The 48751-nt window shown below is 73.6% G+C and carries 38 protein-coding genes; 22 read left to right on the top strand and 16 right to left on the bottom strand.

What is annotated here, in order from left to right; translation table 11 throughout:
- Nucleotides 1-103 precede the first annotated feature (103 nt).
- The 3 genes from mmuM to ACIRFL_RS26240 are packed head-to-tail and all read right to left on the bottom strand — an operon-like array spanning nucleotide 104 to nucleotide 2390.
- Entirely contained in the window at nucleotides 104-1030 is a 927-nt protein-coding gene (gene mmuM, locus ACIRFL_RS26250) for a homocysteine S-methyltransferase (RefSeq protein WP_404032979.1), read from the bottom strand.
- Between the two features lie 54 nt (nucleotides 1031-1084).
- The gene (locus ACIRFL_RS26245) at nucleotides 1085-1513 is read right to left on the bottom strand and encodes a pyridoxamine 5'-phosphate oxidase family protein (RefSeq protein ID WP_404032977.1); all 429 of its coding nucleotides are present in this window, start codon (nucleotides 1511-1513) and stop codon (nucleotides 1085-1087) included.
- 40 nt (nucleotides 1514-1553) lie between these two features.
- On the bottom strand, nucleotides 1554-2390 hold the full coding sequence (locus ACIRFL_RS26240) for an NAD(P)H-binding protein (protein WP_404032974.1): 837 nt from the start codon (nucleotides 2388-2390) through the stop codon (nucleotides 1554-1556).
- A gap of 82 nt (nucleotides 2391-2472) precedes the next feature.
- Between ACIRFL_RS26240 and ACIRFL_RS26235 the strand changes: the two genes are divergently transcribed.
- Nucleotides 2473-3447, top strand: coding sequence for an AraC family transcriptional regulator (locus ACIRFL_RS26235; protein WP_404032971.1), 975 nt, complete (start codon nucleotides 2473-2475; stop codon nucleotides 3445-3447).
- Nucleotides 3448-3474: 27 nt separating this feature from the next.
- Here ACIRFL_RS26235 and ACIRFL_RS26230 read toward each other — a convergent pair whose 3' ends face one another.
- Nucleotides 3475-3873 (bottom strand): VOC family protein, encoded by a 399-nt coding sequence (locus tag ACIRFL_RS26230; protein ID WP_404032968.1) that lies wholly within the window; start codon nucleotides 3871-3873, stop codon nucleotides 3475-3477.
- Nucleotides 3874-3965: 92 nt separating this feature from the next.
- Between ACIRFL_RS26230 and ACIRFL_RS26225 the strand changes: the two genes are divergently transcribed.
- Nucleotides 3966-4973 carry a helix-turn-helix transcriptional regulator gene (locus ACIRFL_RS26225; protein ID WP_404032965.1) on the top strand — a complete coding sequence of 336 codons (1008 nt, stop codon included), beginning with the start codon at nucleotides 3966-3968 and terminating at the stop codon, nucleotides 4971-4973.
- A gap of 160 nt (nucleotides 4974-5133) precedes the next feature.
- Nucleotides 5134-5958: an isocitrate lyase/phosphoenolpyruvate mutase family protein gene (locus ACIRFL_RS26220; protein ID WP_404032962.1), complete on the top strand. Its 825-nt coding sequence runs from the start codon at nucleotides 5134-5136 to the stop codon at nucleotides 5956-5958.
- Nucleotides 5959-5996: 38 nt separating this feature from the next.
- Here the strand turns inward: ACIRFL_RS26220 and ACIRFL_RS26215 are convergent, their stop codons facing one another.
- From ACIRFL_RS26215 to ACIRFL_RS26205, 3 genes are all read right to left on the bottom strand, one after another.
- Entirely contained in the window at nucleotides 5997-8852 is a 2856-nt protein-coding gene (locus ACIRFL_RS26215; RefSeq protein WP_404032959.1) for a glycoside hydrolase family 2 TIM barrel-domain containing protein, read from the bottom strand.
- Between the two features lie 66 nt (nucleotides 8853-8918).
- Nucleotides 8919-10157, bottom strand: coding sequence for an ROK family protein (locus ACIRFL_RS26210; RefSeq protein WP_404032957.1), 1239 nt, complete (start codon nucleotides 10155-10157; stop codon nucleotides 8919-8921).
- 180 nt (nucleotides 10158-10337) lie between these two features.
- On the bottom strand, nucleotides 10338-11582 hold the full coding sequence (locus tag ACIRFL_RS26205; RefSeq protein ID WP_404032954.1) for an FAD-binding protein: 1245 nt from the start codon (nucleotides 11580-11582) through the stop codon (nucleotides 10338-10340).
- 466 nt (nucleotides 11583-12048) lie between these two features.
- Here ACIRFL_RS26205 and ACIRFL_RS26200 point away from each other — a divergent pair, with 466 nt between their 5' ends.
- From ACIRFL_RS26200 to ACIRFL_RS26175, 6 genes are all read left to right on the top strand, one after another.
- Entirely contained in the window at nucleotides 12049-13368 is a 1320-nt protein-coding gene (locus ACIRFL_RS26200) for a radical SAM protein (RefSeq protein WP_404032952.1), read from the top strand.
- Nucleotides 13369-13667: 299 nt separating this feature from the next.
- Complete coding sequence (locus ACIRFL_RS26195) at nucleotides 13668-15158, top strand: cellulose binding domain-containing protein (protein WP_404032949.1); 1491 nt, start codon at nucleotides 13668-13670, stop codon at nucleotides 15156-15158.
- 598 nt (nucleotides 15159-15756) lie between these two features.
- Nucleotides 15757-16869, top strand: a complete 1113-nt coding sequence (gene rsgA, locus ACIRFL_RS26190; protein WP_404032946.1) for a ribosome small subunit-dependent GTPase A — start codon at nucleotides 15757-15759, stop codon at nucleotides 16867-16869.
- Between the two features lie 178 nt (nucleotides 16870-17047).
- Nucleotides 17048-18502, top strand: coding sequence for a bifunctional transcriptional activator/DNA repair enzyme AdaA (locus tag ACIRFL_RS26185; protein WP_404033109.1), 1455 nt, complete (start codon nucleotides 17048-17050; stop codon nucleotides 18500-18502).
- Nucleotides 18499-18999 (top strand): methylated-DNA--[protein]-cysteine S-methyltransferase, encoded by a 501-nt coding sequence (locus ACIRFL_RS26180; protein WP_404032943.1) that lies wholly within the window; start codon nucleotides 18499-18501, stop codon nucleotides 18997-18999. Before ACIRFL_RS26185 ends, ACIRFL_RS26180 begins: the two co-directional genes overlap by 4 nt.
- A gap of 257 nt (nucleotides 19000-19256) precedes the next feature.
- The gene (locus tag ACIRFL_RS26175; protein ID WP_404032940.1) at nucleotides 19257-20531 is read left to right on the top strand and encodes an SGNH/GDSL hydrolase family protein; all 1275 of its coding nucleotides are present in this window, start codon (nucleotides 19257-19259) and stop codon (nucleotides 20529-20531) included.
- Nucleotides 20532-20586: 55 nt separating this feature from the next.
- Here ACIRFL_RS26175 and ACIRFL_RS26170 read toward each other — a convergent pair whose 3' ends face one another.
- Nucleotides 20587-21069: a DUF456 domain-containing protein gene (locus ACIRFL_RS26170; protein WP_404032937.1), complete on the bottom strand. Its 483-nt coding sequence runs from the start codon at nucleotides 21067-21069 to the stop codon at nucleotides 20587-20589.
- Nucleotides 21070-21116: 47 nt separating this feature from the next.
- Nucleotides 21117-22106: a helix-turn-helix domain-containing protein gene (locus ACIRFL_RS26165; protein ID WP_404032935.1), complete on the bottom strand. Its 990-nt coding sequence runs from the start codon at nucleotides 22104-22106 to the stop codon at nucleotides 21117-21119.
- A gap of 380 nt (nucleotides 22107-22486) precedes the next feature.
- On the opposite strand from ACIRFL_RS26165, the gene ACIRFL_RS26160 reads away from it, so the two are divergent.
- The 3 genes from ACIRFL_RS26160 (at nucleotide 22487) to ACIRFL_RS26150 (ending at nucleotide 26898) form a co-directional block, all read left to right on the top strand.
- On the top strand, nucleotides 22487-24298 hold the full coding sequence (locus ACIRFL_RS26160) for a protein phosphatase 2C domain-containing protein (protein WP_404032933.1): 1812 nt from the start codon (nucleotides 22487-22489) through the stop codon (nucleotides 24296-24298).
- A 75-nt stretch (nucleotides 24299-24373) separates the two neighbouring features.
- The gene (locus ACIRFL_RS26155) at nucleotides 24374-26116 is read left to right on the top strand and encodes a pyruvate dehydrogenase (RefSeq protein WP_404032930.1); all 1743 of its coding nucleotides are present in this window, start codon (nucleotides 24374-24376) and stop codon (nucleotides 26114-26116) included.
- A 299-nt stretch (nucleotides 26117-26415) separates the two neighbouring features.
- Nucleotides 26416-26898 carry an ATP-binding protein gene (locus tag ACIRFL_RS26150; protein WP_404032927.1) on the top strand — a complete coding sequence of 161 codons (483 nt, stop codon included), beginning with the start codon at nucleotides 26416-26418 and terminating at the stop codon, nucleotides 26896-26898.
- A 182-nt stretch (nucleotides 26899-27080) separates the two neighbouring features.
- Here the strand turns inward: ACIRFL_RS26150 and ACIRFL_RS26145 are convergent, their stop codons facing one another.
- Entirely contained in the window at nucleotides 27081-28115 is a 1035-nt protein-coding gene (locus tag ACIRFL_RS26145) for a DUF2637 domain-containing protein (protein ID WP_404032924.1), read from the bottom strand.
- Nucleotides 28116-28546: 431 nt separating this feature from the next.
- Here ACIRFL_RS26145 and ACIRFL_RS26140 point away from each other — a divergent pair, with 431 nt between their 5' ends.
- Complete coding sequence (locus ACIRFL_RS26140; protein WP_404032922.1) at nucleotides 28547-29344, top strand: GntR family transcriptional regulator; 798 nt, start codon at nucleotides 28547-28549, stop codon at nucleotides 29342-29344.
- A 156-nt stretch (nucleotides 29345-29500) separates the two neighbouring features.
- Here the strand turns inward: ACIRFL_RS26140 and ACIRFL_RS26135 are convergent, their stop codons facing one another.
- Nucleotides 29501-30268, bottom strand: coding sequence for a hypothetical protein (locus ACIRFL_RS26135; protein ID WP_404032919.1), 768 nt, complete (start codon nucleotides 30266-30268; stop codon nucleotides 29501-29503).
- 167 nt (nucleotides 30269-30435) lie between these two features.
- Nucleotides 30436-32163 carry a PucR family transcriptional regulator gene (locus tag ACIRFL_RS26130; RefSeq protein WP_404032916.1) on the bottom strand — a complete coding sequence of 576 codons (1728 nt, stop codon included), beginning with the start codon at nucleotides 32161-32163 and terminating at the stop codon, nucleotides 30436-30438.
- Between the two features lie 342 nt (nucleotides 32164-32505).
- Here ACIRFL_RS26130 and ACIRFL_RS26125 point away from each other — a divergent pair, with 342 nt between their 5' ends.
- The 4 genes from ACIRFL_RS26125 to ACIRFL_RS26110 all read left to right on the top strand — a co-directional run bounded on the left by ACIRFL_RS26125 (nucleotide 32506) and on the right by ACIRFL_RS26110 (nucleotide 37745).
- Nucleotides 32506-33396 carry an FAD binding domain-containing protein gene (locus ACIRFL_RS26125; RefSeq protein WP_404032914.1) on the top strand — a complete coding sequence of 297 codons (891 nt, stop codon included), beginning with the start codon at nucleotides 32506-32508 and terminating at the stop codon, nucleotides 33394-33396.
- Nucleotides 33396-33977 (top strand): (2Fe-2S)-binding protein, encoded by a 582-nt coding sequence (locus ACIRFL_RS26120; protein WP_404032911.1) that lies wholly within the window; start codon nucleotides 33396-33398, stop codon nucleotides 33975-33977. The genes ACIRFL_RS26125 and ACIRFL_RS26120 overlap by 1 nt, the downstream gene beginning before the upstream one ends.
- The gene (locus ACIRFL_RS26115; protein ID WP_404032908.1) at nucleotides 33974-36388 is read left to right on the top strand and encodes a xanthine dehydrogenase family protein molybdopterin-binding subunit; all 2415 of its coding nucleotides are present in this window, start codon (nucleotides 33974-33976) and stop codon (nucleotides 36386-36388) included. The genes ACIRFL_RS26120 and ACIRFL_RS26115 overlap by 4 nt, the downstream gene beginning before the upstream one ends.
- Nucleotides 36389-36560: 172 nt before the next feature.
- Nucleotides 36561-37745, top strand: coding sequence for an XdhC family protein (locus ACIRFL_RS26110; RefSeq protein ID WP_404032905.1), 1185 nt, complete (start codon nucleotides 36561-36563; stop codon nucleotides 37743-37745).
- On the opposite strand, the gene ACIRFL_RS26105 is transcribed toward ACIRFL_RS26110, so the two are convergent.
- Nucleotides 37732-38172: an SRPBCC family protein gene (locus ACIRFL_RS26105; protein ID WP_404032902.1), complete on the bottom strand. Its 441-nt coding sequence runs from the start codon at nucleotides 38170-38172 to the stop codon at nucleotides 37732-37734. The genes ACIRFL_RS26110 and ACIRFL_RS26105 overlap by 14 nt on opposite strands.
- A gap of 170 nt (nucleotides 38173-38342) precedes the next feature.
- Between ACIRFL_RS26105 and ACIRFL_RS26100 the strand changes: the two genes are divergently transcribed.
- The 4 genes from ACIRFL_RS26100 (at nucleotide 38343) to katG (ending at nucleotide 42786) form a co-directional block, all read left to right on the top strand.
- Nucleotides 38343-38984 carry a phosphoribosyltransferase gene (locus tag ACIRFL_RS26100; RefSeq protein WP_404032900.1) on the top strand — a complete coding sequence of 214 codons (642 nt, stop codon included), beginning with the start codon at nucleotides 38343-38345 and terminating at the stop codon, nucleotides 38982-38984.
- A gap of 32 nt (nucleotides 38985-39016) precedes the next feature.
- Complete coding sequence (locus ACIRFL_RS26095; protein ID WP_404032897.1) at nucleotides 39017-39523, top strand: TIGR03668 family PPOX class F420-dependent oxidoreductase; 507 nt, start codon at nucleotides 39017-39019, stop codon at nucleotides 39521-39523.
- A gap of 570 nt (nucleotides 39524-40093) precedes the next feature.
- Nucleotides 40094-40531 carry a Fur family transcriptional regulator gene (locus ACIRFL_RS26090; protein WP_404032895.1) on the top strand — a complete coding sequence of 146 codons (438 nt, stop codon included), beginning with the start codon at nucleotides 40094-40096 and terminating at the stop codon, nucleotides 40529-40531.
- Nucleotides 40532-40563: 32 nt separating this feature from the next.
- Nucleotides 40564-42786: a catalase/peroxidase HPI gene (gene katG / locus ACIRFL_RS26085; RefSeq protein ID WP_404032892.1), complete on the top strand. Its 2223-nt coding sequence runs from the start codon at nucleotides 40564-40566 to the stop codon at nucleotides 42784-42786.
- A 154-nt stretch (nucleotides 42787-42940) separates the two neighbouring features.
- On the opposite strand, the gene ACIRFL_RS26080 is transcribed toward katG, so the two are convergent.
- The 3 genes from ACIRFL_RS26080 to ACIRFL_RS26070 form a co-directional block, all read right to left on the bottom strand.
- Nucleotides 42941-44146 carry a hypothetical protein gene (locus ACIRFL_RS26080; RefSeq protein WP_404032890.1) on the bottom strand — a complete coding sequence of 402 codons (1206 nt, stop codon included), beginning with the start codon at nucleotides 44144-44146 and terminating at the stop codon, nucleotides 42941-42943.
- A gap of 135 nt (nucleotides 44147-44281) precedes the next feature.
- Nucleotides 44282-44698 carry a VOC family protein gene (locus ACIRFL_RS26075; protein WP_388706272.1) on the bottom strand — a complete coding sequence of 139 codons (417 nt, stop codon included), beginning with the start codon at nucleotides 44696-44698 and terminating at the stop codon, nucleotides 44282-44284.
- Nucleotides 44699-44708: 10 nt separating this feature from the next.
- The gene (locus ACIRFL_RS26070; protein ID WP_404033107.1) at nucleotides 44709-45161 is read right to left on the bottom strand and encodes a helix-turn-helix transcriptional regulator; all 453 of its coding nucleotides are present in this window, start codon (nucleotides 45159-45161) and stop codon (nucleotides 44709-44711) included.
- Between the two features lie 836 nt (nucleotides 45162-45997).
- Here ACIRFL_RS26070 and ACIRFL_RS26065 point away from each other — a divergent pair.
- Nucleotides 45998-48394 carry an ATP-binding cassette domain-containing protein gene (locus tag ACIRFL_RS26065; protein WP_404032887.1) on the top strand — a complete coding sequence of 799 codons (2397 nt, stop codon included), beginning with the start codon at nucleotides 45998-46000 and terminating at the stop codon, nucleotides 48392-48394.
- The last annotated feature ends 357 nt before the right edge of the window (nucleotides 48395-48751 follow it).

Genomic DNA, 48751 nt, shown 5'->3' with positions numbered 1-48751 from the left:
GGCCCACTCGGCGGCAGCCGCCGATCGGGCGGGCGCCTGCCGCCCGCCGTTCCTCGGCCTGGTCGGCGCGGTTGCGCCCGGCGCGGTGGTGGGTGCGGGGTGCTCAGGTGGTTGTGAGGGTGTGGGCGATTTTTGTGATGGTCTGCGGGCCCACTCGGCAGCAGCCGCCGATCAGGCGGGCGCCTGCCGTTCGCCACTCGTCGACCTGGTCGGTGCGGAAGCCGGCGCGGCCGTCCCAGGCGTGGGCCGCGGCGTTCCAGGACTCTCCGCTGTTGGGGTAGGCGACGACCGGCTTGCCGGTGACCCGCGCGGCGATCCGGACCGCCCGGCCGACGTCCTGCGGGGCACAGCAGTTCACGCCGACCGCGATCACCTCGTCGGCGTCCGCGGCCGGGGCGAACGCCTCCGCCAGCGGCTGCCCGGCCCGGGTGCGGTCCCCGTCGACGGTGTACGACAGCCAGGCGGGCACGCCGAGCCCGCGCACCGCCCGCAGCAGGGCGGTCGCCTCATCGGCGTCCGGAACGGTCTCCAGGGCCAGCACATCCGGGGCGGCACCGGCCAGCACCTCCAGGCGCGCCCGGTGGAAGCGCTCCAGCTCCGCCACGCTCAGCCCGTACCGGCCCCGGTACTCGGAGCCGTCCGCGAGCATCGCGCCGTACGGCCCCGCCGACGCCGCCACCCACAGCGGACGCGTGATCCCCTCGGCGCGGGCGCGCCGCGCTGCGTCCCGGGCCAGCTCCACGCTGAGCGCGAGCAGCCGGGCCGCCTCCTTCCGGCCGATCCCACGCCGCGCGAAGCCCTCGAAGGTGGCCTGGTAGGAGGCGGTGATCGCCACGTTCGCGCCCGCCCTGAAGTAGGCGACGTGCGCCTCGGTGACCGCCCCCGGCCGCTCGGCCAGCAGTCGCGCCGACCACAGGGCGTCCCCCAGGTCGTGCCCCGCGGACTCCAACTGGTTGGACAGGCCGCCGTCGAGCACGACCGCTCCGGCGCGCAGCGCGTCGGCGAGCGGGGGTGTGCGGTCGCTGCTCATGCCCCGACGCTAGCCGATGCCGCACACGGGCCGGCAGCGGCGAACGGCACCGGTTCAGTTCACGTAGCGGCTCACGGTGTCCGGGTGGATGGTGAGGCGTACCTGGTCCGCGGCCAGGATCGCGGCGAGTGCGGCGGCGCGGGCCGGGTCGGTGAGGTCCCAGTAGCGGGCGGCCAGGCGGGCGCCCAGATCGTGGGCTCCGTCGCTCTCCACCGTGGTGCGGCCCGCGACCGACAGCCAGCGCTCGCGTTCGCCCACGGGGGCGGCGACGACGAGCGAGGCGCGGGGGTCGCGACGCAGCCGCCGCACTTTGACCGAGTCCGGGGCCGTGAACAACTGGATCGTCCCGTCGGCCGTGGCCTCGAACCACACCGGGCGGGGCTGTGGCGGAAGCGGCCCCGCGGCCACGGACAGGAAGCCGTGCAGGGGGCGTCGCAGGAATTCGAGGTCTTCGGGGGTCAGCGACCCGGCGTCGGTGCTCATCACAGTCCTTCCGGTGGTGAGGTGAAGGGTTCCGGGGCGGTCATCGCCGCCAGGCTCCCGCCGCCGCGGCCCGCACGACGTAGTCCTCGAAGGTCCGGGGCGCCCGTCCCAGCACGGTGGCGAGGTCATCCGTCGTAGCGGCCAGCAACCCGCGTTCCATCAGCACGAACATCTCGGCGACGTGCTGGGCGTCCTCCTCGCCCACCCCCTCCTCGACCAGCGTCGCCGCGTACTCGGCGGGGGAGATCCGCCGGTAGGTGAGGGACCGCCCGGCCGCCCGGGAGATCAGTTCGACCGCCTCGGCGAAGGTGAGCGCGCGCGGCCCGGTCAGCTCGTAGACCCGTCCGGCGTGCCGACCGGCCCCGGTCAGCACCGCGGCCGCGGCATCGGCGACGTCCTCGACGTCGATGAACGGCTCGGGAACCGCGTCGGCCGGGAGCGCCAGTTCCCCCGCGACCAGCGGGGCGTGGAAGACGTCCTCGTCGAAGTTCTGGGCGAAGTTCGACGGCCGCAGGACGGTCCACTCAAGCGCCGAGCCGCGCACGGCGTCCTCGGCCGACCGCATGTCACGACCGAACGGGGAGTCGCCCCAGGTGTCGGCGCCGTGCCCGGAGAGCAGCACCAGCCGCCGCACTCCGGCGGCCTCGGCCCTGGCCACGAACTCGTGCACCGGGCCCGGCACGCTCGGGGCCACCACATAGACGGCGGCGACACCCCGCAGGGCCGCGTCCCAGCCGCCGGGTTCGGACCAGTCGAACCGGGTCGGGCTCGACCGTGAGGCGGCACGCACCGGCGTGCCGCGCAGCCGCAACCGGGCGGCGACCCGTCGGCCGGTCTTGCCCGTCGCGCCGAGGACGAGAGTGGTGTCGTTGCTCATGACGCCGATTCAACCCGGCCGGATCGGACGATCCCATAGGTGAGAAGCCGGATCACCTGTGTATGCGTCTAACCTTGCTGAGGTGGATGTGTTCAGTGACCTGATCCGTGGGGTGCGCGCCCACGGCTCGTTGTTCGGCAGCTCTACCCTGTCCCCGCCCTGGGCGCTGCACTTCGTGGACGGCGCGCCGCTGACCCTGTGCACCGTGCTCACCGGGGCGGGCTGGATCGTGCCGGAACACGGCCCGCCCGAGCCGCTGCGCGCCCGCGAGACGATCGTCGTGCGCGGCCCCACGACGTTCACCTTCGTCGACGAGGTCGGCACCCGGGCCGAACCGGTCGCGTGCGGCGAGCACTGCGCGACGCCCGAGCAGGGCGGGACCCGGCACCGGCTCGGCTGGCACGACCCCGGCGGGGACACCGGTGCAGGACCCGGTGCGACGACCCTGATCGTCGGCGCCTATCCGGTGCGCGGCGAGATCAGCCGCCGGCTGCTGGACGCGCTGCCCGTCGTGCTGCGCCTGGACGCCGGGGGCACGGCCGACCCGGTGCTGGACCATGTCGCCGCCGAGGTCGCCGTCGACACACCGGGCCAGCAGGTCGTACTCGACCGGCTGCTGGACTGGATGCTGGTCTGCACGCTGCGGGAGTGGTTCGACCGGCCCGGCGGCGAGCCCCCGGCCTGGTGGGCCGCCCAGCGGGACCCGGTGGTCGGCGACGCGCTGCGGCTGCTGCACGCCGAACCGGCGGCTCCCTGGACGGTCACCGCGCTGGCCGAGCGCACCGGGGTGTCGCGTTCGACGCTGGCCAAGCGGTTCGCCGAGCTGGTCGGCGAACCGCCGCTGACCTATCTCACCCGCTGGCGCATGACGCTGGCGGCCGACCTGCTGGTCGAGCGGGAGGCCGCGACCGTCGCGGACATCGCCCGCACCGTGGGCTACTCCGACCCGTTCGGGTTCAGCGCGGCGTTCAAACGGGTCCGGGGCGTCAACCCGAGCGAGTTCCGACGCACCGCGGCCACCGCCTCCCCGGTGGCCGAGCGCGCCGCGCGGAGCTGACCGGCGCCGCATCGGGAGCGGCCGCCGTCAGCGGGCGAACTTCTCGACGGCCGCCGGGGTGACGGGGGTGAAGAAGTTGACGAGGTTGCCGTCGGGGTCGCGGAACAGCAGCGAGCGGTTGCCCCAGGGCATCGTGGTGGGCTCGGTGACGAAGTCGGTGACGACGTCGCCCAGGTTCCGGTACACGCGGTCCACGTCGTCGACGAGGAACTCGGTGATCACGCTGTGGTTGTCCGCCGGACGGGCCGAGCCCGGGGCGAACAGCGGCACGGTGCGGGTGCTCGCGATCGCGAGGGTGGCCCTCGGGGTCCTCAGTTCGGCGAAGTCCTCCGTGGCCCATGCCGCCCGCACCCCCGTGGCGCGTTCGTAGAAGGTGACGAGGCGCGCCACGTCGCCGGTGATGATGCGGATCGAGACGAAGTCCATGGTGATCTCCTCGGCTGATGAAGTCGTCGGTCCTCGCAGGCTAGGAGAAATAGGGGACAGAACCGGTCCGGTATCCGCGTTAGGGTGCGTCCATGCCCCGACCCACCGGCCGCGTGCTGACGCTCCTGGAACTGCTGCAGTCCGGCGGCACCCGGACGGTGGCCGAACTCGCCGATCGGCTCGGCGTCGACGGGCGCACCGTGCGGCGGTACGTGAACCAGCTGACCGAACTCGACGTGCCCGTGGAGTCGGTACGCGGCCGCTACGGCGGATACCGGCTCGCCCCCGGATACCGGCTGCCCCCGCTCATGCTCGGCGACGACGAGGCGCTGGCGGTGCTGCTCGGCCTGGTCGCCGGCCGCCGTGCAGGGCTGACGACGACGCAGCGCACGGCGAGCGAGACGGCGTCGGCCAAGATCCGGCGGGTGCTGCCCAAGCACCTGGCGCGCCGGCTCGACACGCTCCTGGAATCCCTCGACTTCACGGACCGGCCCGGCCCGGACACCGGCCCGGACGCCGGGGTCCTGCTCACCCTCGCCGACGCGGTGCGCCACCGCAGGCCGGTCTCGCTCAGATACACCGACGGCCACGGCCGGCGCACCGAGCGCACGTTGCACGCGTACGGCATCGTCGCCCATGCGGGCCGGTGGTACGTCACGGGCACGGACGCCGGGATCGGCGAGGAACGGACCTTCCGGCTCGATCGCATCGCGGACGCGCGAACCCTGCCCGGCTCGTTCGAGGCGCCCACGGGCCCCGGTCCCGCGCAGCGCATGCTGTCGGGCTTCGCCACGGCCGAGTACCGGCACGAGGTGACCCTGCGGATCCACGGCACGGTCGAGCAGATCCGCGCCCGCCTCCCCGCCGGCCTCGCACGCCTGGCGGAGGACGCGCCCGCGGCGGGCGAGGACCCGGCGGCCGAGCGCTGGCGGCGCGTCGAGCTGCGGGCGGAACACCTCGACTGGCTGCCGCCGGTGCTCGCCGCGCTCGACCGGCCGTTCGTCATCGAGCGCCCCGTCGAACTGCGCGACCTCGTCAGCGCGTTCGCCGACCGCCTGGCCTGCTACGCCCGCGGCGACGGCGGTCGGCCGCCACCCTGACCGGACCGGACGGCCGCCGACCAGATCCGTGCGGCACGGCGCATGTCGCCGGACCGGCATGCGGGTGCCGGGGCAGGCATGCGCGTGCCGGGGCCGGCATGCGGGTGCTGGGCCGATATTTCGGCCGGTGCCGAAGCGACACGGGGCTAGCGTCGGGCTTATGAGCGACATCGCACGGAACGCGACACGCAAGGCCGCGCAGGAGGCGGCACCGGCAAGCGCAGCGGCCCCGTCCTTCGCTGAGCTGCACCGTCGTCCGGGTGCGCCCCTGCTGCTGCCCAACGTCTGGGACCACGCCTCCGCCGCCGCCCTCGCCGCACGCGGGTTCCCGGCGATCGGCACGACGAGCCTCGGTGTCGCCGCGGCGGCCGGGCTGCCCGACGGCGCTGCGGCGACCCGTGACCACACCCTCCGGCTCGCCCTGACGCTCGGCACCGAGCCGTTCCTGCTCTCCATCGACGCGGAGGGCGGCTTCAGTGACGACCCCGACGAAGTGGCCGAGCTGGCACGGCAGTTGTGGGCCGTCGGGGCCGTCGGCATCAACCTGGAGGACGGCCTCGGACCCGTGGACCGGCACGCCGCGAAGATCACCGCCGTGAAGTCCGCCGCGCCCGGCCTCTTCGTCAACGCACGGACCGACACCTACTGGCTGGGCGACGGGCAGGGCACCCGAGAGCGGCTGGACGCCTACCAACGGGCGGGCGCGGACGGCGTGTTCGTGCCCGGTCTGAGCGACCCCGACGAGATCGCCGCCCTGGTACGGCACCTCGACGTCCCCCTGAACATCCTCTACTCGCCCACCGGACCCACCGTCCCCCACCTCACCGACCTGGGCGTACGCCGGATCAGCCTCGGTTCGCTGCTGTACCGCAGGGCGCTGGGCGCCGCCCTGGACGCCATGGCCGACATCGCGGGCGGACGCGCCCCGCGCGGCACGACCCCCTCCTACGACGACGTACAGGCGCTGGAACGGCGCCCGGGATGAGCCGTGCCGGCCCGGAGCGCGGGCGGGGACCGGGACGTTCAGGGGAGCAGGGAGAAGACGAAGGAGAACTCGGCCGGTCCGGGGTGCAGGTGGTACTGGGGTAGCGGGCCCGGGCCACAGGACTGGGAGCCGATGCCGTGCTGGCCGTGGTCGAGGTTGACCCACACCGTGTCGCCCGGCGTGAGGTCGCCGAGGTGCCGGGCGGCGTCCAGTTGCTCGGAGGTCCAGCGCCGGGCGGTGAACCAGAACTCCGGGTCGCCCTCGACGCGCAGGCCGCCGATCTCCGCCCAGCGGACGTCGGCCCGGGCGCCGTTCTCCTGCGGGCGCACATACGGCGTCTGCAGTTCGTCGACCGTGGACTCCCACCGGCCCGGCAGCGCCGCCGACCTGGTGTCCGGGTACGCCTCGCCGGGGCCGCCGCCGAACCAGCGCACCCGGTCGGCCGCGGACAGCCCGAGGCGGATGCCGAGCCGGGGCAGCGGCAGCGTCCAGTCGCCCTCCGGGGTCACCGACACCGTCAGCCCCAGCCGGTCACCGTCCGACGTCCAGCGGTACACCGTCGCCAGGCCGAGATCGCGGCCGGCCGGCGCCACCCGGGTGCGCACCGTCAGCGCGTCGCCCCCGGCCTCCACCGCGTCGATACGGTGCCGCACGCGGTGCAGGCCGAGCCGCCGCCACAGCAGCCCGTACCGGGCGTCGCTCTGCCAGGCCGCGCCGTCGTCGTTGTCGGTCGTCGCCCGCCACACGTCCAGCCGCAGACCGGTGACCGGCACCGCGCCGATCGCCGTGAGCGCGCCCGTGCGGGCGTCGAAGGCGGCCGGGCCGAGCGTGATCCGCCGCTCGTCGGCGACCGGCCGGGCGGTCGCCGCGACGGACGGCACCCGCCGCGCGGTGACCGGGAACCGGCCCCAGGCGACCACATGCCCGCGCGACCCCCACGGGGTGTCGGCGGCCAGCACCGCCCGTACCGTCCCCTGCGTCTCGCCGGGGCCGGCCGGGGGCGGTTGCGGAAGCTTCACCTCGGCCGACGCGCCGGGTGCCAGGGCCGGCACCGGCAGGGCGCCCGACTCGACCGTCTCGCCGTCCACCTGGTAGGCCCAGGTGAACGCGAACGCGGACAGATCGGCGAAGTCCTGCTTGTTGACGATGCGCACGGTGCCGGCCGCGCCGTCCCCGTCGATCCCGACCGGCTCGATCACCTTCTTGTACTCGATCAGCCCGGGGGAGGGCCGCCGGTCAGGGAACAGCAGCCCGTCGCAGACGAAGTTCCCGTCGTGCAGTTCCTCACCGAAGTCGCCGCCGTACGCGTAGCCGTGCCGCTCGTCCTCGATGCCGTGGTCGATCCACTCCCAGACGAAACCGCCCTGGAGCCGTTCGTACGACTCGAAGAGCCGCTGGTAGTCGGCGAGGCCGCCGGGGCCGTTGCCCATGGCGTGCGCGTACTCGCACTGGATGAAGGGGAGCCGGCGGCGCCGCCCGGTGCCGCCGTCCAGGCCCCGGCCGATCCGCTCCACCTCGGCGTGCGCGGCGTACATCCGGGAGTACACGTCCGTGTCACGGCAGGTGATGTCGCCCTCGTAGTGCACCAGCCGCGAGGAGTCCCGGCCGCGGATCCACTCGGCCATCGCGGTCAGGCCGCGGCCGGTGCCGGCCTCGTTGCCGAGGGACCAGATCACCACCGACGGGTGGTTCTTGTCGCGTTCGACCATCCGGGCGGCGCGGTCCAGCAGCGCCGGGGTCCAGCGGTCGTTGTCGACGGGGTTGTCCCGCCAGCCCTGCTCGGTGAAGCCGTGGGTCTCCAGGTCGCACTCGTCGATCACCCACAGGCCCAACTCGTCGCAGAGCGACAGGAACGCGGGGTGCGGCGGATAGTGCGAGGTGCGTACGGCGTTGATGTTGTGCCGCTTCATCAGCAGCACGTCCTCGCGCATGGTCTCCGGGTCCAGGGCGCGGCCCCGGCGCGGATGCCACTCGTGCCGGTTGACGCCCCTGAACAGGATCGGCGTGCCGTTCACCTTGATCAGCCCGTCGGCCAGTCGCACCGTGCGGAAGCCGATGCGCAGCGGCACCCGCTCGCCCTCGGTGGCCAGCACGCCGTCGTACAGCGTGGGTGTCTCCGCCGTCCACGGCCGCACCGGTACCGTCACCGGCTCGCCGGTCGCGACGTCGATGCCCAGGTCCGGCACGGTGACCCGGCCGGCCACGTCCGAGTCGACGCGCAGCGTGCCCGCGCCGGTGGTGTGGTCGTAGGAGGCGTGCACGAAGAAGTCGAGGACGGCGCCCGCCGGCCGGTGCAGCAGGGTGACGTCACGGAAGATGCCCGGCAGCCACCACTGGTCCTGGTCCTCCAGGTACGAGCCGGCCGACCACTGGTGGACCCGGACGGCCAGCACGTTGCCGCGGGGCCGCAGCAGATGCCCGACGGCGAACTCATGCGGCAGCCGGGAGCCCTTGAACTCGCCCAGGTCCGTGCCGTTCAGCCAGACGCGGGCGCAGGACTCCACGCCGTCGAACCGCAGCACGCAGCCGCCGTCGGCGACGTCGGGCCAGTCCCCGGGCAGGTCGAAGACGCGCAGGTGGTCGCCGGTCGGGTTCTCGGTGGGCACGTGCGGCGGGTCCACCGGGAACGGGTAGAGATGGTTGGTGTAGATCGGGGCGCCATGGCCCTGGAGGACCCAGTGGCCGGGCACCGAGACCTCCGCCCAGCCGCCGCAGTCGTAGCCGGGCTCGGCGAACGCGGCGTCCTCGGCATCGGCGGTCGGTGACAGACGGAAGCGCCACCTGCCGTTCAGGGAGAGGGAAGCGGCGTCGGAGGAGGCGTACCAGGCCCGGGGCGGCAGGGCCCCCGAGCCGGGCGAGACGTCCTCGACGTAGTCGGCGGTACGGAAAGACATCGGTCTCCTTGTCCGGCCCTCGGCGTTCGGCCCTTGCTGTTCGGCTCTGGTGTTCCGTGCTGAGGTTCAGCGTTCGGCGGATCCGGTGCGCGGGTGTCCGGCCTCCTGGTGGTGCCGGCCGGCCGACCGCAGGGCGCCCTCCAGGGCGAACGTCGCAGCGCCCAGCGAGACCGGGTCGGTGGGGATCGGGGACAGGACGATCTCTGTCGCGGCCAGCGGACGGCGCAGCGCGTGCCGGGCCACGGCCTCGCGCACCTCGCCGAGCAGCCGCTCGCCGAGCCGGACGGCGACCCAGCTGCTCAGCACCACCACCTCCGGGTTGAGCAGGTTGATCAGATCGGCGATGCCCGCGCCCAGATAGCGGGCGGTGTCCCGGACCACCGCGGTCGCCACCGGATCGCCGGCGGCCACGGCGCGGCCCAGCGCGTCGATGGTGGCCGTCTGGTCCTCGGGGTGCAGCAACGCCGAACGCGGGCTCAGCTCCCGCAGGTTCCGCATGATGCCGGGCGCGCCGACATACGTCTCCACACAGCCGTGGTTGCCGCAGTGGCACGGCCGCCCGTCCAGTACCAGCGTGGTGTGGCCCCACTCGCCGGCGCTGTTGCTGACCCCCCGGTAGAGTCCGCCGCCCAGGGCGAGACCGGCGCCGACCCCGGTGCCGAGGTTGACCACCACGCAGTCCTGCCGGCCGCGCGCCGCCCCGAACCACAGCTCGGCCACCGTACAGGCGCGCAGCGGGTTGTCCAGGTACACCGGACGGGCGATGTGCTCGGCGAGCAGAGCACGCAGCGGCACGTCGTGCCAGTCCCAGTTGGCCGCGTACTCGACGATGCCGGTGTCCCGGTCCACCTGGCCCGGGACGCTCACGCCCACGCCGAGGACCCGGGCCGCCTCGACCCCGGCCCGCGCGAGCAGTGCACCGACCGCGGCGGCGACATGCGCGACCACCTGCTCCGGGCGGCTCTCCTCGGGACGCATCTCCTCCTCGGCGCGCGCCAGCACGCCGAGCGCGAGGTCGAACAGTTCGGCATGGACGTACGTCTCCGCGATGTCGACGCCGATCAGGGCGCCCCCCGGGGCGTTGACGGCGACGAGGCCCCGCGGGCGGCCGCCCGCCGAGTCCTCGAAGCCGACCTCGGTGATCATGCGGAGGTCGAGCAGCTCGCCGACGAGGGTGGCGATCGTGGCCAGGCTCAGGCCCGTGGCGGCGGCCAGCTCCTGCCGGGACGTGGGCGACTCGGCGATGATCTGGCGCAGCACCTCGTAGCGGTTCGCGGTGCGGATGTCACGCGACGTGCGCTTCACGCGGCTGCCCCCTCCCGTCCCCTCGGGCCCTCGGGCCGGGCCGGGGCGACGACGGCACCGGCGCGGCGCACAGGCTATGGGCTGCGCGGGTGCCGGACAAGGGATTCGACAAGGCTTGGGAAAGGGGCTGTACGAAGTCGGGTGGCCGCGCGAAGTCAAGAGCCTGGGGGCTGTACGACGTCAGGCGCCCAGCGACTCGCGGACGAAGGCGTTGGCGAACTTGCCGGTCGGGTCAAGGGACTTGGCGAGCGCGAGGAAGTCGTCGAGACGCGGGTACCGGTCGCGCAGCACGGACGCCGGCACGGTGAACACCTTGCCCCAGTGCGGGCGCGGTGCGAAGGGGTCAAGCGCCTGCTCCAGCCGGCGCACCACCGGCAGCACCGCCGCCATGTCGTCCACCCAGGTGAAGTGCAGCGCGACCGAGTCCCGGCCGTGGGCGGGGCTGAGCCACTGGGGATCGGCGGCGACGGTCCGCACCTCGCAGGTCTGCAGGACGGAGGCGACCGTGGCGCGGATCGCGTCCACCGCGTGCAGCGCGTCCAGCGCGGCCGTGCGCGGCAGCAGGTACTCCGACTGCAACTCGTCGCCGCTGCTCGGGGTGAACTCCGCCTTGAAATGCGGCAGTCGCTCGTGCCACGGTCCGGGCACACCGAACTGCGGGGTGCAGTTGACCGCGGGCATGCCCGGCACCGGGTGCAGGGCCTCGGTCGCGGGCGTCGCCCAGGGGAAGCGGGGCGGCGCCTGGTCGGTGCGCCGCTTGAGCCACACCTGTCTGAAGCCCGGCCGCCGCCAGTCGGTGAACAGGCTCACGCTGTACGCCGAGGCCGCGACCGTCTCGAAGTCCAGGCCGGTCAGGGGCAGTTCGGTGAACACATGCTGCTCGACGCGGTAGTCGGGCTCCAGGTCGAGGGTGAGCGCGGTGACCACGCCGAGCGCGCCGAGGGAGGTCACCGCGCCGTCGAAGCGGGCGTCGCCGCGGGCGACCGTCACCGTCGAGCCGTCCGCCGTCACCAGTTCCACCTCCCGCACCGGCGCGGCCAGCGAGCCGTTGCCGACGCCGGAGCCATGGGTGCCGGTGGCCACCGAACCGGCCACCGAGATGTGCGGCAGGGAGGCCATGTTGGGCAGCGCCAGACCGTGCGCGTGCACCGCGCGGGCCAGTTCCGCGTAGCGGACGCCGCCCGAGACCCGTACGGTGCGGGCCGCGGTGTCCACGTCCAGCAGCCGCGGCAGCTCCGCGATCGACAGCAGGACGCCTTCGGGGCCCGGGTCGGCGATCCCGTTGAACGAATGGCCGCTGCCCAGCACCCGCAGCCGCGCGCTCGCGGCCACCAGCGACCGCAGCGCGTCCAGCGACCGCGGGCGGTGGTACTCCTTGGCCGTATAGCTGATGTTGCCCGCCCAGTTGGCAACCCTCTGCGACATCCCCGCCACCCCTCCCGACAACGACTCCTGCCCCGACCTTCTCATCCCCCCACCCCAGCCCCCACCCCGCGGGGGCGCCGACCGCGTATCCGCCCCACGACGGCGCCTGCCCGCCCGCCCCGCGACGGCGCCCTGTCCCACCGCGCATCCGCCCCACGACGCCACCCGCCCGGCCGCCGGTCCCGCGCCCCGTCCCGCCCCGCCCGCCCCGCGACGGCGCTCCCTGTCGTCCTTCCGGGCGCGCGCGGCGGGGGCGACTGTGCTTCAGGCGTCGGCGGGAGACGCGGGTCGGCGTAGTTGTCGCGGTGTGAGTGGTGTCACAGGAGGGTCGGGCGGGTCTCTTTCCGGGTGGTGAGGCGCACCGTTTCGCAGCGGGGAGCGGCGCGCCGGGGGACCCGGCAGGTGGGGCGTGCGGGCGGGGGCATACCGTGAGGAGTCGAACGCCTGAGCCGGGAGGAGACACGGGATGGGCAGCCGCACCGCGCTGGTCGAGGATCTGATGGAGCGGTTCCCGCACGTACCGCGGGAAGCCGTCATCAAGGAGGACCTGCTCCGGGGCGGTGTCGCCTTCGATGCGTCCGCCCTGTCCGACAACGAGGACGGCGAGGTCAAGCCGAAGTCGTACTTCATCTTCTCCTTCGACCACGGCACCCTGCCGGAGCTGGGCGAGGCCGCGCTGCGCCGCCCACCGGAGGAGATCATCCTCACCGGCGGCCCGTACGACCTGCGCCGGACCGTGGTCTCCGTACGGGTGAACCCGTCCTCGCCGTACCGGGTCGCCGCCGACGACGGGGGGCTGCTCGGCCTCTACCTCGACGGCAAGCGGATCGCCGACGTCGGCGTGCCGCCGATGCCCGAGTACTACCGGCACACCCTGTCCAACGGGAAGTCCGTGATGGAGGTGGCCCCCACCATCCAGTGGGGCTACCTGATCTATCTGACCGTCTTCCGGGTCTGCCAGTACTTCGGCGCGAAGGAGGAGTGCCAGTACTGCGACATCAACCACAACTGGCGCCAGCACAAGGCGGCCGGGCGGCCCTACACCGGTGTGAAGGACGTCGAGGAGGTCCTGGAGGCGCTGGAGATCATCGACCGGTACGACACCCAGAAGGCGTCCACCGCCTACACGCTCACCGGCGGCGCCATCACCAAGACGGTCGCCGGGCGCGACGAGGCCGACTTCTACGGCCACTACGCCAAGGCCATCGAGGAGCGCTTCCCGGGCCGCTGGATCGGCAAGGTCGTCGCGCAGGCGCTGCCCAAGGACGACGTACAGCGCTTCAAGGACTACGGCGTGCAGATCTACCACCCCAACTTCGAGGTGTGGGACCGCAGGCTGTTCGAGCTGTACTGCCCGGGCAAGGAGCGCTACGTCGGCCGCGACGAGTGGCACCGGCGCATCCTCGACTCGGCGGAGATCTTCGGCGCGCGCAACGTCATCCCGAACTTCGTGGCGGGCGTCGAGATGGCCGAGCCGTTCGGCTTCACCAGCGTCGACGAGGCCATCGCGTCCACCACCGAGGGCCTGCGCTTCTTCATGTCGCACGGGATCACGCCCCGCTTCACCACCTGGTGCCCGGAGCCCACCACCCCGCTCGGCAAGGCCAACCCGCAGGGGGCCCCGCTGGAGTACCACATCCGGCTCCTTGAGGCGTACCGCGCCACCATGGACGACTTCGGCCTGTCCTCCCCGCCCGGCTACGGCCCGCCCGGGCCCGGCCGTGCCGTCTTCTCCGTCAGTTCGTTCATGGACAGCCTCTCCGCGCAGGAGCCGGCCGGACTCTGACCGCGCCCGCCCGCCCGGTGGAGCCCTGCCACTCGTGATCCGCAGGGCCGGCGGTGTGCCACGGTGAGTCAGAACCCGGTCGCCGTCCGTACAGGAGGCCGGAGTTGTGGCTCGCGGCGGACCGCGCCGCTCGGCACCGTACGGCCGAACGAGACGCCGTACGGTGCCCGCAGCCAGAATTGAATAGGCCGCTTGTCAGTTGTGTCGAAGGCGTGAAAAGCTCGGGCCCTTCCGCGAGGTTCCCCCCAACTCCATTGCCGATATGGTGAGTTGACCTCGCTCGTGGATGCAGGAGACCCATGCCCGACCTGCCGACCCCTCAGGACGCCACCGAGGCGGCGCTGTTCGCCGAGTACTGGGACGCCGTGCTCTCCTACGCCGACCTGTGCACCTCCGGCGCCCAGACGGCCAACCAGCTGGCCATGGAGGCGTTCGCGGCGGGCCTGCGCGAGGCGCGCGCCGTGGGGTCCTCGCCGGTGCGGGCGGGTCGGCGCGCACCGCGGCTGCCGATGATCCCGCTGCTGCTGACCGCCGTCCGCAGCACGGCCGCCGGCTGGGAGGCCGACGGGTTCGGCCACCGGCTCGACCCCGACCTCCGGCTGTGGCTCAACTCCGACAAGGCCGCCCGCTACACCGGGCCGCCCCTGCTGCGCCCGGTCGCCCTGCGTGCTCTCAGGGACCTCCAGGAGGCGGACGCCTCGCTGCTGTGGCTGGTCGAGGTGGAGGCGCTGCCGCTGCCCGTCGTCGCCCGCCGGCTCGGTCTCGACCCGGACGTCGCGGGCCAGGAACTCGACCAGGTCCAGGCCCTGTTCCGGGACCGCTGTCACCGCGCCCACCTCGACACCCCGATGGACGCGCAGTGCCGCAGCTACGCCCGGCTGCTCGACGCGGTCACCCGCTCGCCCGCCACCGACACCCCCGACGACCTCTCCCGGCACCTGGCCACCTGCCTCCAGTGCGCGGAGGCCGCCGCCTGCCTGCGGCTGCACGGCGGCGGACTGCCCGCGGCGCTGGCCGGCGGGGTCATCGGCTGGGGCGGCCTCGCCTATCTGGAGCGCCGCCGCCGGGCCGCCGAGGTACGGCTCGGCGCCGGCCGCCCCGGGGCACCGGCGGACCCGGAGAGCGAGGACCCGAAGGAGGGCACCGGCCGTGGCCGTCTGCTGCGCGGCGGCCTGCTCGCCGCCGCCGTCCTGCTGTCGGTGCTGGCGCTCGGTGTGTCGATGATGCCCTTCGGCGGTTCGGACGAGGACCGGGCCGCACGCCCCGACGACCGGCAGCCGGTCGCCGACCCCGGCGTGCCGCTCCCGTCCGCCGACCCCTCGCGCGCCGCGCCCACCGACCGCTTCACCGCCCCGTCCGCGTCCGGCACCGCGATCGGTACTCCGACCGGGCCGGCCGGCCACGCCCCCGACCCGGAACCCCAGGGCACCTCGGCGTCCACCGCCCGCGGTTCGGATGCCGCGACCCGGCCGGGTACCGCCTGCCGGTTCGAGTACGAGCAGGTCAACGAGTGGCCCGACGGCTTCCAGGCCACCGTCACCATCAGCACCGCGCAGGCCCTCGCCGACTGGCGTGTCTCCTGGTCCTTCCGGGACGGCCAGCAGGTGAGTCAGATGTGGGACGCGAGCCTCAGCCAGGACGGCGCCCGGGTCACCGCCACCGCCGCCGACTACAACAAGTCCGTCGCCGCGGGCGGCCGCCTCAGCTTCGGCTTCCTCGCCTCCTGGCACGGCCGGAACTCCGCCCCGTCCGCATTCACCCTCAACGACCACGCCTGCACGGCCCACTGACCCCCACCCGGCAGCACCGCTCCTGGCCATCGGCGAGGCCAGATGGAACGACACCATGGGCATCGCCCATCGAACGCCTCCGGCACATCCGTGATCGAGATGGTCGCCGCCGACCGGGGTTTCGGCGTCCTCCCGGCCGCCGCGCGCACGCATCCGTACCCGGGGTTCGCTGCATCACCATCGCGGGCGCACCCCGCGTACCGCTGGTCTTCGTGCGGCCCGCCCGCGTCTCCCACCCCCTGAACGACCAGCTGGAACGCATCGCCCGCGCTCCGACCGGCCGCCCCGCCCACCGCGGGGGCGGGGCGCCATGACGGACAGGACGACCGCCACCGCGCAGAGGCGCGCCGCCCGTGTGGCCCAGTCGGTGGAAAACCCCTGGCACCGCGTCGGCGCGAGCAGCTATGGTCATGCTCGTTCGTGCCGCCGTCGTCTGCTGTGCGTGATCCGGGAGGTGTTGACCGATGACTGTCGTTGCGACGGGCGCTGCCCGCATCCGGAAGCTCATCCAGTCCACCTCCGTGGCCACCGGCTGACCACACTCTTCCTGAGCGCCTGAGGGCGCGCTGCCGGGGCCACCCACGTGAAGGGTCACCCCTTGTCTCCCTCTTCTTCTCTTTCGGGCTCGGCCTCGTCGCATCCACTCACCCCGTACGGCTGGGACGCCGGCTGGGAGTCCGAGTTCGCTCCGTACGCCGAGCAGGGGCTCCTGCCCGGTCGTGTCGTCCGTGTCGACCGCGGACAGTGCGACGTCGTCACGGCCGCGGGCGTCGTCCGCGCAGACACCGAGTTCGTCGTTCCCCGCGATCCGATGAAGGTCGTGTGCACGGGGGACTGGGTTGCCGTCGACCCCGACGGTGGTGACCCGCGGTACGTGCGGACGCTGCTGCCCCGCCGCACCGCCTTCGTGCGCTCCACCTCCTCCAAGCGGTCCGAGGGGCAGGTCCTCGCCGCCAACGTCGACCACGCGATCGTCGCCGCGTCGCTGGCCCTCGAACTCGACCTCGGCCGCATCGAACGGTTCCTGGCCCTGGCCTGGGAGTCCGGCGCGCAGCCCGTGGTCGTGCTCACCAAGGCCGACCTCGTACCCGACCCGGTGACCCTCGCGCACCTGGTCCGGGACGTGGAGACGGCCTCGCCCGGGGCGCCCGTGCTGAGCGTCAGCGCCCTGCACGGGGACGGCCTGGACACCCTCTTCGCACTGGTCGGCACGGGCACCTCCGTGCTGCTCGGGCAGTCCGGCGCGGGCAAGTCGACCCTCGCCAACGCCCTGGTCGGCGAGGACGTCATGGACGTACAGGCCGCCCGGGACGTGGACGGCAAGGGCCGGCACACGACCACCACTCGCAATCTGCTCGCCCTGCCCGGCGGCGGCGTGCTCATCGACACGCCGGGGCTGCGCGGCGTCGGACTCTTCGACGCCGGGACCGGGGTCGGGCAGGTCTTCGCCGAGATCGAGGAACTGGCCGCGGGGTGCCGCTTCCACGACTGCGCGCACGACTCCGAGCCGGGGTGCGCGGTCACGGCCGCCGTCGAGACCGGCCGGCTGCCGGCCCGCCGCCTGGACAGCTACCGCAAGCTCGTCCGCGAGAACCAGTGGATCGTCGCGAAGACCGACGCGAGGGTGCGCGCCGAACTGCGCCGGGACTGGAAGCGGAAGGGCGCGGAGGGCCGGGCGGCGATGGAAGCCAAACGGGGGCGCCTGCGGTGACCCCACGGCGGCGGTGATTTCACGGTGGCGGCGCGGGTGTCGGCGTCGGCCGGCGGGGGGCTGCCCGGCCGAGGGGTCGGTGGGCGACGGGCTGCGGCGGTACGAGCGCGGGGGCGGCAGCGTCGCGTCCGAATTCCGCCAGCCGCCCCCTCCCGCTTCGCCCACACTGGATGACGTGATGGACGAAGACACCAGGTACGAGGCCGTGCGCAGCCGGGACGCCCGGTTCGACGGGGAGTTCTTCTTCGCCGTCGAGACGACCGGGATCTACTGCCGGCCCAGCTGCCCGGCCGTCACCCCGAAACGGCGCAACGTGCGGTTCTTCACGACCGCCGCCGCCGCGCAGGGCCGCGGCTTCAGGGCGTGCCGCCGCTGCCGCCCGGACGCCGTGCCCGGCTCCGCCGACTGGAACGCGCGCGCGGACGTCGTGGGCCGTGCCATGCGGCTGATCGGCGACGGCGTCGTGGACCGCGAGGGCGTCGCCGGGCTCGCCGACCGGCTCGGCTACAGCGCGCGACAGGTCCAGCGGCAGCTCACCGCCGAGCTGGGCGCCGGACCCGTCGCGCTCGCCCGGGCCCAGCGGGCGCACACCGCGCGCGTCCTGCTGCAGACCACCGAGCTGCCGGTCACCGAGATCGCGTTCGCCTCCGGGTTCGCCAGCGTGCGGCAGTTCAACGACACGATCCGGGCCGTGTACGCGGCCACCCCGAGCGGGCTGCGCGCCGCCGCGCCCCGCGGCAGGGGCGGGCCGCCGCGCGCCACCCCGGGCGCCGGGATTCCGCTGCGGCTCGCCCACCGCGGGCCCTACCAGGCCGCCGCCGTCTTCGACCTGCTCGCGCGCGAGGCCGTGCCCGGGGTCGAGGAGGTGACCGGCGCCCGTGGCGAGCGCAGCTACCGGCGCACGCTCCGGCTGCCGTACGGCACGGGCATCGTCGCCGTGGCGGAGCGCACCCGGTCCCCTCGGACGGGCCCCGCCGCCCACCCCGGCGGCTGGCTCGACGCCCGGCTGCATCTCACCGATCCGCGTGACCTGACCACGGCGGTGCAGCGGCTGCGCCGGCTGTTCGACCTGGACGCCGATCCGTACGCGGTCGACGAACGGCTGGGCGCCGACGCGCTGCTCGCCCCGCTGGTCGCCGCCCGGCCCGGACTGCGCTCACCCGGAGCCGCCGACCCGGCCGAGTGGGCGGTGCGCGCGCTCGCCGGACCCGCGCGGTCCGAACGGCTGGTGCAGCGGTACGGGAAGGCGCTGGACGCCCCCTGCGGCAGCCTCACCCATCTGTTCCCGGAGCCGGCCGTGCTCGCCGAGGCCGAGCCGCACGGCACCCTGGGCGCCCTGGCCGCCGCGCTGGCCGACGGCACCGTACGGCTCGATCCCGGCGCGGACCGGGACGACGCCACGCAGGCGCTGCTCGCCCTGCCCGGCCTGGACCCGGCCGTCGCCGCCGCGATCCGGATCCGCGCCCTGGCCGACCCCGACGTGGCCCCGCCCGGCCTCGACATGCCGGACGGCCGGCGGCCCTGGCGCTCCTACGCCGTGCGGCACCTGGAGGCCGCACGGGACCTCGGCGACGGGCCGGACCCGTACGCCCGCCAACACCCGCATCCCGAAGGGAAGTCCACGACGGCATGACCTTGGAACCGACGTACTGGACCACCGTGCCCGCGCCCCTCGGCCCGCTCCTGCTCACCGCGGGCCCGGACGGCGCGCTCACCTCGCTCTCCGTGCCCGGCCAGAAGGGCGGCCGCACGGTCGGCGCGGGCTGGCGGCGCGACCCCGGCCCGTTCCGGGCGGCCGAGGAACAGCTCGCCGCCTATCTCGCCGGTGAACTGAAGGAGTTCCGGCTGCCTGTGCGCACGCACGGCACGGCGTTCCGGGAGCGGGTGTGGGCCGCGCTCGACTCCGTTCCCTACGGGGCGACCACGACGTACGGCGAGATCGCCGCGCGGATCGGCGCGCCGCGGGCAGCGGTGCGGGCGGTCGGCGGCGCTATCGGCGCCAACCCGCTGCTGATCGTGCGCCCCTGCCACCGGGTGATCGGCGCGGACGGCTCTCTGACCGGCTACGCCGGCGGCCTCGACCGCAAGACCTGGCTGCTCACCCGGGAGGGCGCACTCGCACACCCCTGACCACCTGCGCCCGGCCCCCGCCAGGTCAGCCCCCGCCACCGCACATGACCACCGCTCCCGCCACCACGCACCCACCCACGCCAGCCGCCTGCGCGCGCCGTAGGCCCGAACTGGCCGCGCGCACCGCCCGTTTCGGGCTGTCCGTTCGCCGCGTGCGCTGGGCCGAGCGGGTGTCGTCGCGGTGATGCTGCCCCCGCGCCCGCCGGCCGTGTGCCACCTTCGGCTCCTGCGGGGCATCGGGAAGGGCGGGCGCACACATGGTCAAGGCCGGGCGGGTACTCGCGGCGGCGCTGCTGGCGCTGATCGGTACGACGGGCGCGGCGGCACAGACGGGGGCCGCGACGGCCACCGCGCCGGCCACGGCGACGCGTGCGGCGCACACGGCGGTGTCCACGGCGGTGCGTGTCGAGGCCGTACGTGTCGAGGACGTGCCGGGCTCCTGGACCGGCACCTGGGAGGCCGCCCCGTCCGGCACCGCTCCCGCGCTGCCCGGCGCCGCCGTCCGCAACGTCGTGCACCTCAGCGTCGGCGGTCAGCTCCTGCGGATCCGCCTCAGCAACCGGCTCGGCACCGCACCCCTGACGCTCGGCGCGGTCACCGTCGCGCTGCGCGGGGCGGCCGGCCCGGACGCCGTCCCCGGCACGATGCGCACCGTGACCTTCGGCGGCGCGCCCACCACCGTGGTCCCGGCCGGCGGCGACCTGGTCAGCGATCCGGCGCCGCTGGCCGTGCCGGCCGCCGCCGACCTGCTCGTCACGGTCCACACCCCCGCCGACGGCGGACCCGCCACCTACCACCGCAGCGCCCTGCGCACCAGCTATGTCGCCTCGCAGGGCGCGGGCCGGGCGGCCGACGAGGACGGCTCGGCGTACACGGCCACCACCAGCCACTGGTACTACGTCACCGGCGTCGATGTCCTCGTGACCGGCGGCGCCGGCAGCGTCGTCGCCTTCGGGGACTCCCTCACCGACGGCACCGGCTCCACCCCGGACACCGACCGCCGCTGGCCCGACCGGCTCGCCGAACGCCTGAGGCCGCACCGGCTGGGCGTGCTCAATGCCGGGATCGCCGGTAACCGGCTGCTGCGCGACGGCACCGGGCCGAGCGCGCTGTCCCGGCTGGACGCCGACGCCCTGTCCCGGTCGGGCGCGCGGGTGCTGATCGTCTTCGAAGGCATCAACGACATCAACGGCAGACCCCAGGCGAACGACGTCCGCGACTTCGAGGCCGCGTACCGCGCGATCGTCTCCCGGGCGCACGCCCTCGGCATCCGGGTCGTCGGCGCCACCCTCACGCCGTACGGCGGCCACGGCGCCTTCACCGCCGCGCGTGAGGACGTACGGCAGCGGATCAACGCCTTCATCCGCACCGGCGGCGCCTTCGACGCCGTCGCCGACTTCGACGCCGCCGTCCGCGACCCGGCACAGCCCCGCCGGATCCGGCCCGCCTACGACCCCGGCGACCATCTGCACTTCAACGACGCGGGCATGCGGGCGCTGGCCGACGCCATCGACCTCGGCGTCCTGCGGTGAACCGCACGCGGCGCCCGGCGGTGCGACCGTGCCGCGCCGGTCGCCGGTCGCGCCGTCAGCCCCAGACCACCGCGCCCAGCCAGGCGCCCATGATCAGCAGACAGGTGAACAGCTCCGCCAGCACGCTGGAGCCGCCCGAGCGCATCGTCGTGCGCAGCGCGGCCATCGCCTCGCCGGGCCGGCCCAGGCGCAGCCGCTCGTGCAGATAGATCCCGGCCAGGAAGCCGGGTATCGCCCCGACCACCGGCAGCAGGAAGAAACCGAGGAACGCCCCGAGACCCGCGTACGCCCCCGCCCGCGGCGCCGCACCGCTCGCCCGCAGCCGCCGCGGCGGCAGCGCCCAGCGCACCACCTGGGACAGCAACAGCACGCCGGTGGCGCCCACCAGGACACCCCAGGCGACCGGCTGTGGATCCTGCAGCGCCCACCACAGCACCGCGGCCCACACCAGCCACGAGCCCGGCACCCCGGGCACCAGCACCCCGCACAGGCCGAGCGCCATCACCACGCCGACCAGCAGGAGTCCCCACACTCCCATCTGCCCAGCGTGCCGGAACGCGACCGGTCGCGCAGGGCAGGTACGCGTCACTCCTGGACTTCCCTGGCCACCCAGCCGCGCTCGTAGGCGTGCCAGCCCAGCTGCAGCCGGGTCGTCACCCCGGTCAGCTCCATCAGCCGCTTCACCCGTCGCTGCACGGTCCGCAGGCCCAGGTCGAGCTGCTTGGCGACGCTCGCGTCGGTCAGCCCGGCGAGCAGCAGCGACAGCACCTCGAGATCGGTGCCGTCGGGGCCGTCCGGCCGCTGCTCGCACACCCCCTGCGCGCCCAGCCTGAGCGGCAGCGCCTGGTGCCACACCGACTCGAACAGCCCGCACAGCAGCTCCAGCAGGCCGCTGGCGTGCACGACGAGCGCGGCCGGTTCCGCGCTGTGCGAGGTGAGCGGCACCATGGCCAGCGAGCGGTCGGCCACCACCAGCTTGGTCGGCACCTCGTCCAGCACCCGCACCTGCTCGTCCCGGCCCAGGGCCGCCGTCAGCTCGGTGATCCCGTCGGGCAGGTCCAGCACCGCACGCTCCACCACCACCCGGTAGCGGACGCCGCGTCCGGCGGCCTGCTCCTCGGCGTCGTTCTCCGCGCCGGAGACCGCCATCGGGTTGCCGGTGACCAGCGCACAGACCTCGTCGCTCGCGGCCAGCTGCATCTGCAGGAAGCGCTGGGCGACCGCGGCGGCGCCGGTCACCACCTCGACCATGTCGTGCACGGCGGGCTCGGCCGCCGCCGCCCGGTACTCCTCGGCGAGCAGGGCCGCCGCCAGCTCGGCCTTCTCCAGTTCGTGCCGCTGCTGGGTGAGCAGCGCGCCGAGCGCGACGCCCGGCGGCGCCGCCACCCAGCGGCCCGGACGGGCCGACGACTGGGCCGCGAGGCCGTGCCGCTCCAGCCGGCGCAGGGCGCGCTCGGTGTCGTGCTCGGCCAGCATCAGCCGGCGCGCCAGATCGGGCACGTCGGCGGCGCCCACGGACACCAGCGCCCGGTACGCCGTCTCGTGCGTCTCGTCCAGCCCTATCGCTGCCAGCATCAGCCCTCGTCCCTCCCCGGCGACACGACACCCCTCACGGCGGGTGTGGCGGAAACCGGCCACGGCGCAAACCCGCCTCGGCACATCATCGCCACACCAGCGGTCACTCTGCCATGGTGGCCGCACCGCGAAGTCGATCACCTGCTGTTCGGCCGCGCAGACGGTGGTCCGCGACCGGGCCACCCGGATGTCGCCGGGCGGTTCTCCCGTGGGGGGTGGAGCCGCCCGGCGACGGGCGCCGGCGTACCGCCCGAACCGGCTGCCGCACCTTTCCCGTACGGCAGTTCAGCGCCTTGCCCGCCCACCGTTCGAGGCGGTGCGTGTGCCGTTTTTTCCCGATCTCCGGTTGTCCCGGGGCCCGCGCGGTGGACAATCAGGGCATGAGCCAGCAGGGGGGCGGGCCCGCCCGAGACACGGACGACTGGTGGGGCCAGCTGTACGACGACTCCACCGAGGACACGGGTCCCGCACCCGCGACCGATTCACTGGACGACCGCTTCGCCTCGGCCTCGCACACGCTCGGCCCCGGCGCGTCGGGCCCACCGGCCGCGGAGGCCACCACGGACCGGGGCACGTCCGAGTCCTGGCCCGGGGGCCGGCCCGGATCCGGGTCCTGGCCCGGGGAAGTGTCGGACGTGCCGGAGCCCGGGCCCGGCGCCGCCGGCAGGGCGGACGGGCGGCGCGCGGACACGGCCGGCGCGGGAACGGACGACCGTCCTGGGGGCGAGGACGCGATACCGGGACAGGACGCGATACCGGGCGAGGACGCGATACCGGGACAGGACGCGGTTCCGGGCGAGGGCGCGGTTGCGGTGGGGCGTGCCTCCGTCCCGCCGGACGGCGGCCCGGTCCGGCCCCGGCCCGGAGCCCCCTGGGAGCCACCCGGCCCGGTGCGGTCCGCAGCCCCCGGAGAGCCACCATCCGCGGACTCGCCGCCTTGGCCGGCCGGCCCGAAGGAGCGCGGGTCCGAGGACGATCCCGCCGCGCCGCTGCCGGCCCCCACGAGCCCGGCCGAGCCCGCGGCCCCGACGCACTGGGCACTGGGTGAAAGCGCCCCGCGTGCAGGAGTCCTCGGCGCGACGGGACCCGCCGCCGACGGCCCGCTGGAGCGGACGGGTCAGGACGACCGGGACGCCGCACCGGAGTTCGAGGGCGCCGCGCAGGATGCCGCGGCGGACCCCGGCGACGGGCCGGGGACGGATGAGGCAGGCGCGGGGGCACGGGACGTCGCGTACGTCGGGTCCGGGCCGCCCACCTATGACGCCGAGCCGACCGCCCTGCCGCTCGCCGACCCCGACGGACTCGACGAGTTGGTCGCGGACACCGTGCTCGACGGCGCCCGGTCCGGGGTGTGCACCCTGCGGGCCGCGTCCGTGCGGGGCGACTCCGCCCGCTACCGGGGCGAACCCCGCCGCGACGCGCTGCTCACCGCGCGCTTCGGCACCGGCGAACAGGCGCTGATCCTCGTCGCGATGGCGACCGGCGCCCGGGCCACCCCGGGTGCCCACCGCGCCGCGGCCGAGGCATGCCAGTGGATCGGCCGGGCCGTGGGCCGCAGTCATCAGCGGCTGGTCGAGGACATCCACGCGGCCCGCCGCGGCGACCTGAAGTCAGGACTGCACCGGCTCACCGACCACAGCCTGGGCAAGCTCCGCGCCAGCGCCGCCGAGCAGGGCATCGACCCGGAGGAGTACGCGGCCAGTCTGCGCTGCCTGCTGCTGCCGGCCCGCCCCGACTGCCGTACGCGCGTCTTCTTCGGCATCGGCGAGGGCGGCCTGTTCCGGCTCAGGGACGGCGCATGGCAGGACATCGAACCACAGGTCAGCACCGCCGACACCACCGGTGACGCGGTACTCGGCTTCGGGTCGCCGCCCGCCGAGACCCCCGACGGCGACCGGCTCACGATGGACCTGGGGATCCCGACACCGCCCAGCCCCTACGAGCCCGCCCCCGAGCCGCCCCGCGAACCCTTCCGCTTCCGGGCCTCCGTCGCCCGCCCGGGCGACGCGCTGCTGATGTGCAGCGGCGGCCTGGCAGAACCGCTGCGCGGCGAGCCCGCCCTCTGCGCCTACCTGGCCCGGCGCTGGTCCGGCGGCACCCCGCCCGGCCTGGCCGCGTTCCTCGCCGACACCCAGGTGCGGGTCAAGGGGTACGCGGACGACCGTACGGTCGCCGCCGTCTGGGAGGCGTGACCGCGACCCCTGTGACTTCATGGAACTGCGAGCCGACCGTCTCATCCACCGGGACCGGAGGGGTACTCGAAAGCCATGGCCAAACAGAACGTCGCAGAACAGTTCGTGGACATCCTCACCCGCGCCGGAGTGCGCCGCCTCTACGGCGTCGTCGGCGACAGTCTCAACCCCGTGGTGGACGCCGTGCGCCGCAACGCGGCCATCGACTGGATCCATGTACGGCACGAGGAGAGCGCCGCCTTCGCCGCCGGCGCGGAGGCCCAGATCACCGGGAAGCTGGCCGCCTGCGCCGGTTCCTGCGGCCCCGGCAACCTGCATCTGATCAACGGCCTGTACGACGCCCACCGCTCCATGGCGCCGGTGCTCGCCCTCGCCTCGCACATCCCGTCCAGTGAGATCGGCCTCGGCTACTTCCAGGAGACACACCCCGACCAGTTGTTCCGCGAGTGCAGCCACTACAGCGAACTGATCTCCACCCCGAAGCAGATGCCCCGGCTGCTGCAGACCGCGATCCAGCACGCGGTGGGGCAGCGGGGCGTCAGCGTGGTGTCCCTGCCGGGTGACATCGCCGCCGAGCCCGCGCCGGAGCGGGCCGCCGAGCTGGCCCTCGTGACCTCCCGGCCCTCCGTGCGGCCGGGCGACGCCGAGGTCGACGCGCTCGTCCGGATGATCGACGAGGCCGACAAGGTGACCCTGTTCTGCGGTAGCGGCACCGCGGACGCGCACGCCGAGGTCATGGAGTTCGCCGGGAAGATCAAGTCCCCGGTCGGCCACGCGCTGCGCGGCAAGGAGTTCATTCAGTACGACAATCCGTACGACGTCGGCATGAGCGGCCTGCTCGGCTACGGCGCCGCCTACGAGGCCACCCACGAGTGCGATCTGCTGATCCTGCTCGGCACCGACTTCCCGTACAACGCCTTCCTGCCCGACGACGTACGGATCGTGCAGATCGACGTGCGCCCGGAGGTACTGGGCCGTCGCTCCCGGCTCGACCTGGCCGTATGGGGCGATGTGCGCGAGACCCTGCGCTGTCTGGTGCCGCGGGTGCGTACGAAGGAGAACCGGCGCTTCCTCGACCGGATGCTGAAGAAGCACGCGGACGCGCTGGAGGGTGTGGTCAGGGCGTACACCAGGAAGGTCGACAAACACATCCCGATCCACCCCGAGTACGTGGCCGCGGTGCTCGACGAAGTCGCCGACGAGGACGCCGTGTTCACGGTCGACACCGGAATGTGCAACGTCTGGGCGGCCCGCTACATCTCACCCAACGGCCGCCGCCGCGTCATCGGTTCCTTCTGGCACGGCTCGATGGCGAACGCGCTGCCCATGGCGATCGGGGCGCAGTTCACCGACCGCCGGCGCCAGGTCGTGTCGATGTCGGGCGACGGCGGATTCGCCATGCTGATGGGCGACTTCCTGACCCTCGTGCAGTACGACCTGCCGGTGAAGGTCGTCCTGTTCAACAACTCCGCGCTGAGCATGGTGGAGTTGGAGATGCTGGTGGCGGGCCTGCCCTCGTACGGCACCACCAACACCAACCCCGACTTCGCCGCCGTGGCCCGCGCCTGCGGTGCCTTCGGAGTGCGGGTGGAGAAACCGAAGCAGCTGGCCGGCGCGCTGCGGGACGCCTTCGCACACCGGGGTCCGGCCCTGGTCGACATCGTCACCGACCCCAACGCGCTGTCCATTCCGCCGAAGATCAGCGGCGACATGGTCACCGGCTTCGCCCTGTCCGCCTCGAAGATGGTGCTGGACGGCGGTGTGGGCCGCATGGTCCAGATGGCCCGCTCGAACCTGCGCAACATTCCCCGGCCCTGACCGAACGGGCGGCGGGGCGATGGATTCCGGCCAGATTCACGTGCACTGACGGAGCGTCAGCGCCCGGCGGAGGGCGTCCCGGCTCATCCTGTCGGGGCGTTCGTGGCGTCCTACCGCCCTCTCGGTGGCCGGATCACGGTGTCCGCGGCGTCCGGGCCACCATGACGGCGCCTTACTCACATGGCCGAACCGCTGGTCGTCGGCGGTCGGGCAGGACTGGCCCAGGGCTCATGGGGCATGGATCCCCGTGAACGTGTGCGACCAGGAGGGGCAACGGCGACAGCGTGCGGGCGGGGGACATGAGAAAGCAGGCACGAGGGGGCGGTCCCGTGGTCATCAGGGGCTCCTCGGTGAAGCCGACGAGAGAAGGCACCGACGACGGCACGGACCGGACGCACGCGCCCCAACTGCGGCGCAGCCTCGGCCGGGCGAACCTGCGGGCCGTGCCCGAGGCGCGCAGGGAACTGCGGGAACTCCTGCGGCACTGGGGAAAACCGGGCCGCTCCGAGATAGCGGAACTCCTCACCAGCGAACTGGTCACCAACGCACTCGTGCACACCGACCGGGACGCCGTCCTGACGGCCGTCGTCGGTCCACGCGGACTGCGGGTGGAGGTACGGGACTTCGTGGCCCGCAGGCCGGTGCTGCGGGCACCGTCCGCCGAGGAGGGCACACACGGCCGGGGCCTGCTCCTGGTGCAGTCCCTCGCCGACGCCTGGGGCGTGAGACCGCACGGCGTGGGCAAATCGGTCTGGTTCGAACTGAACGCGGAAGCCGCCTGAACGGCGCGGACCCGAGGGCGGGGCCGGGTCTGCGAAGGGGCGGGGCGCGAGCGGGGTGGGGGCGTGGACCGGGGTGGGCTGCGCAGGGGCGGGGTGTGAAAACGGGGCGGGGGCGTGATCCATGTGGTCACGCCCCCGCCCCGTGGGGTCCGGGCCCGGTCGGGCCGGTCCTGGCCGAAGTTCTAGCCGAACTGCTGTTCAAGATCCTTGAGCTTGCGCTCCAGGGAGTCGAGGCGCGGCAGCGCCATGGTGTCGTCCTCCGCGGTCAGGTCGACGGTGATCGGGTCAGCCCCTTTGCGGACCGGCTGAAGGGAGGGCCGAGAGCGTACGGGCAGTTCCGGCGCCGCTATGGCAGGCTCCGCGGAAACCTGTGTGGAGCCACGCTCCACCGCCTGCACCTCGACCTGCCGGCCGCCACGCCCGATGAAGCCGCGGGTCCCGCGGCTGAGGGCCTTCAGCTGGGCCCGCTCCATACGCTGCTGCTCGCGCCTGCGCAGCCGGGTCTCTTCCTTCTGCCGCTTGTCCTCGCGGACCTCCTCGACCGCCTCGTCCAGGCTGCGCACGTTCTCCAGCAGCATCAGGGACCAGGCCCTGTAGGTCTCGCGGGGCGCGCGCAGCCAGCGGACGATGCGGATCTGCGGCAGCGGACGCGGCACCAGGCCCTGCTCGCGCAGGGCGGCCCGGCGGGTCTGCTTCAGCGCACGGTCGAACAGCACGGCCGCGGAGAGGGACATGCCCGCGAAGAAGTGCGGGGCGCCGTCGTGGCTCAGGCCCCTGGGCGCGTGCACCCAGTTGAACCAGGCAGCGGCACCCGCGAACGTCCACACGAGGATCCGGGAGCCGAGGGCCGCGTCGCCGTGGCTGGCCTCGCGCACCGCGAGGACGGAACAGAACATGGCCGCGCCGTCCAGACCGAACGGCACGAGGTACTGCCAGCCGTTGGACAGGCCCAGGTTCTGCTCACCGAAGCCGACCAGACCCTTGAAGGAAAGCGCGGCCGCGACCGCCGCACAGCAGAAGAGGAGTACGTAGGAAGCCGTACCGTAGATGGCCTCCTTGCGCCTGCGCCGCTCCTCGCTGCGTTCCCACGAGTCCTCGGTCTTCGCGTGCTCCCCGGACCGCTTGCTGCGCGCGAGCACCGCCACCGCCGCCAGGATGCCCAGGAGCAGTACGGCGCCCGGAAGCAGCCAGTTCAGCGATATGTCGGTCAGTCTCATCTGGGGTCCCTTGCATTGGGATAGGGCGTAACGCCCGCCATAGTGGCCCAATTCCACCGGCCCTCAGGGGGTTTCGGGGCAAGAGGCCGCCAAGGAGGTGCAAGGGGATGCCCATGGCAGCGTTCTGCTCGAACTGCCGCTTGAGGGGCGGGAGTTGAGTTCGAGTAAGACTACCCGTACGGATGGTTCTACGGAAAGTTCCCGCGACAAGTGAGGAAGTTGTGAATGGGGTGCCCCGTACGGGTGTCCTGGTTGTGGATGATCTTAGTGGACTCCGGGGGATGCCTCGTCCCGCTCCGCCGCTGGAGATGACCTTGCCTTGCCTTGTCCGTTCGGAATTTGAACTGTCGCGTCATGCGCCTAAGGTGCTTGACGGACAGGTAACAACCCGTCGTAATGACCCCAAGTGCCGACAACCCGGAGGAGGACCCGTGAGGCACGGTGTGCACGACTCCACCGGGACCGGGATCCCGGAGCTGCGGGCCGCGGCGGCCCGGGTGCCGGCCCAGGCCCAGCCCGCGGACCGCGGCCGTCAGCGGGGTGCGGCGCCGCCGGGCGTCCGCGGTGAGCACACGCACGGTGAGCCGCCGATTCCGCAGCCGCGGCCCGTGCAGCGGGCGTCGGTGCGCGGGCAGATCCTCGACGCGCTGCGCACCGCGCTGGTCACGGGCGAGCTGACGCCCGGCGAGGTGTACTCGGCACCGGCGCTCGGGGAGCGGTTCGGGGTGTCCGCGACGCCCGTGCGGGAGGCCATGCAGCAGCTCGCGCTCGAAGGCGCGGTCGAGGTCGTGCCGAACCGCGGGTTCCGGGTGGTCGAGCGGGGCGCGCGGGAGCTGGCCGAGCTGGCGGAGGTCCGGGCGCTGATCGAGGTGCCGGTGGTGCTGCGGCTGGCCCGCACGGTGCCGGCCGACCGCTGGGCGGAGCTGTGGCCGCTGGCCGAGGACACCGTCCGTGCCGCGTCCTCCGGGTGCCGGGCTACGTACGCCGAGTCGGACCGGGTCTTCCACCGGGCGGTGCTGTCCCTGTCCGGCAACGAGCAGCTGGTGCAGATCGCGGAGGACCTGCACCGACGGTCCCAGTGGCCGCTGGTCGGCGGCCCGGCCCGACGCCAGCGGGCCGACCTGCTGGCGGACGCGGCCCAGCACACGGCCCTCCTGGAGGCCCTGATCGCCCACGACCTGCCCACAGCCCAAACCCTCACGACAGCCCACTTCACCCCCACCACCTGACCCCGCTACGGTTCACGGCGTCGGCAAGCGGCCACCCGCAGTCCCGCGCCGACGCGTAGCCGCAGGTGGGGCGGGGTGGCCGCGTGGTCGTCTGCGGTCGGCCGTGGGCCCCTCGTTCCGTTCTCCGCGCGCTGCCCGACGGCGATCACGCCGTGGTCAGGCTGTGGCTGGGTCTGGGGTTGGCGGGGTGAGGTGCTGGGCCAGCCAGGTGGGTACGCCGCCGAGGAGGCGGAACAGGCGGCGGGCCTCCTCGCGCAGGCGGGACGCGTCCGGCTCGGGCTCGGTCTCGGCGAGCGAGGCCAGGGCCGGCGCCGTACCGACCAGATAGCCCAGCTCCTCCCGGATGCGCAGGGACTCGGCGAAGCCATGGCGCGCCTCGGCCACCTCGCCGTCCCGCAGGGCGAGCCCCGCGAGGTGCCGCCAGGTGAAGGACAGGAGCAGCGGGTCCGCGTGCGCGGCGGCGCTCGCGTGGGCGCGGCGGTACGCGGCCCGGGCCGCCTGCGGGGAGCGGGCCAGGTTCTCGGCCAGCAGCCCCCGGCGGAAGTCCAGCAGCGCCCGGCCGGGCGCCCCGGGCGGGATCAGCGCCGCCGCACGCCCCAGCGCGGCCCGCGCCTCGTCCGCCCGGTCCCGCACCCCGTGCAGCGTGGCCGCGTAGGCGAGCTGGCCGCGCTCGCAGGCCGCCGCGCCGCGCTCCTCGTCGCTCTGGGCCACCGCCTCCGCCGTACGCAGCGCGTCCTCGGCCTCGGCCCAGCCACGCTCGGTGTACAGACAGCGCTCGACCAGCAGCCCGGCCCGCTGGAGCGCGGCCGGCGCGGTGTCCGGCCGGAGCAGGGCCGCCGCGTCGGCCCAGCAGGCCCGCGAGCGCAATCGCCATACCGCGGTCTGGAGCGGATCGTCACCGGCGGTCGTTCCGTTACCAGACATGGCGGAATGCGCCACGTTGCCCTCCCCGAGCGCGCCGTCGAGCTGTTGAGTGGTGGCGGCATTCCAGCACCCTTTGCGGGGCCGGGCCAAGAGGCTGGGTGAAGGATTTCACAAAGTCGTGGGACAGGGCGTCACCCGGAGTCCACCCGGCGCACGCCCGCGTGACCTCAGCTCATGCGCAACGCCAGGAAGAAATCGAGCTTGTCCTCCAGCCGCGAGAGGTCCCGTCCCGTCAACTGCTCGATCCGGCCCACCCGGTACCGCAGCGTGTTGACGTGCAGGTGGAGCCGGGCGGCGCAGCGGGTCCAGGAGCCGTCGCAGTCCAGGAACGCCTCCAGCGTCGGGATCAGCTCGGCCCGGTGCCGGCGGTCGTAGTCGCGCAGCGGGTCCAGGAGCCGTGCGGTGAAGGCCCGCCGGACGTCGTCCGGCACGAACGGCAGCAGCAGCACGTGCGAGGCCAGCTCCTGGTGGCCCGCCGCGCACACCCGCCCGGGGCGTGCCGCGGCCACCCGGCGGGCGTGCCGGGCCTCCTCCAGCGCCCCGTGCAGCCCCTCCGCCGAGTGCACCGCCGCGCTGACGCCGAGGGTGACCCGGCCGTCGTCGTTCAGACCGGCCGTCAGCGGTTCGCGTACGGACGCGAGGAGCGCGTCGGCGAGCACCCCGGTCTCCGAGCCGTCGTGCTCGGCGGAGACGGCCGGGAGCGGGACCAGCGCGACCGCCTCGTCGCCGGTGTGCGCGACGGCGATGCGGTCGGCGGGCTCGGGCCCGGTGGCGAGCGGGTCGACCAGGATCTCCTCCAGCAGCGACTGGGCGACGGGACCGCCGCCCGCCGGGTGCCCGCCGGCGCCCTCGGCCCGCGGGTCCGCGGGCTTGCCCGGCCCGTCCTCCCACTCGACCCGGGCCACCACCACCTGCCAGTGCGGGGCCGCGCCGAGCCCGGGCAGCAGGACCGGCGCGGCCACCCGCAGCCGCGCGGCGATCTCGGCGGGCGCCGCACCGGCCTGCACCAGCTCAAGCACCTCCTGTGCGAGCCGGCGCCGCACCGTGCGCGCCGCGTCCCGCCGGTCCCGTTCCACCGCGATCAGCTGGGTGACGCCCCGGAGCAGGTCGAGCCGTTCCTCGGGCCAGTCACCGGCGTCGGCCTCGACGGCGAGCAGCCAGTCCGAAAGCGCCGTCTCGCGCATGTCCCGGGCGGCCTGCGCGGTCTGCGGGGAGCGGCCGGCGGAGCGGACCGGGAAGAGGGAGTACGTCGCGTTGCCGAGGACGATCCGGTGCGGCACGCGGCGGCCGGTGCGGACGGCCGCCAGATGCTCGGCGGCCAGCCGGGCGCCCGCACCGGCCGGCAGGTCCGCCCCGGCGGCCTTGGGTCCCGCGATGAGCCGGCCGGTGGGGGAGAGCACCCAGGCCCGCAGGTCCAGGTCGGTGCCGAGCAGGTCGAGAACCACGTCCGGGCCGCCGCCCGCCGGACCCGCGGTCATCATCCGCCGGTGCCGGTCCACGACGGCCGCGAGGTCACCGGCGCGCTCGCCGGACACCTGACGCACGACGTGCTCGGTGATCGTCGCGAACGCCACCGACTCGTGCACGGCGAACAGCGGCAGCCGGTGCCGCGCGCAGGCCAGCACCAGATCGTCCGGGACGGCGCCCAGCTCGGCCTCGCCGGCGGCCAGCGCGGCGACCCCGGCCCGCACCAGGATCCGTACGAACCGCTCGGAGTCGGTGGTGTCCCGGCGCCAGGCCAGCCCCGTCAGCACCAGTTCACCGCCCGACAGATAGCGGCTGGGGTCGCGCAGGTCGGTGGTCATCACGCCCCGCACGGTCCGGTCCAGCTCGTCCGTGCCGCCGAGCAGCCGCAGGCCCAGCGCATCGGTGTCCAGCAGTGCGCGCAGCCGCATGTCGTCCCGCCGTTCTGTGTCTCGAAACCAACGATGGATCTTGGTGGGGAGTCGGGGAAGGAACCCGGGGGACCGGTGCGCGAACCGCTCTGCGCGGCGGCCGGCCGTGTCCCGTGTTTCCTCGGGGAAACGGAGTGGTTACCGATGACCCTTCGTTCATACGAATCTACAAGAAGTGCGTCCTGGCCAGCCAACTCCTTCATGGTTTCGGTGACTGACCCGCTCGGAGCACGGGGCTGTGTACTGACACCACTCCGCGTGAACAGCACATGAACGAGCCGGGCCCATGCACACGGATGGGCTCGATCCGTACGCCCCACACGACGAAGAAGAGAGCCGTTCATGGACTTCCTTCGCCCCGCCACCTGGGACGAGGCGCTGGCCGCGAAGGCGGAGCACCCCACCGCCGTGCCGATCGCGGGTGGCACCGATGTGATGGTCGAGATCAACTTCGACCACCGGCGGCCCGAGTACCTGCTCGACCTCAACCGGATCACAGACCTCTACGAGTGGGAGGTCGGCGCGGACACCGTGCGGCTGGGCGCCTCGGTCCCGTACGCCGGGATCATGGAGCATCTGCGCGCCGAACTGCCCGGCCTCGCGCTCGCCTCGCACACCGTCGCCTCCCCGCAGATCCGCAACCGCGCCGGCGTCGGCGGCAACCTGGGCACCGCGTCCCCGGCCGGCGACGCCCACCCCGCGCTGCTCGCCGCGGGCGCCGAGGTGGAGGCCGAGTCCGTGCGCGGCACCCGGCTGATCCCGATCGACGACTTCTACACCGGTGTGAAGCGCAACGCGCTCGCCCCGGACGAGCTGATCCGCGCGGTGCGGATCAAGAAGGCCGACGGGCCGCAGCAGTACTCCAAGGTCGGCACCCGCAACGCCATGGTGATCGCCGTCTGCGCCTTCGGGCTCGCGCTGCACCCGCGGACCCGGACCGTCCGCACCGGCATCGGCTCGGCCGCGCCCACCCCGGTCCGGGCGAAGGCCGCCGAGGACTTCCTGAACGCGGCCCTCGACGAGGGCGGCTTCTGGGACAGCAAAGAGGTCGTCACCCCGTCGGTCGCCAGGCGGTTCGCGGACCTGTGCGCCGCCGCCTGCAACCCGATCGACGACGTCCGGGGCACCGCGAGCTACCGCCGCCACGCGGTCGCCGTGATGGCCCGCCGGACGCTCACCTGGGCCTGGGAGTCGTACCGCGGCAGCCGCCGCACCACCGAGGGAGCTGCGTGATGCGCGTCAACTTCACCGTGAACGGACGGCCCCAGCAGGCCGACGACGTCTGGGAGGGCGAGTCCCTGCTGTACGTGCTGAGGGAACGCCTCGGCCTGCCCGGCTCCAAGAACGCCTGCGAGCAGGGCGAGTGCGGCTCGTGCACGGTCCGCCTCGACGGGGTGCCGGTGTGCTCGTGCCTGGTCGCCGCCGGACAGGCCGAGGGCCGTGAGGTGGTCACCGTCGAGGGCCTGGCGGACCACGCCCGGCAGCGGTCGCGCGCGGCGTCCGGCGGCACACCGCTCGACGAGGCCGGGCGCCGGCCGGCCGCGGGCGCCGGCTCACACGCCGGCTCGCACGCCGGCGAGTGCGACGGGCTCTCCCCGGTGCAGCAGGCGTTCATCGACGCGGGCGCCGTCCAGTGCGGCTTCTGCACCCCCGGTCTGCTGGTCGCCGCCGACGAGATGCTGGAGCGCAACCCCCGTCCGACCGACGCGGACATCCGGGAGGCGCTGTCGGGCAACCTGTGCCGCTGCACCGGCTACGAGAAGATCATGGACGCGGTCCGGCTCGCCGCCGCCCGGCAGTCCGAGGGGGCATGAGCATGCCCGACGGCGCCCCCAGCAAGATCACGCAGGGCACCCGGACCAAGGGCGGCATCGGCGAGTCCACGCTCCGTCCCGACGGCGTCCTCAAGGTCACCGGAGAGTTCGCCTACTCGTCCGACATGTGGCACGAGGACATGCTCTGGGGCCAGATCCTGCGCTCCCCCCTCGCACACGCCGAGATCGTGTCCATCGACACCGGCGAGGCCCTGGCCACCCCCGGCGTGTACGCCGTACTGACGTACGACGACCTGCCGGCCGACGTGAAGCACTACGGCCTGGAGATCCGGGACACCCCCGTCCTCGCCCACGGCAAGGTGCGCCACCACGGCGAGCCCGTCGCGATCGTCGCCGCCGACCACCCGGAGACCGCGCGCCGCGCCGCCGCCAGGATCAGGGTCGACTACCGGGAGCTGCCCGTCATCAGCGACGAGTCCTCCGCGACCGCACCGGACGCGCTCCTCGTCCACGAGGACCGCACCGACCCGCACGCCGCACACGTCCCGCACCCGAACATCGTGCACCGGCAGCCGATCGTCCGCGGTGACGCGGCGCGGGCCGCCGAGGAGGCCGATGTGATCGTCTCGGGGGACTACTGCTTCGGCATGCAGGACCAGGCGTTCCTCGGCCCCGAGTCGGGCCTCGCCGTGCCCGAGGAGGACGGCGGCGTCCACCTCTACGTGGCGACCCAGTGGCTCCACTCCGACCTGCGCCAGATCGCGCCCGTGCTCGGTCTGCCCGAGGACCGGGTCCGGATGACGCTGTCCGGCGTCGGCGGCGCGTTCGGCGGCCGCGAGGACCTGTCGATGCAGATCCACGCCTGCCTGCTGGCGCTGCGCACCGGCAAACCGGTCAAGATCGTCTACAATCGTTTCGAGTCCTTCTTCGGGCACGTCCACCGCCACCCGGCCCGGCTGCACTACGAGCACGGCGCCACGAAGGACGGCAGGCTCACCCATGTGAAGTGCCGGATCGTGCTCGACGGCGGCGCCTACGCCTCCGCCTCCCCGGCCGTCGTCGGCAACGCCGCCTCCCTCGGCGTCGGCCCGTACGCCGTCGACGCCGTCGACATCGAGGCCGTCGCGCTGTACACCAACAACCCGCCGTGCGGTGCGATGCGCGGCTTCGGCGCGGTCCAGGCGTGCTTCGCGTACGAGGCGCAGATGGACAAGGTCGCCGCCCGGCTCGGCATGGACCCGGTGGAGTTCCGCCGGCTGAACGCGATGGAACAGGGCGCCCTCATGCCGACCGGGCAGCGGGTCGACTCGCCCGCGCCGGTCGCCGAACTGCTGCGCAGGGTCAAGGCGATGCCGATGCCGCCGGAGCGCCAGTGGGAGAGCAGCGAGGGCGTCGACGTACGGCAGCTGCCCGGCGGTCTGTCCAACACGACCCACGGAGAAGGCGTCGTCCGCGGCGTCGGCTACGCGGTCGGCATCAAGAACGTCGGCTTCTCCGAGGGCTTCGACGACTACTCGACCGCCAAGGTACGGGTGGAGGTCGCCGGCGGCCGGCCGGTGGCCACCGTGCACACGGCGATGGCGGAGGTAGGCCAGGGCGGCGTCACCGTCCACGCGCAGATCGCCCGCACCGAACTGGGCGTCGCCCAGGTGACCATCCACCCCGCCGACACCCAGGTGGGCAGCGCCGGTTCGACCTCGGCATCCCGGCAGACGTACGTCACCGGCGGCGCCGTCAAGAACGCCTGCGAGCTGGTGCGCGAGCGGGTCCTGGAGCTGGGGCGCCGCAGGTTCGGCGCGTACCACCCCGCCTGGGCGACGGCCGAACTGCTGCTGGAGGGCGGCAAGGTCGTCACCGACGGCGGCGAGGTGCTGGCCGACCTGGCGGACGTCCTGGAGGACGAGGCCGTGGAGGTGGAGGCGGAGTGGCGGCACCGGCCCACCGAGCCCTTCGACCTGCGCACCGGCCAGGGCAACGGCCATGTGCAGTACTCCTTCGCCGCGCACCGCGCCGTCGTCGAGGTCGACACCGAACTGGGCCTGGTCAAGGTCGTCGAGCTGGCCTGCGCCCAGGACGTCGGCAAGGCGCTCAACCCGCTGTCGGTCCTCGGCCAGATCCAGGGCGGCACCACGCAGGGCCTCGGCATCGCCGTGATGGAGGAGATCATCGTCGACCCGGCGACGGCGCAGGTCAGGAACCCGTCCTTCACGGACTACCTCATCCCCACCATCCTCGACACCCCGACCATCCCCGTCGACGTGCTCGAACTCGCCGACGAGCACGCGCCGTACGGGCTGCGCGGGGTCGGCGAGGCGCCCACCCTGTCCTCGACCCCGGCCGTCCTCGCGGCGATCAGGAACGCGACGGGGCTGGAGCTGAACCGGACGCCGGTCCGGCCGGAGCACCTGGCTCTGCCGGTTTGCGGGAGTTCTCGGCTGGGTCGGCCTTGATTGGCTCGCGTCGGCTGCGGTTTTCGGCTGCGGGTTTGTTGTGGCTGGTCGCTCCCCCAAGTTCTCGGCTTCGCTCGAACAGGGGGGACCCCCATCGCGGCGGAGCCGCATATCGATACCGCCCCGCGCCCCTTCGGGGCGCTCTCAGCCGATGTTGTGAGGTGACCGAGGCATGTTGGAGATCGCCGGGGAGTTGGACCGGTGGGTCGGGCGGGGGCGGGATGTCGCCGTGGCCACCGTGGTCGCGGTCGGTGGCAGTGCGCCGCGGCTGCCCGGCGCCGCCCTCGCGGTGGACGCCGACGGCACCGCGATCGGCTCGGTCTCCGGCGGCTGCGTGGAGGGCGCCGTCTACGAGTTGTGCCGGCAGGCGCTCCAGGACGGCGAAAGTGTCCTCGAACGCTTCGGTTACAGCGATACTGACGCCTTCGCCGCCGGCCTGACCTGCGGTGGCGTCATCGACGTCCTGGTCACACCGGTGCGCGCGGCCGATCCCGTCCGCCCGGTGGCCGCCGCCGCGCTGGCCGCCGCAGCGCGCGGGGAGGCGGCGGCGCTCGCGCGGATCGTCGCGGGCCCGGCCGGGCCGGACGTGCGGGCGCTGCTCGTGCACGCCGACGGCAGCTTCGAGGGGGGTTTCGGCGGCCACCCGGAACTGGACCGCACCGTCGCCGCCGAGGCCCGTGCCTTCCTGGACGCCGGCCGCACCGGCACCCTGGAGATCGGCGAGCGGGGCTCCCGCTGCGGGGCGCCGCTCACCGTCCTGGTCGAGTCGTCCGTGCCACCGCCCCGGATGATCGTCTTCGGCGCGATCGACTTCGCGTCGGCGCTGGTGCGGATCGGCAAGTTCCTCGGCTACCGAGTGACGGTGTGCGACGCCCGTGCCGTCTTCGCGACCCGGGCCCGGTTCCCCGAGGCCGACGAGATCGTCGTGGACTGGCCGCACCGGTATCTGGAGCGGACCGGCGTCGACGGCCGGACCGTGCTGTGCGTCCTCACCCACGACGCCAGGTTCGACGTACCGCTGCTCCGGTCGGCGCTGCGCCTGCCGGTCGCGTACATCGGCGCGATGGGCTCCCGCCGCACCCACCTGGACCGCAACGAGCGGCTGCGCGAGGCCGGCGTCACCGAACTCGAACTGGCCCGGCTGCGTTCCCCGATCGGCCTCGACCTCGCTGCCCGCACGCCCGAGGAGACGGCCCTGTCGATCGCGGCGGAGATCGTGGCGGACCGCCGCGGCGGCACCGGCGTCTCGCTCACCGGCGCGGCCACCCCGATCCACCGCGACCCCGTCGCACCCCAGCCCCGCACGCGCCCGTACAGCGCCGCAGGTCGGGGAACGGGGCCGCTCAGCCCTTCCTGAGCAGGGAGCCGACCGCTCGTCCGAAGACCGCTCGGCAGGCCCGGACCAGCAGGGGGTCGAAGAGCGGCGGGAGTCCGCGGACGCGCAGTTCCTCCCGCCACAGGACCCGGGTGCCCGAGCCGGGGCCAGGACGGACCTCCAGTTCCGCCCAGCCGAGGACCACCCTGCCCCGCTTCGTCAGGCGGACGAGCCCGGGCTCGCCGCCGGCCGGCGGGCGCCACACCGTGACCTCCATCGGGTCGTCGAAGGCGAACGGTCCGATGCCCGTGCGGGCCACGACGCGCGTGCCCAGCCGGGTCGGCGGATCGGTGGCCACGGTGACCCGGGTCAGCGGCACCGCGTCGCCGTGCCGGGGCCACCTCGTGAGCCGGCGCCACGCCTCGTCGAGGGGAAGCGGTGCCGTGCGTTGGAGGAGGAAGTCGACCACGGGACGATGGTAGGGAACCACCCGGCGGTAACAGCGGGTGCGGCGGGCCGTTCGGCTCTCCGTCACCGGCATGGTGCGCGAAGCGGATGTGAACACACGGTGGATAGCTCTCGGTGGGTCGTCGTATCACCATGGGAGGCAGGGAGAGCCACCTCCGGAGAGGACCGACCATGCGGTTCCAGGACCGAAGCCAGGCCGGACGGGAACTCGCCGGGCGGCTGTGCGCCCTGCGCGAGCGGGGCGGCCTGCCGGACCCCGTGGTGCTCGCCCTGCCCCGCGGCGGCGTCACGGTGGCCGCGGAGATCGCGCGGGCCCTCGGCGCCCCGCTCGACGTGCTGCTCGTCCGCAAGATCGGCGCCCCGCACCACGAGGAGTTCGGCATCGGCGCGATCGCCGGCGACGATCCGCCCCTCTACGACGAGCACACCCTGGACCGGCTCGGCCTGAGCGCGGAACGCCTCGGCCCCGCCGTGGCCCGGGAACGGACGGAACTGCACCGTCGTGAGCGGCGCTACCGCGAGGGCCGCCCGCCGCCCGGGCTGGCCGGCCGCACGGTGATCGTCGTCGACGACGGGCTGGTCACCGGCTCCACGGCGCGTGCCGCGCTGCGTCATGTCCGCCGCCAGGCGCCCGCGCGTCTCGTCCTCGCCGTCCCCGTCGGCGCGCCCGAATCGCTCGACGCGCTGCGCACCGAGGCGGACGACATCGTGTGCCTGTACGCGCCGTACTCCTTCAGCTCCGTCGGCCAGTGGTACGACGAGTTCGGACAGCTCAGCGACGACGACGTGATCGACGCGCTGCACACGAGGTGACGCGCAGCGCACGGGAGCCGAGGAGGGCCACGGTGCCCCGGATGCCGGCGCAGGAGGCGCGACGGCGGTTCACCGCCGCGCGGGTGGCACGGCTCGCGACGGTCGACGAGGCGGGCCGGCCCCATCTGGTGCCGGTCGTGTTCGCGGTGCGGGCCGGACCGGACGGTGCGGGCGGGTCCGGCGGCGACGGCATCGTCATGGCCGTGGACGACAAGCCGAAGACCACGACCCGGCTGAAACGGCTGCGCAACATCGCCGCACGGCCCGCGGTGTGCCTGCTGGTGGACGCGTACGGCGAGGACTGGGGCCGGCTGTGGTGGGTCCGGGCCGACGGCGAGGCCCGCGTCCTGCCGTCGGACGCCGCCGACACCGCCGACACCGCGGACGCCGCGGACGCCGCCGTGCGGGCCGAGCGCCGGGCCGCGCTCGGCCGGCTGTGCGACAAGTACCCGCAGTACCGCGACCACCCGCCGACCGGACCGGTGGTGGCCGTCACCGTCCTGCGCTGGACCGGCTGGCGGGCGGACCCCACGGCCTGAACACCGCGCCCACCCCGCGTCGGGGCGCTGCCCGTGCGTCCGGTTCTCCCCGCCTTCCACGGCCCTCCCGACGGTCCCGTACCGGAGCCCACGCCCTCGCGCCACGCCGACCGATCGCGACGGTCCTCGGCGGCCGGGAGACGGCCGGCCCCGGGCCCGTCCGCGGCGCCGACCGGCGAGCGACCACGGCAGGACGCCCGACGTCCGGGGGCACCCGACCGTTTCCGCATCGCGCTCGACTGACCTGCCGTCACCGGCATGGGTGGCCCCGAGGCGCGTTGACGCGGCGGTGGCCTGCGCATCGGTTGCGTCACTTGGGGGACACCGTCCCGCATCGTGCTCGAAGAGTCCTCCCATGGCAGCCGTTGAACCCCTGCCGTGGTCCGTGTCGCAGCCCTGGCGCCGACTCCGGCCCTTCGCCTGCCTGTTGGTCCTGTGTCGTGTGGCAGGGGACGGTCCGGGCGGGGGCCCGTGGGCGGGGCCGCGTGAACGGACGCCCGTTGCCGCGGACAAGACTTGTACCGCTCGTTTTCTTGAATCGTTCGTCTTTGGGGCGGTAGGTTGACCGCCATGACCGCAGCCCAGCCCCCGACCGCCGCCGACGAGCTGCGCGGTGCCGGTCTGCGCGTGACGGCCGCCCGCGTCGCACTGCTCGACACCGTCCGGCACGGCGACCACCTCGGCGTCGACGCCATCGCCTCCGGGGTCCGCGAGCGCGTCGGCCACATCTCGGTCCAGGCCGTCTACGAGGGGCTGCACGCCCTGACCGCGGCCGGACTCATACGCCGTATCGAACCGGCGGGCAGCCCCGCCCGGTTCGAGGGCCGCGTCGGCGACAACCACCACCACCTCATCTGCCGGTCGTGCGGTGCCGTCGCCGACGTCGACTGCGCGACCGGCGACGCCCCCTGTCTGACCGCCTCCGACGACCACGGCTACGCCATCGACGAGGCCGAGGTCATCTACTGGGGCCTGTGCCCCGGTTGTTCCACCGCCCGCAGTTCCTGAGCACAAGATCCGCCCAGTCCGGAAGGATTTCCATGTCCGAGAACCATGAGGCAATCGTCACCGACCCGAAGACGGAGGAGACGGGCGGCTGCCCGGTCGCTCACGGTCGCGCCCCGCACCCGACGCAGGGCGGCGGCAACCGCCAGTGGTGGCCGGAGCGGCTGAACCTGAAGATCCTTGCGAAGAACCCCGCCGTGGCCAACCCGCTCGGCGAGGACTTCGACTACGCCGCGGCCTTCGCGTCCCTCGACCTCCCGGCCGTCAAGCGGGACATCGAGGACGTGCTGACGACCTCTCAGGACTGGTGGCCCGCCGACTTCGGCCACTACGGCCCGTTCATCATCCGCATGGCCTGGCACAGCGCCGGCACCTACCGGATCAGCGACGGCCGCGGCGGCGCCGGCGCCGGCCAGCAGCGCTTCGCGCCGCTCAACAGCTGGCCGGACAACGCCAACCTGGACAAGGCCCGCCGCCTGCTGTGGCCGGTCAAGAAGAAGTACGGCCAGAGCCTGTCCTGGGCCGACCTGCTGGTCCTCGCCGGCAACGTGGCCCTGGAGTCCATGGGCTTCGAGACCTTCGGCTTCGGCGGCGGCCGGGAGGACGTCTGGGAGCCGGAGGAGGACGTCTACTGGGGTCCCGAGACCACCTGGCTCGGCGACCAGCGCTACACCGGCGACCGCGAGCTGGAGAACCCGCTCGGCGCCGTCCAGATGGGCCTCATCTACGTCAACCCGGAGGGCCCCAACGGCAACCCGGACCCGATCGCCGCGGCCCGCGACATCCGTGAGACGTTCCGCCGCATGGCGATGAACGACGAGGAGACCGTCGCCCTGATCGCCGGCGGCCACACCTTCGGCAAGACCCACGGCGCCGGCCCGGCGGACGCCGTCGGCCCCGACCCCGAGGCCGCCTCCCTCGAGGAGCAGGGCCTCGGCTGGAAGAACAGCTACGGCACCGGCAAGGGCGCGGACACCATCACCTCCGGCCTTGAGGTCACCTGGACCAGCACCCCCACCCGGTGGAGCAACGGCTTCTTCGACAACCTGTTCGGCTACGAGTGGGAGCTGACCGAGAGCCCGTCCGGCGCCAAGCAGTGGAAGCCGAAGGACGGCGCGGGCGAGGGCACCGTGCCCGCCGCCCACGACCCCTCGAAGAAGATCGCCCCGGCGATGCTCACCACCGACCTGGCACTGCGCTTCGACCCGGTCTACGAGCCGATCGCCCGCCGCTTCCACGAGAACCCCGCGGAGTTCGCGGACGCCTTCGCCCGGGCCTGGTACAAGCTGACCCACCGTGACCTGGGCCCGAAGTCGCTGTTCCTCGGCCCGGAGGTGCCCGAGGAGACCCTGCTGTGGCAGGACCCGCTGCCGGCCGCCGAGGGCGAGACCATCGACGCCGCGGACATCGCCGCGCTCAAGGCCAAGCTGCTCGACTCGGGCCTGACGGTCTCGCAGCTGGTCTCCACCGCTTGGGCCTCGGCATCGACCTTCCGCGGCAGCGACAAGCGCGGCGGCGCCAACGGCGCCCGTATCCGCCTGCAGCCGCAGAGCGGCTGGGAGGTGAACAACCCGGGCGAGCTGGCGACGGTGCTGCGCACCCTCGAAGGCATCCAGCAGGAGTTCAACTCGGGCGCCAAGAAGGTCTCCCTGGCCGACCTGATCGTGCTCGGCGGCAGCGTCGCCGTGGAGAAGGCCGCCAAGGACGCCGGTCACGACGTGGAGGTCCCCTTCACCCCGGGCCGCGTCGACGCGACGGAGGAGCACACCGACGCGGATTCGTTCGCCGCGCTGGAGCCGACCGCCGACGGGTTCCGCAACTACCTCGGCAAGGGCAACCGGCTGCCGGCCGAGTACCTGCTGATCGACCGGGCGAACCTGCTCACCCTGAGCGCCCCCGAGCTGACGGTCCTCGTCGGCGGTCTGCGCGTCCTGGGCGCGAACCACGACAACTCGAAGCACGGCGTCTTCACCGACACCCCCGGCACCCTCACCAACGACTTCTTCGTCAACCTGCTCGACCTGGGCACGACGTGGAAGGCGACCTCGGAGGACCAGACCACCTTCGAGGGCCGGGACGCCGCCACCGGCGCGGTCAAGTGGACCGGAACCCGCGCCGACCTCGTGTTCGGCTCCAACTCCGAACTGCGCGCGGTCGCCGAGGTCTACGCCGGCGACGACGCGAAGGAGAAGTTCGTGACGGACTTCGTCGCCGCCTGGACGAAGGTCATGGACCTCGACCGGTTCGACCTCGCCTGACCGTTCCGAACGCTCTGACCGTCCCGGCAGTCCTGACAGTCCTGACGGTTCGGACGTTGCGACGGTGAGCACCGGACGTCCGGGCCGGCCCGCGGTGGCCGGCCCGGACGTCCCCCTTTTTTTCATTTTTCCCACGCGTTCCGGGACCGCGGCGTCACAGGGGCTGACGGGCGACCGCCGCCAGGAACGTCCCGTACGCCAGTGACACGGCCGTCAGCGTGCCGCCCAGCAGCAGCGCCCTCGCCCGTGCCGTGCGCCAGGTCCGCACCAGCGCCAGGGCGACCGGGAGGAGGAGCGGGAACGCGGGCAGCAGGAAGCGGGGCTTGGACGCGAACGGCCCCGACACCGCCACCACCATGAGGAGCAGCGTGCCCGCGAACACCACCAGCGGCAGCGGCGCACGCTCCAGGCACAGCAGTCCGAACAGCACGATCCCGGCGGCCACGACCACCAGGGCCAGCGGATAGACGACCCCGCCGCCGTGCAGGAACAGCGCCTTGAGGAAGCGCAGGGCGCCCCGGCCGAAGTCGAGGCGGGAACTCCAGGCGCTCTGCACCCGGAAGTAACCGTGCAGCAGATCCCCGGTCCGCCACCCCACCCACAGCACATAGCCCGCCCAGCCCAGCGGGGCCAGTACGGCACCCACCCACAACCCGGCCGGAACCCGCCCGCGGCACCGCCAGGCCGCATACCCGGCCGCCGCGACGACCGCCACGGCCGCGGCGATGCCGTGCGGCCGGGACAGCCCGGCAAGGGCCGCGAGCACACCCGCCGTCAGCCAGCGCTCCCTGAGCACGGCGTACAGGCACCAGGCCGCGAGCGCGGCGAACAGCGGCTCGGTGTAGGCGAGGGTGAGGACGACCGAGTGCGGCAGCGAAGCCCACAGCGCCACCAGAGCGGTGGCGACGGCACGCCCGTACAGACGGTGGCCGATGGCGTAGAGCCCGCAGGCGGCCGCCACCGCCGCGCACCACGCGATCAGCAGACCGGCACCGCCCGGCGAGAGGGGCAGCACGGCCGTGACCGCCCGGACGAGGGTCGGATACAGCGGGAAGAACGCCCAGTCGGTCTGCACATCGCCCGTCGGAGTGATCCAGATCAGATGTCCGTAGCCGTGCGTGGCGATGTGCAGGTACCAGTTGGAGTCCCAGGAGTGGGCGAGGTTCTTCGTGACCGGCCGGCCGTACAGCCGGCTCGTCACGACGACCGCGACAACACCGGCGGCACGGACGGCCACGAACAGGGCGAGGGCCGGGAGCAGGCCGGCCGGGGCCGGGTGCCGGGTCCGGCGGGCCGCGGGACGCCGCACCGGCGGGTACGGGACGGCGGGTTCGGGAAGCGGTGCGGAAGGCGTGCTCACTCTCCGACCTTGAACACGCCCCGCACCGCACGCAATCCGGACTCCGCCCTTCTTACCCGCCGTATACGTCCCTGGAGGGAGACCCGCCGACAGGAGCGCCGTCGGTAAGAGGGGCCCCTGAAGACGGCCGGGACGTCAGCGGGTGCGGGGCTGGTTGAAGCGGAGCATGTTGCCGGCCGGATCGCGGAAGGCGCAGTCCCGGACGCCGTAGGGCTGGTCGATCGGCTCCTGGAGGACCTCGCCGCCGGCGGCCCGGATCCGTTCGAAGGTGGCGTCGACGTCGTCGGTGGAGAAGATCACCCCGCGCAGCAGGCCCTTGGCCAGCAGTTCCGCCATGGCCTGCCGGTCGGCCGGCGAGGCGTTGGGATCGGCGAGCGGCGGTTCGAGGACGATCTCCACGTCCGGCTGCGCGGGCGACCCGACGGTCACCCAGCGCATCCCCTCGAAGGCGACGTCGTTGCGCACCTCCAGACCGAGGACGTCACGGTAGAAGGCGAGCGCCTTGTCATGGTCGTCGACTGCGATGAAGCACGTGGAAAGCTTGATGTTCATGCCACCGACGCTACGAGGCGTCGGCCGAATCCGCTTCTTCGATCCTGACCGGTTGCCCGCTCGGGCCCGGCCGGCCGTTTCTGACCGGGCGTGTGAAGATCTTGGCCATGCACGCCGGGATCGCGGCGCCCGCGTCATGAGCGCGGGCCCGGTATGCGCTCGGGCTCTCCCCGACCAACTCGGTGAAGCGCGAGCTGAACGACCCCAGGGACGTACAGCCCACCTCGAAGCAGACCTCCGTCACGCTCAGGTCGCCCCGCCGCAGCAGCGCCTTGGCACGCTCGATACGGCGGGTCATCAGATAGCTGTACGGCGTCTCGCCGAACGCGGCGCGGAAGCTGCGGGAGAAGTGTCCGGGCGACATGAGGGCGACGGCCGCCAGCGCGGGCACGTCCAGCGGCCGGGCGTAGTCGCGATCCATCACGTCCCGCGCGCGCCGCAGCCTCACCAGGTCCTCAAGCATCACGTCCCCAGCTTCCCACGCCCCACCGACAACCCGCACCGGCCGCATCCACGGGGCCCGGCGGCATCGGTCCGGCCGGGTGGCGGGCGGTTGCCGGTTCGAGTGGCTGGGGGCCGGGGATCGAGGTGCGGGGCGGGCGGTCCGGCGGCGCGTCCTGTAGTCGGCGGTGCCGGGTTTCTCGGTGTCGGGGTGCGGGGACCGGGCGGCTTCCAGGGCTTTGCCGCCTCCGGAGCGGTCGGGCGGCAGGTGCTCGCCGATCCGAGCGGCCGGACACCCGGTCGGGACGCGGGGTGAGCAGGCCGAAGGCGCCCCCGCGGCCGGCGGTGCCGGGTTTCTCGGTGCCGGGGCGCGGGGGCCGGGGCCGCCATGGCTCTGCGGCCGCGGCCGTGGGGGCCCCGGCGTCTCCGGCCCGGTCAGGCGTGCCTTCGTTCCTGGTGTGACGCGTCACCGGAGCGGTCGGGCGTGTCTTGGTCCGGGGTGTGACGCTGTGGCGGAGTGGTCGGGTGTGGCGGGGGGTGGAAGAAAAAAGGGGGTGGTCATGTGGGCGGGGGAGCGGGCTATCCTCTGACCGCAGCCAGGCGGCCTTGCGCCGTGCCCCGGGACCGCGGCGTCCCGGTGCCGGTCCCCTCTCCGCCGAGGTCGGACCTGGCTCGGCCACGCCCACCCGCACACCGCGCCGGTCGGCGCCCGGACGGCGTCGGACGGTCGTCGCGCGGCCCCGGCCCGACACCCCGGTCCGCCGGATTCACCGGCGGACCGCCGCCGCGCCCGCGCCGGCCACGCCGACGCGGACCGCGAAGGCGGTCCAGGCGGCCCGCCCACGACAGGGAGAGACGATGACCAACGCCCCCAGCACGGACACCCAGGCGGCAGCGGACATGCCGGCGCACGCCGCCGACAGCCACGATCTGATCCGTGTGCACGGCGCGCGCGAGAACAACCTCAAGGACGTCAGCGTCGAGATCCCGAAGCGCCGGCTGACGGTGTTCACCGGTGTGTCCGGCTCGGGCAAGAGCTCCCTGGTGTTCGCCACGATCGCCGCCGAGTCGCAGCGGATGATCAACGAGACGTACAGCGCGTTCGTGCAGGGCTTCATGCCCACCCTCGCCCGTCCCGACGTCGACGTGCTCGACGGGCTGACCACCGCGATCATCGTCGACCAGCAGCGCATGGGGGCCGACCCGCGCTCCACCGTCGGCACCGCCACCGACGCCAACGCGATGCTGCGCATCCTCTTCAGCCGCCTCGGCGAGCCGCACATCGGCCCGCCCGGCGCGTACGCCTTCAACGTGCCCTCGGTCCAGGCGAGCGGTGCGATCACCGTTCAGCGCGGCGCCAAGAAGGCGGAGAAGGCGACCTTCAGCCGCACCGGCGGCATGTGCCCGCGCTGCGAGGGCCGGGGCCGCGTCTCCGACATCGACCTGACCCAGCTCTACGACGACAGCAAGTCGCTGAGCGAGGGCGCGCTGACGATCCCCGGCTACAGCATGGACGGCTGGTACGGCCGCATCTTCACCGGCTGCGGCTTCTTCGACCCGGACAAGCCGATCCGCGCGTACACCAAGAGGGAGCTGAACGACCTCCTCCACAAGGAGCCCACCAAGATCAAGGTGGACGGCATCAACCTGACGTACGAAGGGTTGATCCCGCGGATCCAGAAGTCGATGCTGTCGAAGGACATCGACGCGTTGCAGCCGCACATCCGGGCCTTCGTGGAGCGGGTGGTGACCTTCGCCGTCTGTCCCGAGTGCGACGGCACCCGGCTGAGCGAGGGCGCCCGTTCCTCGAAGATCGAGGGGATCAGCATCGCCGACGCCTGCGCGATGGAGATCCGCGATCTCGCCGAGTGGGTACGCGGCCTCGACGAGCCGTCGGTGGCCCCGCTGCTGGCCAAGCTCCAGCACACGCTGGACTCGTTCGTGGAGATCGGCCTCGGCTACCTCGCGCTGGACCGGCCGTCGGGCACGCTGTCGGGCGGCGAGGCGCAGCGCGTCAAGATGATCCGCCACCTGGGCTCCGCGCTCACGGATGTCACCTACGTCTTCGACGAGCCCACCGCGGGCCTGCACCCGCACGACGTCCAGCGGATGAACGACCTGCTGCTGCGGCTGCGGGACAAGGGCAACACCGTGCTGGTCGTGGAGCACAAGCCGGAGCTGATCGCCATCGCCGACCATGTCGTGGACCTGGGCCCCGGCGCCGGCACGGGGGGTGGCGCCGTCTGCTTCGAAGGCACCGTCGAGGGACTGCGGGCCTCCGACACCGTCACCGGCCGCCATCTCGACGACCGTTCGACCCTGAAGGAGACGGTGCGCAAACCCACGGGCGTGCTGGAGATCCGCGGCGCGTCGGTGAACAACCTGACCGGTGTCGACGTGGACGTCCCGCTCGGTGTGCTCACCGTCGTCACCGGCGTCGCCGGGTCCGGCAAGAGTTCGCTGGTGCACGGTTCGATCCCGGCCGGCGAGGGCGTGATCTCCGTCGACCAGAGTCCGATCCGCGGGTCGCGGCGGAGCAACCCGGCGACGTACACGGGGCTGCTCGAACCGATCCGCAAGGCGTTCGCGAAGGCCAACGGTGTCAAGCCCGCGCTGTTCAGCGCCAACTCCGAGGGCGCCTGCCCCGCCTGCAACGGCGCCGGGGTCATCTTCACCGACCTGGCCATGATGGCCGGCGTCTCCTCGCCCTGCGAGGACTGCGAGGGCAAGCGGTTCCAGCCGTCCGTCCTGGAGTACACGTTCGGCGGCCGTGACATCAGCGAGGTCCTTGCGCTGCCGGTGTCCGAGGCCGAGGAGTTCTTCGGCTCGGGCGAGGCGCGCACCCCGGCCGCGCACCGGATCCTCACCCGGCTCGCCGACGTCGGGCTCGGCTACCTCACCCTCGGGCAGCCGCTCACCACGCTCTCCGGCGGTGAGCGGCAGCGGCTCAAGCTGGCCACGCACATGGCGGACAAGGGCGGCGTCTACGTCCTCGACGAGCCGACCGCCGGCCTGCACCTCGCCGACGTCGAGCAGTTGCTCGGCCTGCTGGACCGGCTCGTCGACTCCGGGAAGTCGGTGATCGTCGTCGAGCACCACCAGGCGGTCATGGCGCACGCCGACTGGATCATCGACCTGGGCCCCGGCGCGGGCCACGACGGCGGCCGCATCGTCTTCGAGGGCACCCCCGCAGACCTGGTCGCCTCCCGCTCCACCCTCACCGCCCAACACCTCGCAACATACGTCGGCCCCTGACCCGACCCGCCTCCGACGGGGTCGTGTGGTCTGGTGCGGGACGCCTCCGGCGGGGCCGCATGGTCTGGGGCGGGTCGCCTCCGGCGGGGGCGTGTGGTCTGGTGCGGGTCGTCTCCGGCGGGGGCGGCGTGGCCTGATGCGGGACGTGTCGGGCGGGGTTCGTGGTCTGGTGCGGGTGGCGTTTGGTGGGGGGCGCGTGGTCTGAGAGGGCTTCTCGAAACCGAATGTGGTGGCTGGGTTTGCGCTGGTCAGGCGTGATGCTGGGGCGGGTGAGGTAGATCCGGTGCGTCCGTGGAGGTGGCGTGCTGGAGGTGTGTGATGGCGTCGGTGCTGGGGCGGCTGGAGGAGCGAGAGCGG

Source organism: Streptomyces sp. NPDC102462 (genome assembly GCF_044765425.1).
In the GTDB taxonomy this organism is placed as follows: Bacteria; Actinomycetota; Actinomycetes; order Streptomycetales; family Streptomycetaceae; genus Streptomyces.
Note: the sequence above shows the minus strand (reverse complement) of the source record. Positions and strands in the feature narration are given on the sequence as shown.

Coding starts and splice junctions, on each gene's coding strand:
- katG (WP_404032892.1), top strand. CDS start 40,564: ATGTCCGAGAACCATGAGGCAATCGTCACCGACCCGAAGACGGAGGAG.
- ACIRFL_RS26065 (WP_404032887.1), top strand. CDS start 45,998: ATGACCAACGCCCCCAGCACGGACACCCAGGCGGCAGCGGACATGCCG.
- ACIRFL_RS26165 (WP_404032935.1), bottom strand. CDS start 22,106: ATGCTGGCAGCGATAGGGCTGGACGAGACGCACGAGACGGCGTACCGG.
- ACIRFL_RS26180 (WP_404032943.1), top strand. CDS start 18,499: ATGACCTTGGAACCGACGTACTGGACCACCGTGCCCGCGCCCCTCGGC.
- ACIRFL_RS26240 (WP_404032974.1), bottom strand. CDS start 2,390: ATGAGCAACGACACCACTCTCGTCCTCGGCGCGACGGGCAAGACCGGC.
- ACIRFL_RS26185 (WP_404033109.1), top strand. CDS start 17,048: ATGGACGAAGACACCAGGTACGAGGCCGTGCGCAGCCGGGACGCCCGG.
- ACIRFL_RS26205 (WP_404032954.1), bottom strand. CDS start 11,582: ATGTCGCAGAGGGTTGCCAACTGGGCGGGCAACATCAGCTATACGGCC.
- ACIRFL_RS26110 (WP_404032905.1), top strand. CDS start 36,561: ATGTTGGAGATCGCCGGGGAGTTGGACCGGTGGGTCGGGCGGGGGCGG.
- mmuM (WP_404032979.1), bottom strand. CDS start 1,030: ATGAGCAGCGACCGCACACCCCCGCTCGCCGACGCGCTGCGCGCCGGA.
- ACIRFL_RS26195 (WP_404032949.1), top strand. CDS start 13,668: ATGCCCGACCTGCCGACCCCTCAGGACGCCACCGAGGCGGCGCTGTTC.
- ACIRFL_RS26155 (WP_404032930.1), top strand. CDS start 24,374: ATGGCCAAACAGAACGTCGCAGAACAGTTCGTGGACATCCTCACCCGC.
- ACIRFL_RS26225 (WP_404032965.1), top strand. CDS start 3,966: ATGCCCCGACCCACCGGCCGCGTGCTGACGCTCCTGGAACTGCTGCAG.
- ACIRFL_RS26090 (WP_404032895.1), top strand. CDS start 40,094: ATGACCGCAGCCCAGCCCCCGACCGCCGCCGACGAGCTGCGCGGTGCC.
- ACIRFL_RS26230 (WP_404032968.1), bottom strand. CDS start 3,873: ATGGACTTCGTCTCGATCCGCATCATCACCGGCGACGTGGCGCGCCTC.
- ACIRFL_RS26200 (WP_404032952.1), top strand. CDS start 12,049: ATGGGCAGCCGCACCGCGCTGGTCGAGGATCTGATGGAGCGGTTCCCG.
- ACIRFL_RS26130 (WP_404032916.1), bottom strand. CDS start 32,163: ATGCGGCTGCGCGCACTGCTGGACACCGATGCGCTGGGCCTGCGGCTG.
- ACIRFL_RS26125 (WP_404032914.1), top strand. CDS start 32,506: ATGGACTTCCTTCGCCCCGCCACCTGGGACGAGGCGCTGGCCGCGAAG.
- ACIRFL_RS26070 (WP_404033107.1), bottom strand. CDS start 45,161: ATGCTTGAGGACCTGGTGAGGCTGCGGCGCGCGCGGGACGTGATGGAT.
- ACIRFL_RS26245 (WP_404032977.1), bottom strand. CDS start 1,513: ATGAGCACCGACGCCGGGTCGCTGACCCCCGAAGACCTCGAATTCCTG.
- ACIRFL_RS26075 (WP_388706272.1), bottom strand. CDS start 44,698: ATGAACATCAAGCTTTCCACGTGCTTCATCGCAGTCGACGACCATGAC.
- ACIRFL_RS26100 (WP_404032900.1), top strand. CDS start 38,343: ATGCGGTTCCAGGACCGAAGCCAGGCCGGACGGGAACTCGCCGGGCGG.
- ACIRFL_RS26215 (WP_404032959.1), bottom strand. CDS start 8,852: ATGTCTTTCCGTACCGCCGACTACGTCGAGGACGTCTCGCCCGGCTCG.
- ACIRFL_RS26115 (WP_404032908.1), top strand. CDS start 33,974: ATGAGCATGCCCGACGGCGCCCCCAGCAAGATCACGCAGGGCACCCGG.
- ACIRFL_RS26120 (WP_404032911.1), top strand. CDS start 33,396: ATGCGCGTCAACTTCACCGTGAACGGACGGCCCCAGCAGGCCGACGAC.
- ACIRFL_RS26150 (WP_404032927.1), top strand. CDS start 26,416: ATGAGAAAGCAGGCACGAGGGGGCGGTCCCGTGGTCATCAGGGGCTCC.
- ACIRFL_RS26160 (WP_404032933.1), top strand. CDS start 22,487: ATGAGCCAGCAGGGGGGCGGGCCCGCCCGAGACACGGACGACTGGTGG.
- ACIRFL_RS26220 (WP_404032962.1), top strand. CDS start 5,134: ATGAGCGACATCGCACGGAACGCGACACGCAAGGCCGCGCAGGAGGCG.
- ACIRFL_RS26175 (WP_404032940.1), top strand. CDS start 19,257: ATGGTCAAGGCCGGGCGGGTACTCGCGGCGGCGCTGCTGGCGCTGATC.
- ACIRFL_RS26170 (WP_404032937.1), bottom strand. CDS start 21,069: ATGGGAGTGTGGGGACTCCTGCTGGTCGGCGTGGTGATGGCGCTCGGC.
- ACIRFL_RS26145 (WP_404032924.1), bottom strand. CDS start 28,115: ATGAGACTGACCGACATATCGCTGAACTGGCTGCTTCCGGGCGCCGTA.
- ACIRFL_RS26135 (WP_404032919.1), bottom strand. CDS start 30,268: ATGTCTGGTAACGGAACGACCGCCGGTGACGATCCGCTCCAGACCGCG.